We start from the raw sequence: 57,671 nt of genomic DNA, 5'->3' as shown, positions 1-57,671 counted from the left end.
ACGCCACCAGATTGATGTACACCTGGAACCATTACGTATTTAGCAACTTCATGAAAACCAGTCGGTTTATTCATTTCAGGGCTTCCCCATTCAGCAGCATCAATTACGCCACGTTCAAGTGCGCTATAAATTTCACTACCTGCCATAACAACTGTAGATGCGCCTAAGCGAGAGGCGATTTCAGCCCATGCACCTGACGTTCTTAGACGTAAACCTTGAAAATCTTCCAGCGTTTGCACTTTTTTACTTGAGTGAAGAAAAATTTCAGTACCTAAAACTGAACAAGGAAACGCGACAACTTTAGACTTTTCTAAACGAAACTGTTCGTATAGTTCAAGACCGCCACCTTTATATATCCATAACATAAACTCTTCTGGCGTTAATCCACTTGAGTGTCCAGCGAGTAATGAAGTGGTTGGATCTACACCATAGTCATAGCTAATATAATTATGGCTTAACTGTGCGACGCCTGACTTTACCGTTTCAGTCACTTTTAATGCACTGCCTAAGGTGCCACCTGGAAATACTTTGATATTAAAGTCACCGTTACTCAGCTTATTCACGTGATCTGCAAAATTTTGAGCGTCACGCTCTAACCAAGGGCCACCTGACCATGGTGTTGCCATGCGCCAATCTTTTTCAGCAGCACTAATGGAGGTACTAGTCGACATTACCGCAGTGGCGATTAATGACATTGTTAATAGTTTTTTAAGTGATTTCATTTTCATTCCTTTGTTTCCAGTTAGTTCAGTGATTTATTAAAATTAGAGCAGAGTTATTGGCTGATAATTAAGAACACCCTTAAGAATTTCACTTCTCTAATATTCAGTCAAATTGGTGGTGGATAAGTACAATAAGTCTCATTTTTCGTTGGATCTAAGCATTATCAACACGCCATTATTAATGTTAGAGAGTGTTAACAACTTGCTATCGTTTTTTTAATTTTCTGTTGTAAGCTTTTTTATTTATTTTGTTAAAGCAAATTTGGAGCCAACACAAAGGCTGTGTTACAGAATGAAAAACAGTTAATTTTAAATCAACAACTTAAGTTAAAATTACATTATTAATGGCAATATATTAATAGTACAAAAAACAGCTTATTAGAGTGGAGATGAGGAGCATTAAAAGTGCAGCTAGCACCACGATGATCCATTTATAAACTTCCCCATCTTTTTGATAACAAGGAGAATAATTGGTATTGATTGATTATTAGCGTTCAGCGTTGCCATCACTTCATTATCTATGTTACCGACTTGCTAATAGTTTGTTTCTGAAGTCACATTATCATTAAACCTGTTATTAGAACTGATAGATTAGTTGATAGCTGTCGCAACATTGCCATTACAAAATAAGCTTAATAACCACAAACTAATTAATGGCTACTTGATGGTTACCATTGAAAATTTGATAACGAACTAATTCTTCTTTTGCATTGCTTAAATAAATGGGATTAACTAATTCATGGATATCTAATAATGACTTAAAATCACGTCTACTATTCAATTTAGCGATAGGCACCGCCTGCATGAGTCTTTGTGTATAGCTATGTCGAGGGTTTTGAACAACTTGTTCAGTGGGCCCCATTTCAACTATTTTACCACAATCCATTACTGCTACTCGATGGCATATTTGTTCAATAACAGCCATATCATGTGAAATAAATAGATAACTAATACCAAGTGTTTTTTGCAAATCATGTAATAACGCTAAAATTTGTGCCTGAACTGTTACGTCTAAAGCCGATACAGATTCATCTGCGATTATTATTTTAGGTGCTGATGCAATTGCTCTAGCAATAGAAATACGTTGGCGTTGACCGCCAGAAAATTGATGGGGATATCTGTCTAAAGCACTGTCATCTAACCCAACTTGAATTAATAACTCTGACACACGTTGCCTTACTTTATGTTTTGTTACTATTTTATGTAGTAATAATGGCTCAGCAATTAAATCAACGATCCGTTTCCTTGAATTTAATGAAGCATATGGGTCTTGAAAAATCATTTGTATATCTTTACGTTTGTTCCTTAATGTTGCGCCCGATAAACCATTCATTTCTGATTGTTCTAATTTAACACTTCCTTCAAAATCAATTAAGTTCATGATTGCTTTGCCGGTTGTTGATTTTCCACACCCACTTTCTCCCACAAGTCCCAATGTTTCACCTGGCATGATGTTAAAATTAATATTACTAACCGCCCTTACTTCATAATTTATTCGGCTTAAGAAAGATTTTTTTACAGGAAATCTAACTGACAAATCCTTTACTTCTAATAATGGTTCTTGATGTTCTATTTTTTTTAAATGTTGGGCTTCCCCTAATTTAGGTACTGAGTTCAATAATTTTTGCGTATATTTTGAATCGGGTAAAGAAAAAACCTTAGTTAAACTACCCGTTTCTTCAACAATACCTCTATTCATGACAATGACATCATCTGCCATTTCAGCTACCACTCCCATATCATGGGTAATCATCAGCAAACCAGTATTAAAATCTTGCTGCAACTCCCTTAATAACGTTAAAATTTGGGCCTGAATTGTTACATCCAACGCAGTTGTTGGTTCATCAGCAATTAGGATTTTCGGATTACAAGATAACGCGATGGCTATCATCACTCTTTGCCTCATTCCACCTGAAATTTCATGAGGATATTGATTGAACCTTTTAGCTGCTTGTGGAATTTTCACAGCATCAAATATTTGTAACGCTTTATGTTTAGCTTCTGAAACTGAACATATTTGGTTTGCTCTTATAGCTTCTATTAATTGATAACCATTTGTCATTAATGGATTCAATGATGTCATTGGCTCCTGAAATATCATGGCAATATCTTGACCACGAGTTTGTTGCATCTGTTTCTCAGAATATTTAAGCAAATCTTTATTATTAAAATTAATTGTCCCTTTAGATACATTAACCGCTTTAGGTAAAAGACCCATAATTGCTAAACTTGATAGTGATTTGCCACTACCAGATTCACCAGCAATACATAGAGTTTTCCCTTTTTCTAGAGTGAAATTTAAATCTGTTACGATTTCAATATATTTATCTTTTTTACCTACACCGATATGTAAGCCTTCAACTGACAATAATTTATCCATAAATATTGTTACCCCATTAAAAAAGCGCATTGAAAAACAATGCGCTTATTTCTTTATTCAAAGACAATATTAGGAAAATAGAAGCTAACAACCCAATTAGGTGCGTCTACTATTTCACTGATACGTAAATCGCCACAAACAGAGCACAACATATATGCTTGTTCTGGTGGCATATTATGCTGATGACTTAATAAATCGACCATTTGCATTAGAGCATTACGCGCCCCTTCGAGCATATCAGCCCCTATACCAGTTGTTACTTGGTATCCTTTACCATCAAGATGCCTAGTAACTGGACCAGGTGTTGTAAAGAAAGGTGATGTTATTGATTTGTTATTGACGACATCAAATTCCAATACGACATCCATTGGGCTTTCAATCGCGGTACCACAGACTTCGCCATCGCCTTGAGCTGCATGAGTATCACCGACTGAAAATAAAGCACCTTCCACTTCTATTGGTAAATAAAGCGTTGTTCCTGCACTTAAATCTCTAATATCAAGATTACCGCCTACACGTCTAGGCGGCACAACTGAGTGTAAGCCTAATTCGCTGGGCGCGACTCCCATTGTCCCAGCAAAAGGTTTAAGTGGTACATTAGCAAATTTACCAAAAGCACTGGTTGTAGGTTTATTTGCATCGTAATCCCAAATATTTAATACAGGCTCTTTAAATTGATCTGACAGTAAACCAAACCCCGGTATATTAGCCGTCCAACCAAATCCACTTGCTTTAAACTCGTGCACGGTGACTTTTAATAAATCTCCAGGTTTAGCCCCATCTACATAAATGGGGCCTGTAACAGGATTTATAAGACTAAAATCTAAATCAGTAAGATCTGATAAATTTGAGTGCTTATTTAACTGCCCTCCAGAGCTATCTAAACATTGGAACTCCAATGTCGTACCAGGTTTTATTCTGTGCACTGGCTCAATGCTATTATCCCAACCAAAGTGATGGTTCTCACTATGGATTGTTCTTATTAAATCATTACATTTATTGCACATCTTTCACCCACACATGATCATAGTTAACAGGAACGTGTACTGGATCTACGAAGATTGCATCTGCACCACCCAAACGTTGTGAACGGATGGTAAAACGGCGTTCATTAAATACAGGTACCCAAGGAGCATCAGCCATCACCTCTAAATATATTTCTTCCCAAAGTTTAATACGCTTATCTTGGTCTTCTGGCTTCGCCATAGAATCAGCCAAATTTGCTTTCTTATCTAACTCTTCATTACAGTACCAAGACCAATTCCAGCCGCCTTCTACTGCTCCAGCACAACCTAATATTGGCGCATAAAAATTAGATGGATCTGGGAAATCAGCAATCCAAGCCATACCACCAGACCATATCATCGGTGCTTGGGTTTTATCCCCACCTGCTGCTATTACATTCGCTTGGGCTAGCGATTTAATTTCAACAGTGATGCCTATTTTAGATAAATCTTGTTGGATAGCTTGTGCAATACGAGGTTGAGGCTCTGTATTGGCAACATATAGTTGTGTAGTAAAACCATCACTAAGACCACTTTCATTAAGTAGTGATTTTGCTTTATCTATATCAAATTCATAGCCTTTATACTCTTTTGAGTAACCAGGCATTGCAGGTGGTAAAGGCTGATTTGCAGGTACTGCTCGCCCATTAATAATTCGTACGATACGATCTTTATTAACTGCCATGTTAACGGCTTGACGTACAGCTAGTTTATTAAAAGGAGCAATTTCAACATTCATAGTGACGTAACCTGTATGTAACTGATCTCCAGCTACGATTGAGTCTTTATATTTAGGATCGTTTTTAAGTTGTAAAAATTTTGCTGGTGGGATCCCATCCCCGGCTAAATCAACATCTCCTTGTTCAAGTCGCAATAAAGCAACGACAGGCTCTTGACCAAACTCAAATTTAATATTATCCAAGTAAGGTAAACCATTTTTGTTATAGCTCGTATTACGTTTTAAGGATAGAGATTGTCCGGTTTTCCATTCATCGAGGAAAAATGCACCTGTTCCAACTGGATGTTTACCGAAATCGAGCCCCCATTTAATAACTTCTTCTTTTGGAACAACGGATGAGAAATTTAAGGCAAGCACGTGTAAAAAGGTTGCATCTGGTTGTTTAAGGTTAAATTGGATTTCATGATCATTGATGACTTTAATACTATCAAGTGTTTTAACTTTACCTTGGTTAAGTTCGTCAAAACCATCAATTGAACCATAGAAACCCGCGCCGGGACTTTGAGTTGTTGGCATGATTGTTCGTTCAATTGAATATTTAACATCAACTGCGGTCATTTCTCTACCATTATGAAATTTTACGCCTGGTTTTAATTTAAATGTGTAAATTAGTCCATCATCAGAAATCGTATAGCTTTCAGCTAAATCAAGTTCTAATTCAGTAGTGCCTGGTTTGTAATCTAACAAGCCATCAAAAATACTTTTAATCATTGACCAATTTTGCCAATCGTAGCCAATGGCAGGATCTAAAGTTGAAACATCATCTTTATAGGTAACTATCATAGAGCCACCTTGTTTAATTTCTGCTGCTTGAACTGAACCTACGCTTAAACATAAAAACAACGTATTTAATAAGTGTGATTTTTTCATAGTCCTTCCTTGTTTTTGAATTTACATACTTTTAATATCGATTCTTGGATCTATCAACGGTGCAATCAAATCAGCAATTAAATTACCAATTACTATTGCAAACGCTGATACCAACGTTACTGCAACGATAATTGGAGTATCTACTCTCTGTATTGCTTGCCATGCTAATTGACCTATTCCTGGCCAGCCAAAAACTGACTCAACCACAACTAACCCTCCAACAAAAATTCCAATATCAATCCCTATCATTGATATGATAGGGAGCAATGAATTTGGAATAATGTGACGAGTTATTACCTGAAAATTATTCAGGCCTTTTGCTCTAGCTGTACGAACAAAATCTTGATGTAACACTTCTATCATTGAAGAGCGAAACATACGTGAATACCAACCACATCCTAAAATACCTAGTGTAAAAGCAGGTAAAATAAGGTTTTTAAATTCTCCGTAACCACCTATTGGAAACCAAGCAAGTTTTATGGAAAATATATATAAAAATAACATGGCAGCTACAAACTGAGGTGCAGAAACACCGACAAATGATGAGATCATGACAGCTCGGTCAATGATAGTGTTTCGCTTAAGTGCAGCAACTATCCCTAGTGATAGACCAATTACTAGCTCAATTAAAATTCCTGCTGCCATTAATTCCAGAGAAGCTGGCAAGCGCGCTGCAATTAAAGTAGACACCTCAGTTTTTTGTAACCAAGACCTACCAAAATCCCCTTGTAATATATTGAGCAGGTATTGAAGGTATTGTTGGTAAAAAGGAAGATCTAAACCTAACTGGCTTCGTATATTAGCGACTGTTTCAGCTGTTGCACTTCTGCCTGCGATTTGCCTTGCTGGATCAGCAGGTATTAGGTACAGCAATGCATAAGTAATCATTGAAACACCAATGAGTATTAAAAAGGCGTAAAAAATTCGTTTTATGAGGAACTTAATCATGCGTCACCTCTCCCATTGAGTGTTGGATCTAATGCATCACGTAAAGCATCTCCAAGAATATTAAAACTCAAAGAAAGCAGAATAATCACTGAACCAGGAATAAACACTAACCAAGGCGAAATAGTAAAATAGGTTTGATTTTCAAAAATAATATTTCCCCAACTAGGTGTGGGTGGTTGTACACCTACACCTAAGTATGAAAGCGTTGCTTCAAGTAATACTGTCGTTGAAATACCTAGTGTGGCCCAAACTAAAATAGTAGGTAAAAGATGGGGAAGTATGTGGTAAAACAATATTTTAATAGGGGAAATACCAATTGATACTTCAGCCATTACAAAGTCTTTAGCACTAATAGCTAATGTTTCTGAGTAAATGACGCGTGCTATTTGTACCCAGTTCACCAATGCAATTACCATCGCTACAATCCAGATGCTTGGAGTAAATATCGCAGCTAAAGCAATAGCTAATAATAAGGCTGGAAATGCCATTATTAAGTCAGTAAATCGCATTAATGCTGAGCCCACAAATCCTTTTACATATGCAGCAATTACCCCAACTAATACACCAATAAAAATGGCAACACTATTAGCAACTAACCCTATGACTAAAGAAGTTTGTGAACCATAAATAATTCTAGATAAGAGGTCTCGACCTAGTAAATCAGTACCTAAAAGAAACCTTGAATTCGGCGGTAAAGGCGCCCCTTCAATAGTTAATCCATCAAAGAATTGCTCTGTCGGATCGAATGGGGCTAACAAAGGAGCAAATATTGCAGAACTAACAAGTACCATTACAACTACCAAAGCAAAAATGTTAGAAGGTCTATTACAAAGTAACTTTAAGAACATTGTTAAGCTCCTTTGTTGTAAACATCATTACAACTCGTACTTTTAACTAAATTTTCACAAAGAGTTTCAACTTCTATGTTCTTTGACATTGAAATGGTACGGATCATTTCATAAGCTTTTTGATCGTTAACGTTAAATTCATCCATAAATGAAATTACCGCTTTAATAACTGAACAGCGTGATAAATGTTTACGTCTTAGATTGTTATATTGCTTTTCTTTATCATCTGTTTTTTTGGATAGAATAGAGGAAACTTGTAGTGCTGATAACAATCCTAATTGATGTATAGGTCTTGTTACCACCGCATATGCCCCTAATTCCATGGCATGTTGAATTTCAGATGGTGTTGCATGAGAAACAAGCGCAATTAATGGCCTGTTATGCTCAAATATAGCTTTGCATTTAAACTCAAGGATCGTTGCAACATCAAAAATGACTGCATTATTATTCTTAGGTAAATTGGCATGACTAAATGGAGTAATATCAAAACCCAATCGATTAGCAACTTTATTCAGGCTAGAAATGTCTCGGTCTTTGTTGGATAAAACGTATATTTCTTGGTTTCCAGATTTCATATAGCTTTTAACCTTTTAGAATAAGTTGAAAGTTCAATAACTTTAGGATTTACGACTATATTTTGAAAAGACATAAATGGATTAGGGTCTATGATTTGAGTTTCTAACTTGCTTTCAAAGTAGTCGTTAACTCTTAAGGCAACAGTGCAAGGTAAACTTGTATGTTGATTTTTATTTATTTTAATTAATTCGCCATTAGGACTAACCAATTCGATATCAGGTAAAATTGATTGAACCTTTTCAATATCTAATGAAGCAGTTAATTTAATAGCTTTAGCAAATGCAAATATCGAAAGGTATGCAGCCCAAAAATAACCAGAGCGCCTTCCTTGTGAAGTTAACGTATTATTGTTGGATAATTCAGGTAAATTCGTTGTTTCAAAGAAGGGATTTGAACTTAATAACGCTAAATTAGGTAATTCACCTAAAACGTCTAGTTCACATTCAGTCAAGTTACAGCTAAGCACTGTCATAACTGTATATTTTAAAGCTTCATTAAGTTGCTTTAAGAAAGCGTAATTTGATTCACCAACTAGGTTATTAATAATAAAACTTGGTTTGTCTTTTAAGATATTATTTATACAAAGAGTAAAATCAGTCTCTTGCATATGAAACAATCCCTCAAAAACAACATTTCCAGAATTAACACTCACAATTTCTTTAGCAATCCGGCTACTTTCCCAGCCCCATACATAGTTAGAAGAGACTAAAGCGACTTTATTACCGTATTTTGGTAAAGCATAATTCATTAGAGGCATAAGATTTTGATTAGGACATGGACCGATATAAACAACTTGCTCTTCGCATTCATACCCCTCGTAAGGACTACTAAACCACAACATCGCTTTATTTTTTTGAATTTCTGGCAGTAATATTTTTCGAGCACTAGAGGTAATCGGTCCAAAAAAGTGAGTCACTTCTTTATCTAAAAGATGTCTAATAGAAGAAATGTATGAGTCATCAATTCCTTTTGGGTTTTCAGACTCTCCTATTAATTTGAAAGGGTAAGATTTACTTTCATTTATTTGCTCAATAGCAAAAAGAGCACCTTCTAAAGCGCTACGCCCCATATGACGATATGAACCTTCAGTTGAAAATAATAGCCCTACTGAAATGTCTTTCATACAAAAAGTATCCCTAAAAAAATTAAAAAAAAAGCCTAAAATAAAGCTATGTAGTAGCTTTATTTTAGGCTTCGTTACCAATGGTTTTTTACTTGAGTCTTATATCTTGCACACTTTTAGCTCTTAAATCGCGTCAAATTGGTGCATATTTATACAGAATGCTCATATATGTTGTATATACATATAATTAAGGAAGTTTCGTGCCACTTTTTTCTCCTAAAAAATTTTTAGAGAAAATTTTTCTAAATTAATTATTTATTACGTATTTAAAGTGCGTGAAAAATTACCGTTATTTTAAATAATTAGTTTACAACTTACTCTTTATATTTAGCTAGCCAGTTAATTGTGTAATGCTTAATAAAAACGGACACTTTCTTAGCTACTTTATTTTCATATTGAATTGGTATAAATACCCATTAACTGAATGCCGGCGTTTATCCTTATAGTAAGGAAGATAATCTAAAATGCTTAGCTCAACTGCTTTCTTTGTTTTGAATATTTGATCGTTCAATTGCTCATACTTTAAACTTCGGAAGAAACGCTCTGTCGTCGAAACCCAATAAGGTCGTCTCATTAAGGTAGATCCAAAGAGAGATATTAAAAATTAGAGTAATATAATTCATACGGGTCAGATAATGACATTTGTGGTTGGCGATATGGATTCATAACGAACAGCCTCTTAAATACAAGATAACATGCCTGAAAAATAGTTTACCTATTACCATAATTCAATGTAGATGGGATTCATTTCTTTATTGTAATTAACAACTAAATAATATGTATCAATAACTTACATACAGGTAACACCCATGGAGATTTTGATGTAATATGAAAAAAAGTTTATGACTGAGTAAAAGGTTAAAATGAAAAAAATACTATTAATAGAAGATAATCCTCAATTATTAAAAAATAAGATTGAAGAGCTGAGGAAAAATTTTACTTATTCTATAGATAGCGTAGAAAATTTTGAACAGTTACAGGAATATTTAGCGATAAATAAAGAGAATGTATTTATTGCCCTACTTGATTATTTTCTTGATGGAGCAATGGAAGGACAAAGTGTAGATTTGTTACTTGAACATAAAATTCCAACGATTGTATATACACAAGAATACTCTGCTGAAATTCGAGAAATATTACTGGATAAGTGTGTATTTGAATATCTAATCAAAAAGCCGAATAGTGATCTACTTTATAGTACAAGATTAATAGAACGGGTTTATAAAAATAGTTTTATAAAAGCATTGATCGTAGATGGCTCTGAGACTTTCCGTAATAAATTAGCAAAAAATTTAAAGCAGTTTGGGTTAGATTCTTTACAAAGTAGTGATGCGAAAACGACGTTAGAGTTATTAAAAACTCATGCGGATATTCAACTCGTTTTAATTGACTTAGATATAAGCGGTGATATTCAAGGTGTAGAGCTTGTTGAAGATATACGAGAACAGTTCCCTTCCACCATGCTTGGAATACTTGGGATCACCCCACATGGTTATAATAGCCAGCTTTCTATCGAATTTTTAAAAAAAGGAGCAAATGACTTCATCACTAAGCCATTTGTAAAAGAGCAATTAAACCTTCGTATTATGCAAGTTCTTGAAGTATTAGATACCATCAAAGAAAAAAATATTGAAGCGATAATTGATCCCCTTACCCAATTAAAAAATCGTCGTGCTTTAGAAACTGAATCTAAACAGATGATACAATCAGCGCTTATTTCAAACAGCCGTTTATCCGTTGCTATGATAGATATAGATCATTTTAAACAGGTAAATGACACCTATGGTCATATTATTGGTGACGATGTTTTAAGATTAATCAGTCAAATTTTAAAATCTAATTTTAGAAAAAAAGATCTTATTACGAGAAATGGAGGAGAAGAGTTCTGTGTCGTTCTTGATGATTTATCCTTAAAGAAAGCAATTGATCTTTTTGAAAATTTGAGACAAAAAATAGAATCAACACCTTATGAAAATGAGGGAGTTAAAATTAACATTACGGTCTCTATTGGTCTATTTCATGGAATACAAAATGATATTACATCTATGTTAATACTTGCCGATGAAAAACTGTATATGGCGAAGAATAATGGTCGTAATAAACTAGTTTCATAACTAGCTCATCAATAACCATCAGTTTTTGTGCGGTATCGATTGCGGTAAGTTGCATACGCAATTTACGCTGATGGTTTGGCTTATACCAATCACACTAATTAAGTTATCTATTTTACTTGTTAAAACAACTTATTTCTTCGTTGTAAATTTCGTAAAGGGAACAACCATTTAGCTCAATTTTCGCCTTGAACTAAGTCATTTTTCCTGCACAAAATTTAGATCACTTATTTAATGTAATCGGTATTACTTCCTAAAACACTTCATGTTTGAAAGTATTTTTTAAGGTCTTTGTGTTTAAAATGCTAAATAACCTCATAAGTAAACTCAGACATCCATTAATTTAAGACTTATAAATAACGTTGTTCCTTAGTGAAGAAAAATTAAATAGCTAACAAAAATAAACTGATTGATAACAGAATTACTTACAGGATTAAAAATGAAATATTTTAGCTGTCGCTGATTAACGTATTTATCGGGTTGTTAAGAAAAAATAGCTTGGTTAGTGCTTTCGTAATGCCTCTGTCATTGATGCTTACTGGCTATTCAGAGTTTACTTTTATTGCTTGTATAAGCCGCTAACGTTTCTAAAAAATCAATAACCAATAACTAATGGGTCCCCCATTAATAGCTTTGATGCTATAAATACTAAAAGCATAACTGACAATATCAACCTTCAAATATTTAGATATCCAAAGTTTTACAATTTCTATTTAGTTATATAGGACTTTGATTATTCATATAAATATCCTGTATGCTTCATATCAAACCAAATCAAATTATAAAAGTTGAAATTTATGTCTTCACGTTATCTACAGTACACATTATTTTTATTACTCAGCTCTGTCACTTTAGGTTCATCCGCAGCTAACCTTGGTACCGTTACGCTTGATAGTGGTGCAACAGTCTTACTGCATGATGATTACACTTGGGAATATATCGCCATTAGTACTGATAATGTAGAAGAAGCTAATAATACAATTCCGTCAGACACTATTGATTCAACTGCAGTAACCGCTTCTAATTCAGTACAAGCTTCAAACAATAAGTCTTCTCTATTACATTCCGGCTTATTAAATACTGCGGTAAAATATGATGTAAAAGTTACCTACAGTGATTCTGTGTGGCGAGATCAAGCCCTTGGTTTGAAATTTATCCTATCTAGTGATAATGCTGATGGTGTTGTTATTGTTAAGGTCGCTATCAGTTTTTATGATGATAATGCCAATAAAATAACTGAAAAAACGGTTAATGTTTGGCAAGCAACCTTTAGATTGCCTGAAACCTATTTACGTAAAGGTGAGCCCCGAAATAGTCGAGTTATTTGGATTGATGGAATCGACAAGACTAATTGGACAAATAAATTACTGAGTTTGAAAGTTATCGAAGTAGAAACACGTTAATTTTTTTATCAAAAGAAACTATTAATTTTCTATTGATGTTGATGTTGATGTTGATGTTGATACTTATTATGAGCTGCAACGAACAACATAAATAATAAGCCAGTATTTTTAACATTGCTTAATTAACTCCGCATTGTACTAGTTAGCTCAATGCGGAGTTAATGATCTTGATGAGCTACACTGTTTTATTACAGTTTCAATCAAGGCCGTAAATATTTGCAATCTAACTCAATCGATTTTATTTTTTGTATTAATCTACTATTTTTGTATTAACCTACTATTTTTGTATTTACTTACTAAATTGTTACGATGCATACGCATTTCGTTGTTCATTCAAGTCACTATGGTATTCCACAAACTCCACTTCAAACCCATTAGGATCCAAATAATATAAGTTAGAACGATAAGGGTCTTCTGCACCATCCTTTGCTTGTTTAAAGCCCGCTTTTAATAAACGTGCTTGCATCGCATCTAAATTAGTCACGACAAATGCAAAGTGGGCTAATCCTACTTGATGACCACTTAAATCACGATTACTTCCTTCACCATCATCACAAAATGTAAGATATTGATTATTATCACCAAAATGTAACCACTTTCGGGGTTTACCATTCCAAATTTGGTCGCCTTCTCCCCTTACATGCCAATTAGGAAATGCAACGCGGTAAAATTTTAATGTTTCTTCTATATTACTAACCGTTAAATTTAAGTGTTCTAAGTACATGATTTTCTCCATAAAGGTATTGAGGTTTTATGCACTATAAATCCTCAACCTAACTTGAGGTCAAGAGTTAATTAATATAATGTTAAAATAGTGATATCGTTTTAATACCGATTACATTAAATAAGTAATTTAAATTTCACGTAGGAAAAATGACTTAGTTTAAGGCGTAGATTGAGCCTTTCGAAGATTAACTTCGTTAATCGTCTATCGGAAAATTAACCAAAGGATGTTAATTCTTTAATGGTTATTCCCTTTACGAAACTTACAACGAAGCAATAAGTGATTTTAACCAGTAAAATAGCTCAGTTAATTAGTGTGATGGGTATAAACATCAATAGCTTTTCAGAACTTCAATCTTAGCATTAAGTCGTTAATTCAAAGCATAATAATGAGTGAAGAGAGCACAAAATGGATAGTAATTTAGTACGTGAAGATGCGCTAACTGTAGGTGCAGTGGCTAAACGTTGTGGTGTAAAAGTGTCTACGTTGCATTTTTATGAAACAAAAGGACTTATTAAAAGTACTCGTAATATAGGTAACCAACGCCGTTATAATAAACAAGTACTACGTCGTGTTTCACTCATTAAAGCGGCACAAAAGATGGGAATAACACTATCTGAAATTAAAGAGCAACTCGATACATTACAAGGCAAAACAGCCCCGAACCAGAAAGATTGGCAACGTTTGTCTATGCATTGGAAAGAAAGCTTAAATCAACGTATTCAGAGTATGGAAAAGTTACGCGACTACTTAACAGGTTGTATTGGTTGCGGTTGTTTATCGATGGATGCATGTCCGTTATACAATGAAAACGATAAGCTTGCTACACTCGGTGATGGTGCCGTTTTAATTGATAGTAAAGTGGTGCTGTAATAATGAAATTACAGCCAGATGTGAAACTATTTATCGTACTTATTATGTTGTATTAAGCGGTATTGTATTGCTACTAGTGCCCACGAACAGCCTAAAGTTTCTTGATGACAGACGAAGCGATTCCTTTTATTGCTTATGGTGAATCGTAAATAGTGAATAGTGTCTATCTTGATTGATTATTGATTAGTTATTAATTAGCTATCAATTAGTTCTGCTTTATCTGTATTGATACCCAACCACCTCACCCAATAACACGGAGAAGTGGCTAGGTATATCTACTTTAAAAACAAGTAGCTTAACTAATTACATCCAACCTTTTTCTTTGTAATAACGTACTGCACCTTCATGTAATGGAGCAGATAGGTTTTTGCTGATCATATCGCTCTCTTTTAGATTAGCAAAAGCAGGATGCATTTTTTTGAAACGTTTAAAGTTTTCAAATACAGCCTTAACCATTTGATACACGACTTCTGGATCTGTGTTTGTTGTACTGACGAACGTTGCAGCGACACCAAATGTAACTGTATCTGTATCCGTACCTTTGTACATGCCACCAGGAATAGTCGTCAATGCATAATAAGGGTTGTCAGCAGCTAGTGCTTGCGTCTCTGCATTATCTACCGGTACGATAATCGCATCACAAGTAGTCGTTGCTTCTTGTGTAAAACCATTTGGATGTCCAGCAGTGAAGATGATCGCATCTACTTTACCATCACATAAAGCGGCAGCTTGTTCTGATGACTTAAGCTCAGATGCAACGGCAAAATCATCCATTGTCCAACCCATTTTATCCATCACGATTTCCATAGTGCCACGTGAGCCAGAACCCGGGTTACCGACATTTACTTTTTTACCTTTCAGATCGGCAAAGGTCTTGATACCAGAGTCAGTGCGCGCAACAACAGTGAACGGTTCTGGATAAACAGAGAAAACCGATCGTAGCTCTTTATATGCCCCCTCTGGGAATTGATCAGGCGCGGTACCGTTATAAGCATGGAATTGCCAATCAGATTGAGCGACCCCCATATCCAGATTACCAGAGCGCAGACCATTAATATTAGTTACTGAGCCGCCAGTAGTATGTGTACAATTTATGTCGTGATTTGCTGTGCCTTTATTAACTAAACGACAAATTGCCCCACCAACCTGATAATAAACACCTGTTTGACCGCCAGTACCAATAACAACATGCTTTGTTTGAGCCATAGCAGATGTTGCCATCAAAGTTGCGCCTGCGATTGCAGTAATCGCTAGTTTTTTAATAAACATATTAATTCCTTTATTTAATTTGTTTTCAATATTTTCCTGTTTCATCCCTACTTATCTATCATCAACAAGTTACTCAGTAAAATAACATTGGTCATTAATACAGAGTTAGCTTGTGAACACGACTCACCATAAATAAAGGAAGTGTCATAAAATAGTTAAGCATAAACAGGCACTGAAATAATGTTAGTTGAATATACAAGGCTAAATAATGAGTTAGCCATTCATTTAAATTGCATGTTTTTATGCATTGATGTCGATAAATAACTTATGTTCACCAACAACAAAATTCGCTAAAGCTAATGGTACAACCCCAACTCTGTTTCTTTATTTTTGCTCTCTTTTGGTACGTCTATTTCCATTTTCTACTCCTTGAAATGTTAATGTTAACGGTTAAATTAATAGTTAAATTAACTATGTGATTGATTACAAAGTGTTGCGGTTATTTTTAAAAATTCTTCTATATCTTGCAGGCTATGACAGTGAATAGGCGATACGCGGATAGCCCCCTTTAAGCCAAAAGATTCAAGCATTCTTGATGAATAAGGGCTCGATAAAAGACGTTCAAAAGTAATAACGCCTGCTTCCTCGTACATTTCTACTGCTTTTTTATACTCTAAATTGTCAAAGCCAATAGCCATGATAAAATCTTTTTTGGTCAAATCATCACAATCCAAATAAGCATGAACACCTTCTATATGCCTAAGTCCTTTTACCTTTCCCGTGCCTTCTAACATCGCATTCATCAAGGCTCTTTCATGCAGTTTGATTCGATTCATTCCTTCAACAAAAAGTGATCTTCTGTTGTCAGAAGAGCAATACTGCTCCCCTATCCAACAGACATAATTAATAACTTCTGTGAGTGCTGCAAAATGTGCAGGCGCAGGGCTTCCGAGTTGCCAGTATTGAGATGGTTTAGCAATTAATTTATTGTGGGGTATTTTGGAAAGTCTTTCAGAAACATAACCCACACCAAAACCACGAGGGCCAAAAAATTTATAGGGAGCAAAGTTTATTCCATCAACAGGTACTTTAGTGACGTCAATGATTCCATGGGGTGCATGCTGAACGGCGTCTGCGACGATATAAAGATCTGGTTTTATTTTTCTAGCTTGTTCAACTATTTTTTCTTCATCTAGCAAGGCACCAGAAACATTTGAGGCATACATAAAACATAATAAACAAGTCTCTTCATCAATTAGTTTTGTAATTTCTCCAACATCCACACCGCCCGTCAAAGGATTTGTTTTCGCTATTCTTAACTCCTTTCCAGTTTTTTCAGCATAGGAGACCATCGCGTCATAAGCTGATGGATGCTCTAACATAGTGGTAACAACGTTGCTCCCCGGGACGTTCTCCATTACCGCTCTCACCATATCGAACATAACCATTGATGCAGTAAGGGATGTAACGATACTTCCAGAATCAATATTCAGCATTGTTTCAATTGATTGATAACCCTCTTTTTGTATATCCATAAGCCACTTAGCGGTCTCATTACCATGCTCTGGACAATCGGGTAACTCGTCTAATTTTCTGAATGTTTCACTGGCAGCTTTAAGTCTAAAAGAGCCACCTGAGTTATCGTAAAATAATCTTTTTTTATTCGTAATTGGATCTATATCCACATGATAAAATTTGTTTTTGATCTCTTTTACCAGTGAGTCACTAAAAAATTCACCTTGTTGTTCGTTGTAACTCATTCAAATCTTCCTTTTAACCCATTGAATATAAATATTTAAAAAAGTATTTTGTCTTGTTTCTCTGCCATTAGATAAGCGGTAGAAATATTCTTAACGTCATCAATATCTTATTCAATTATTCAGTAATTCTTATTCTGTGATCACTAATCACTTTTCAGTGCTAACACTTCAACCTAACTCAAATACATAAGGTTCTTTATTTCAAAAAGAGAAACTTAATTTTTACCCCTTCGACATTTTTCTCTCAAGACAGCTCCTTCGAATTTGATACAGCAATTAAATTCTGAAATTGTTGGCTATACGCTCAAAACCTGATGAGCATTTAACCTAACAGCTTTAAAGTTATTAAAATAATGAATTATATTGAACTTATATATTAAATATTTTAATGTTTGGTTTTTGATATTTAACATTTAGGTGGAACTATGAATCTTGAACAGGTTGAAACTTTTTTAGTGATCACTCAGACAAAAAACCTTTCTATCGCGGCTAAAAACCTGTTTATTTCACAGTCAGCAGTGAGTCATCGCATTCGCAATTTAGAAGAAAAACTAGGTTGTAAACTATTGATAAGAGCACGAGGAGAAAAGCTTGTCAGTCTAACGCTGAAAGGTGAAGAATTTATTGAGATAGCCACTCGCTGGAAAAACCTTTGGAACGAAACTAAGCTTTGGACACTTCAAGAATCCAAGATGAATTTAAAAGTAGCAAGTATAGATAGTTTAAATACTTGTGTTTTTTCAAGCCTTTATAAGGATCTTATAAATAGTAATAATGCTATTTCTTTGAATGTTAGTTCTCACTGGAGTAAAACGATTTATGACCTAATTGAAAGTCATGATATTGATATAGGACTGACCCTTAATTCATTAAAATACCCGAATGCCATTGCCAAGCCTTTATTTAAATCTAGAGGAGTGGTCATTTCTTCAAAATCATCAAAATACCCAGAAATAGTCCATCCTAATGATTTAAAAACATCAAATGAAATACTGTTTTCTTACATACCAGAGTATGAAATTTGGCATAATTTTTGGTGGGAATATGATCAAAATGAATATTCTAGTGTTGATACCGTTTCGTTATTATTCACTATGTTTGATTTAGAAGAAAAATGGGCAGTCGTCCCCATTTGGATAGCCCGCGTATTTGAAAAAATTCATCCTGTTAAAATATCAGAACTTTCTGTATCTCCTCCGGAATATTCTTGCTATCAAGTTTCCAACAGAAACCTGATACCGAGCAAGTTAAAAGCAATTAAAAAGTTTTCTGTTGCCCTTGAAGCCTATATGAAAACTGACATATTTCTTAGTAGTATTAAATAACTACTTTATAAACTCATAATTAAGTGGTTAATTGCCCTCTTTAGCGAGTTACAAACTTATAAAATGGTAGCCAAGATTAACTAGCCATAGCACGTGTATTGATTAAAAGTACAATATTTCAATAAAACAAAAGGCAATGATTGTTATGTCTCCTAATTTTTAAGCAACTCAAATAATAGCTCCGGTGATATAGGAGCAATATTCAACAATACATCTGCCGATAAAATATCATCATGTGAATACGGCAACATATACTTAACCTCAATTCTGGTTAATGAAAGCGGAATTACACTTAAAATCATAAGGTACTATTTTTTACTCTACAGTGCCGTCAGTTTTGTGTAGTTCAAGGCGAATTATTGAAGCAATAACGGGTTATTGAGAGATAATTTAACGCAGAAATCCGCGGAAATAGCGGTGTTGTATCGCTTTGCTTATCTAGAACTGAGGTTACTTCGTTTAATCGCTGACAAAGGGAGCTTATATAAAGCGATATTTGAAGAATTTAGTCATTATGTAGATTTCTATGCAGTGATGGTCACAAGCCTAGATTTCAATGTACAGCAACTGACTTTATCGTTATGTCAGGACTTATTTAATGCCATGCTCACAGAACATCCGTTTATTTACCTCTGTAGTTTTACCAAGCAATCTGCCTCCACCTTAATAAGTGATTAAACAAACTCCTTAATATTAATGATTATCATTAGTGTAAAGAAGATGAATTTAACGATATAATCATTTTTATTTTATTCAAGGTGTTACATATGGTTCGATTACTTGTCCGCCCTTTCTTAATACTCTTTACTGGGTTTTTATTAGTAAGTTGTGGCGATGCACAAAAGACTAATTCAACATTAGTAATCGACCAAATCGAAAAATCCCCTTCAGGTTGGCCAAGAAGTATCATGACTTCACAGGGCCTATTAACACTCGATAAACCACCTCAACGTATCGTGTCTACCAGTGTGACTTTATCAGGCACATTACTCGCGATAGATGCGCCTTTAGTCGCTTCTGGTGCCACCATGCCAAACACCAACGTCGCCTCAGAAAAAGGCTTTATGCGTCAATGGGACAGTATTGCAGAGCAACGAGGTGTACAAGCCTTGTATCAAAGTGAGCCTAATGCCGAAGCTATTATTAAAGCGCAACCCGATATTATTATCATTTCAACCACTGGCGCTGACTCAGCAATGCGTTTGTATGATCAACTTAAAGATATCGCCCCGACTCTGGTCATTCGTTACGATGATAAAAGCTGGCTGCAATTGGCACAGATATTTGGTGACCTGTTTGGGTTAGAAGCACAAGCGAAATCAGTAATCGATTCATTCCAACAACAAGCCATAAAAACCAAACAAAGCATTACACTGCCTGCACAACCTACCACTGCGATGGTTTATAACCCTGATGGCAGTGGCGCCAGCATTTGGACAAGCCAATCTGCTCAAGGGCGTTTACTTGAAGAGTTAGGCTTTACGCTGGCCACCATTCCAAATTCAATTAAAGGCGATATTAGTATGGGCGTTCGCGATGACATTATTATCGCTAAAGGTGAGCGATTTCCAGATGCAGTAACCGGTCAATCCATTCTGTTATTTGCTACAGAACAAGCATCAGAGCAATTAGTACTCGACAATAGTTTTTTACAAAACAATAAAGCAGTTCAAAATAACCAAGTGTATGCTGTTGGTAATGATACTTTTAGGCTCGACTATTACAGCGCAACCAACTTGCTAACACGATTACAGTCGTTGTTTGGTGACAGCAGCAATGATTAATGATCAAACTCATAACGGTTCAACAAGTCGCTATCAATCCTTACAATGCTTACGTAGCTTAGTATTAAGTCGTTTTCAATGGCTAATGCTTTGCATATTATTGTTGGCCTTAATCATGGTCGCCAGCCTATGTATTGGTGCTAAATCATTATCCATCACTGATATTTACCATGTTCTATTTTCCGACCAACCCGGATTAACCAGCACAATTATCTTTGAAGGTCGTTTACCAAGAACATTAAATGGATTATTTGTAGGCATGGCCTTAGGGTCTTCAGGTGCCTTAATACAAGCAATCACCCGAAACCCGTTGGCAGACCCAGGCATACTCGGCATCAATTTAGGCGCTAGCTTGGCAGTCGCCATTGCAGTGGTGTTTTTAGGCGCTACACAGTTTAGTGACTTTTTCATTTATGCCGCGCTAGGTTCATTAGTAGCGAGTTTATTGATATTTGCTATTGGCAGTCTCAGTGCCGGTAAAGTAGACCCGCTTAAATTAACCTTAGCAGGTATAGCATTAGGGGCAGTATTTGCAGGCCTTAGTTCTGCATTAATTCTATTTAATCCTCTGGCCTTTGACCAAATACGATTTTGGACCGTAGGTAGTTTGGATATTCGCACCTTGTCAGTCCCTTTATATATCGCACCTGTTGTTATTGCCGGATGTTTATTAGCCTTAAGCATTACACCTGCATTAAACGCGTTTGGTTTAGGGGATGCATTAGCGGCTTCGCTGGGCAGTAACCCTATTCGAGTGCAAATAGTGGGGTTAATTACCATTACCTTATTATGCGGAGCAGCAACCGCCGCCGCAGGCCCAATAGGGTTTGTTAGCTTAATGATGCCGCATATTGCGCGTTGGATGGTTGGCCCTGATCAACGATGGATCATTCCATTCAGTTTTATTCTCACACCTTGTTTATTACTTATTGCAGACATTATCGGCCGAGTTCTAGTGGTTGGTGAATTAAGAGTCTCTATTGTCACCGCTTTTATTGGCGCACCTATTCTTATTTATCTGGTACGTCGAAAAGGTGCGAGTAGTTTATGATCGCCAATACCAGCCATTCTTCACGCACGCCTACACCTAAACCTACACGCGCTATTTTAGGCCGAGCTTTTGTGTTTACTTTAGCGTTAGCATTAATCTTTTTTACCCTGTTTATTGGGCATGGTATTGCCAACAACCTACAAGGTATTTGGCAGTTAATCATCGGTGAAGCAGACAAGTATCAATCGATTGTCGTGTGGCATTGGCGAGCGTCAAGGTTGTTCGGTGCCCTCATCATTGGTGCCGCATTAGGCATTAGTGGTGCCGTTTTCCAGTCATTGGTCAGAAATCCACTTGGCAGCCCTGATATTACAGGTTTTAATGTTGGTGCCTTCACTGGCGTACTCATTGCCATCGCACTATTTGGTAACCTCTATTGGTACAGTGTGATTGGCGCATTAATCGGTGGTTTAGGTGCGGCGGTTTTAGTTTATCTCTTTGCTTATCGTGATGGGCACTCAGGCTTCAGGTTGATTATTGTTGGTATTGCAATTAGCGCTACTTTAACCGCATTTAATCAATGGTTGTCACTGACCGTTTCATTAGAAACCGCGATGACCGCAGCTTTATGGAGCGCAGGGTCACTAAATGGCATGACTTGGTCACGCATCATGCCAGCAACCCTATTAATATTGGTGTTAATCGGTCTCTCAATGCTATTAAACACCCGTATGAAATTATTAGAAATGGGCGATGACACCGCCGCAGCATTAGGCATTTCAGTCAATAAAACACGCTTAGTATTAATGTTAGTTGGCGTGTCATTAACCGCAGTGACGACAGCCATCACCGGCCCAATCTCTTTTATTTCATTAGCTGCCCCACAAATAGCACGTCGGCTGCATCCACAACGCCATATTACCTTGTTCGGCTCTGCGCTAGTGGGTGCATTGCTGCTCACCAGTGCTGACTTTATTGCTCAACACGGTTGGCAAAACACCACCTTGCCAGTAGGACTTGTCACCATTAGCTTAGGTGGCCTTTATCTGGTTTATTTGATTATTCGAGAAGGTAAATAATGACACAATCATCATTTAAGGCACGTTGTGTCAGCACATCAGAAACAATGGCTGATCAAGCAGCACTTGAAACAAAATCAGTAACACTAGCCTACGAACAAAATGTGATTGCCAAAGACCTTTCAGTGAATATTCCTCACGGTAAATTCACGGTGATAGTCGGTCCCAATGGCTGTGGTAAATCGACCCTATTACGCTCATTAAGTCGTTTACTGGTGCCTAAATCAGGTGAGATTTTATTAAATGGGGAGAATATACACAGTCAATCTATACGGGAAGTGGCTAAAAAATTAGGCTTGTTACCGCAATCTGCCATTGCGCCTGACGGCATTAAGGTAATCGATTTAGTTTCACGTGGCCGATTCCCGCATCAAAAATGGTTTCAACCATGGTCTGAAGCGGATCAAACAGCTGTGGAATTAGCCATGCAAGCGACAGGCGTAATCGATTTTGCGCAGCTCAATGTCGACCAGTTATCTGGCGGCCAACGTCAACGAGTCTGGGTTGCGATGGCATTAGCACAAGAAACATCATTATTGTTATTGGACGAACCCACTACTTATTTAGATATTGCGCACCAAATTGAACTGATGGATCTATTTCAAGATCTTAATCGAATTCAAGGCCATACATTAGTCGCGGTATTACATGACCTTAATCATGCTTGTCGTTATGCCGATCATTTGATCATGATAAAATCAGGTGAAATAATTGCCACTGGCTCACCGAATGACATCATCACCGAAACACTTATTGAAGCAGTATTTGGGTTGTCCTGTTTAATTTTGCCTGATCCTATTTCGAATACGCCGTTAATTATACCGCGTGGTAGAGCCTCAACAGCCGCCAACTAACGAAACAAAACTTAAATTAAATTAGATTAAATCCACTCTAATCTAAACACTAAACAGGCTAAACCTGACTGGGTAAAAGTGACACTAAACCGTTTATCAAAGAGGATCGCCATGATAACCAATCGTGGCCACCATCCACTTTTTGATAGGTAATTTTCGCGCCATGTTGTTTGAATATTTCATAATGCAAATCGTTATAAACGCTTAATTGTGTTTCAGCATTACCAACGGTTTGATAAATATGTAAACCAGCAACACTCATATCACCATTTGATACCCGGTCAGCTAAACTATTTTTGGGTACTATTTTATTCCAATCTGGATGCTCTGATTTATAAGCATCAGGATCTTGCATCCTTTCAATCTCCGGCCACCAAAACGAACCAGATAATGAGATCACCTTAGTAAAATACGTTGGAAAATGTATCCCTGCGTAGACAGCAGATAATCCGCCCAAACTTTGCCCTGCTACGATGACCTCTGAGATTGATTGATCTGATTGCAAAAGCTTATCTGCAACTTTAGGTAACAACTGTTCAGTGATCGCTTGCCAAAATAATAGAGAACAACTCAGTTCCTGCCAACGAGTTTGACCGTCAATAGATGGAATTAACAAGTAATGTGCCGGTGCTATTTTGTTAATATTAGTTAAGTATTGCAGAACAGATAACGTCCCAGTATTCGCCCCCCACTTTTCTCCATCTAATAAAATAACTAAAGGTGCTTTACCCGCCGCCGTAGAAAAAATCGTACATTGACGTTGATTATCTAGTTGTTCCGCAAACCATGTTAAATTTATATTTTCCGCGATAAACAAGTTCGTAAGCTTCCCTTGATCCCATGCTTGCCAACCTAACTCACGTGGTGCATTCGGTAAATGCAATGAGGAGTTCAGTCCCCAACCAGAGGCAACAGAAGGAGCTCGATTTAATGAGTCCAGCACTTGCTGCTTTACCATTTCTAACCACCAGCAGCGTTGTGCATTTCGACTTTCGTCGCCTTGTTTAACAAGCTGTGGTAACTGATTAGCTTGAATCGGAATAAAAGAATAACTGCTGCGCCATTTGTCATTAATATCCAAACAAGCAAACCATAGATCGCTGTCGTTATATCTATTTAAATAGTTAGGTTGCCATGTGTTGTGGTTGGTCAATCCGTTAACATTTAAGATAACCGAACGGGTTGTTGATGAGTGCTTATCGCCTTCTGGATCCTGCCATATAAATAACACTCTACAAGTGCCATTGTGTTGTATCTTGATAAAAGGAGCTTCACATTTAGCTAGATTACTCCACCATTGAGAAGAACCAATAGCATTTTTTGAGAGATCAAAATACGTTAATAAACTGTCTAATGGTAATGCGTTGTTCATTAATAACCTTTTTATTTTCAGAAAAAATGTTAGTCAACCTATTGATAAAGAATCTAATAAACCGTCATTGTAAAGCGACTACACCTGATCGGCTTTTAGAATGAGATCCTGTGGTGGTATGCCGAATACTTTTTTAAATGCACTGGTGAAATTAGAAGGATGACGGTAACCGGCATTATAAGCAGCTTCAGAGATAGTGATTAAACCCGCCTCTAATTGCTTTTTGGCAATATTTAAGCGCCGACGACGAATGTAACTTAATACGCTAATACCCAATGAACTTTTAAATTTATGCTGCAAACTAGAAACACTCATTGCAGAAAACTTTGCCAAATGGCTCACAGACAATTCCAGACTTAAGTTAGCTTCAATATAAGACATCAAGGTGTTTAAAACAGGATCGTACTCTGTTGACTCATTGACTAAACGAGTACTTTCAAGTTGATTTATAACACTAGTGGCATCATTAAGTTGCATAAAAACTTGAATCAATAGTTGCTGTGTTAATGACTCAAGGTTCATTTGCTCAATGACAGTACTGGGTGCACTGGACTTTATAATATCGGTTGTTAAAGCAAGTATTTGAGTCGTTAATTTCAGCTCAAAGTTAGCTAAATGTTGGCTAATAAATTGACTAAAATTATCATTACAACGAATACGATCTTCGATCCATTGATGGGGTAATATAATGTTAAGTTTAGCCACTTCGTTGCCTTTATATAGTGTACGACGAAAACTCACTGCTCTCGTCAAACTAACAACAACACCGCGTTGCTGCTCTTCTCCATCATATAAAAAGTTTAAATCATCATAACCAAAATCTAATTTTCCCGCTAACAATATGGTAATACAAAGCGATTTTTTGGCAGTGGTCAACACTTGGAAATCCACTAACTCTTTAGTCTTTCCACCATATAATATAAAGCTGTTGTCTACTTGATAAGAGATAAGGTCGCCTTCTATTAACGCTAAACTTGGCTTGTTTTTATCTGTATTATTGGCGTTAGAATGACTATCAGAAAAAATAGTTTTTTGCTTTAACCCTCCAATGGTTCGGATAAGAGTACCTTTAAGTAAAGTCTGCTTTAACGTTCCTTTACACTTCATATTATTTTTTTCCATAACCAAATAGCTATTTCGCATAACCTATTATGCTGTGATCTAAAGAGTATTTACATTAACATTAATACGAATAAATATCATTACCAACCAATATAAAAAACATAATAATGGAATTAGTAAATATGAAGCATTGCAAAATATATGCAGGCATTATGATCGCGTTAAGCAGTCAAGTCATAGCGGAAGAACCTTCACACACAGCAGTCATGATTGTGACAGGTGAGAAGATGGATAGAGACATCAAAGAGACCACCACCGCGGTCACCGTAATACAGGGTGAAGATATCGATAACACAGGCGCAAAAACAATTAATGATGTGGTCACCCAAGCCCCTAATGTGGTGACCTCTGGCTTTGGTAGTGTCAATATTCGTGGTGTTAACGGTAGTGGTGCGGCAACTGGGTTCTACGCAATCCGAAGCGGTGCTCGTCAACGTGTTGATACCAATGTAGATGGTGTTTCCGATGCATTTACTGGTTATAACTTTAGTGGTTCCGGTGTGTGGGATGTCCAGCAAGTAGAAGTACTACGTGGCCCACAATCAACAACACAGGGTGAAAACTCAATTGGTGGTGCTGTTTCAGTGAGAACAAACGACCCGACTTTTACACCAGAATATGCTATCCGTGGTGGAGCTGAAATTTATGAAAATGGCAATGTAATGAAAAACGTTGCCTTAATGGCATCTGGCCCAATTACTGAAGAGTTAGCATATCGTGTTGCATTTGATGGAACTGATGGTCAGAGTTATATTACTTATGATGGCGATAGTATCCCCGTTGATCCAGAAGATTCAACAAACTTAAACTTTCGAGGTAAATTACTTTGGACGCCGACATTCAATGAAAAATTATCAGTAAAATTGACTGGTAATTATCGTAAAGCCGATGGTAACTACTTAAACTGGGCAAACTGGGATGGCGGAACAGGTTATGAAGACGAAACATTAACGTTAGGTACTAACTATAACGAATACCTTGGCCGTGATTACAGTTACAACACGCGTATTCAAGATTCTGATGTGTATAATATATCTTCTGAAATTAAATATAAATTTAATAACCAAGTATCAAGTAGCACACTGCTATCATTTAATAGCCAAACCAATATATTTGATCAGTACCCTACCGAGCAAACTTATAACTTCAAAGATAAAACCAGCAAAATTGAGAGTCAATTAACCTTCACACCCACCGATTCAAAAGTTGATGGTTTTGTTGGTATCATGGCCGCAGATAGAGAAAACACAGTATCAAGTGAAAGTTTCTCTACAGAAGGTAAAACGGAAGAAACACGTCTAGGTGTCTTCGGTGAAGTAAATTATGACATTAATGATCAGTTCACTGTTACCGCAGGCGCGCGTGTACAACGTGAGAAACAACATAGAGAATTCTCTGCTAGCTATGTGAGTAATGAAATAGATAATGACATACAAGACACTTACCTTTTACCTAAATTAGCTTTCACTTACAGCCCAATTAAAGACACAACGTTTGGACTTTCTGTACGTCAAGGTTATAACTCAGGTGGTCTTGGTTACTATAACTACGGGGGGGCTTCTGAGGTTTATACTTATGAAAGTGAGTCAGTCACAGCCTATGAATTTAGTGCTAAAACAGCGTTAAACCAAAGTACCACCATCAACGCTGCTGTATTCTACAATGATTACAAAGACTACCAAGGTATTTCAGATTACAAAATCACTAACGTAGATGAAGCACATACCATGGGCTTAGAAGTAGAATTAGCGCATTGGTTAACTGACAGTTTAGAAGTACGCCCATCAATTGGTTTATTGAAAACTAAGGTTGATAATGACGACACCTTTGCGGGTAATGAACTATCAAATGCACCGGATCTAAATGCTTCATTGGCTTTAACTCAATACATTGGTGAAAACCTAACATTAGGTGCTGATGTGACCTATGTCAGTGAATATTACTCAGATCTGGATAATACGGAAGATTACAAAGCGGGTGATTATGCAATTGTAGGGGCAAATGTTGATTATGCTATCGGCGATCTATTAATCAGTGGTTACATCACTAACTTAACAGATGAAGACGTCGTGTACTTAATCAACGGTGGTTACCGTGCATCAGTAGGTCAAAGCCGTACTGTCGGTTTAAACTTAACTTACCGTATGTAATGACTCGGTATTTTCAGTAAACAACTTTAATAACAACTAAAGGTGGATCAGCAATGATTCACCTTTAGTTATTCATATGCCCTTTAGTTGTTCATATGAACAGACTTGTAACAAACCAGAAACCTACCTAGTTTCTTTTCTTTATCTACCCGGCTATTTATCTACACGGTTCCTCATCTAAAAATTCTTTATATAAGCAATTATAAATAACGTGTTTCCAAATGTTTTTTGAAGTGTGCAGCGTTGAGCGTTTCACCTGTCGCACGTTTAATTAATTCATCCGTGGTATGCAGTGATGCTTGTGACCAAATATTATCGCTCAACCATTTGAAGATAGGACTAAGATCGCCACTTTGAATAGCTGCATCGATGTCCACCGTATTTTGCATAGTGGCTTTATATTGTGCTGCATACATCGCGCCTAATGTATATGAAGGAAAATAACCAAATGCACCGTCGGTCCAGTGGATATCTTGCATACAGCCATTTTTGTAATCACCTTTGGTGGAAAGGCCAAGCGAAGCTTTCATCTTTTCATCCCACAGTGCTGGCACGTCAGTGTGCTCGATAACACCATTAATTAAGTCTCGCTCAATCTCATAACGCATGATCACATGTGCTGGATAAGTGAGTTCATCGGCATCCACTCGAATAAAGCCTTTTTCAACTTGAGTATAAATTTTGTAAAGATTCTCTTCTGCAAATACCGGGTCTTTATGTGCATTAAATGCGTTTGCAGAAAGACGTGATAAATGAGAAATAAAGGGTTTACTGCGACCAATCTGCATTTCAAAGAAAAGTGACTGAGATTCATGAACGCCCATTGAACGCGCCTCGCCAACAGGTAATCCTGAAAATGCTTTTGGTAATCCTTGTTCGTAACGTGCGTGCCCTGTTTCGTGCACAATACCCATTAATGCTTGCACAAAGTCTTTCTCATCATATCGCGTGGTAATACGCACATCTGATGGTACACCACCACAAAATGGGTGAACACTTTGATCTAGTCGACCATGGTCAAAATCGAATTTCAACAACTTCATAGTCTCTAAACCAAGCGCCTTTTGGTTGGCAGTTGAAAAAGTACCAGATGGCATAATGATCGATTGTGATTGCTGCTTCTGTAAGACTTTTTCAATTAATTCAGGTAACCAACTTTTCACATCTGAGAATAAAGCATCAAGAGATGCGGTTGTTGTGCCTGGTTCATATTTATCCAGCATCGCGTCGTATGGGCTAAGGCCTAATGCTTCACCTCGAATTTTTGCTTCTTCACGAGATAACTTAACCACCTCTTTCCAGTTTTTTTCAAAGCCTATCCAATCATTTTCTTGACGTTGTGAACGCCATGCATGTTCACATTTTGAACCGGCAATGGATTGCGCTTGAACCAAGTCCTCTGGCACAATTGTCGCTTGTTGCCATTGACGCTTCATTTCACGTAAGCTGGATTGTTGCTCAGCGCTGAGTGATTCTTGTTGTGCCCCACCAAACCATTCTTCAAGTTGTGGCTGTGTTGATAGACGGTGAATATGAACCGATAATTCAGCCATCGCTTGAGAACGAGCGTCATTACCACCTGATGGCATGTTAGCTGCAGCATCCCAACCCAACATAGATTGTGCATGATTAAAGTGATTAATGGTTTGGTAATGAGCGGTAAGTTGGTCGTAGTTTGACATAATACGGTTACTTCCTATAAGTTGGTCTTTAAGGCTGACAGTGTAATGACACTGAAAAAGAAGGTGCTGAGATGCTGATATCATGGAGCAATCAATACATATTAGCGAGACTCCCCGTAAGAAAACAGATAAATCGACACCGTTTAAGCATAAAATTCATTATAGATTAGCTATATCGGCTATATAAGCAATCAGCAATCAAATTTTAAACGCGCCTGTCCAGTATTCATTAAAGTATCGCACTGTTCGACAACTATTATTATTTAATAGTATTCTTATTGCTTAATAGTTACACAACTCAGCTCGAATGGTCTACAATGAAAGACCAAATGAGCCAGGCAAGTCAAATAATTAAGGAGCTTTTATGACAACAATTGAATTAAAAAGCTTTAAACCAAAGCATAATAACAAGAATAATTTCTGGTTTAAGCTCGGAATTGAAGATGCTAAAACAGCCAGAACTGAAGCTGTTCATCAAGGTTTTAAAACCCAAGTGTATAGAAACATCATTAACCGAACGCAACTTTCACAAAGTGAATTTCAACGTGTAACGCATATTCCTGTTAGCACTATTAAACGTAGGCTTAAAAATAATGAACGTTTCAATACTCAAGAGAGTGATGCTATATACCGGTTTGCGATGCTCTTAAAGTTAGCTTCTGAATTGTTTAATGACGAGAAACAAGCTCTAAAATGGATGCGAGAAAGTGTATATGGTTTAGGAGGGAAAAGACCCCTTGATATGGTTTCAACGACGGTAGACTTCGAGATTGTTAAAGATCTTATTGGAAGAGTAGAGCACGGTGTGTTTTCTTAATGAAACTCTATCGACTAACTCAAAAAAAGTTTGCTGATGCACCATTTAGCCCAATAGGTGCAAAACTATTTGGCGGTAGATGGAATTCAAAAGGAACAGAAGCGCTGTATTTTGCTGATTCAGAGTCTTTATGCTGCCTAGAGGTATTTGTACATGTTAATAACGATCCAGGCATTATTAAGCAATATGATTTATATACAATCGAGATGCCAGAAGCGTTAATCGTTAAGCTTGAACAGGAGGATTTACCCTCTACATGGCGAGCAATTCCTGCAAGTGAGGCAACTCAAAACATTGGGGATGAATTCTTAAATGATGATGAACCGCAGTTTGCAACCTTACAAGTTCCATCTACTATCTCACCTAGAGACAAGAACTATGTTATTAACCCTAACCACCCTGCTATGAAAGAGATCATCAACCAGTGTAAAAAACTTGAGTTCGAATTCGACCCTCGTATTTTTAAGTAAAATTAATTACCGTTATCCGAACTTCGTATTGATAGAATAAGTAGAACTAATATAAATATATTTATCGCTCATTCGTGAAACAGGAATCCCACGATTAAGATTAAGACGGAGTCCAGCGATGTGCGTTATCAAATTTGAAATCTATTTTAATACGACCTGTATTTTTAGTTAAATAATCAATTACTCCATATTTAACCTCCGTTCTGGAAAAGCAAAGCGATACAACATTGTTATTTCCACGGATTTCTGCGTTAAATTATCCTTCAATAACCCGTCATTGTTCAATAATTCGCATTGAACTACGCAAAAATAACGGCACTGTATAGTAAAAATACAATAGTAAAAAATATAACTTTATGATTTTAAATATAATTCCGATTTTATTAATCAGAATTGAAATTATTATAAAAAATGTGGTCAGGCTTTAAGCATTCTAGAGGAATCAAAGAAATCTTTTGTTTCGGCTTACGTTCGCCACTTTATTGAACAACCCATGCTCGGTGTTTGTTGTTCTGGGCCTTGACCTGTTTTAGCAATCAAACGCATCGCATTGATCATTTCAGACACTCTATTTTGTGCATCGGCCATCTTGGCATCGTCAAGTCTTCCTCGATATTGAAGCTCGCCTGTATTATTAAATCCAAAAAAGTCTGGCGTACATACGGCACCATATTGCTTAGCGATGGACTGATCTTTATCTATTAAATATGGGAAGGTAAAACCATATTGTGCAGAAAACAGTTTCATATTCTCCGGTGAATCTGAAGGTACATTATCATAATCGTTAGACATAATCGCTAATACATTAATGCCTTCTGCCATCAGTAATTTTGCATCCTCTGCGAGACGATGACCTATACGTTGAACATAAGGACAATGATTACAGATGAACACGATTAATAAGCCTTTCTCTCCCAGTTGTTCACTCAATGTGAACGTTTCACCGAAGGCATCTTTTAACGTAAAGTTAGGGGCTTTCCAGCCAAAATCACAAATGGGTGTATCGAGTAGCATAATTAAAATCCTATTATGAAGTTATAAATTTTTGGTAGAAAAATACTGTTAGTAAATTTTAGATTAAAAAAAAATATGATTTATTAAAAATGGGAGATCAGCCCTAAACTAACACTATCATCCCATTTTAGTCTCATCATTAAACGAGGTGAGTCATCTCGTTAACAGTGAATAAATCAAGTGCTCCTTCCGTGTTGGACACAAAATCTTTTAGGTGTTTTCCGTCCATGTGTGACTGCCAAAGTTCACGGGTTTCCCAGTTTTCATAAAATACAAAATGCGCTGGGTTTTCATTGTCTTGATGCAAGTCGTAATTGATGCAACCTGTTTCAGCAAGTGTTATATCAATTAGCTTTAGCAGCTCAGTTTTTATCAAATCAATTTTATCTTCTTTTGCAATAATGTTTGCAACAATCGTTAATTTGCTCATTTTATATTCCTTAATATCAGTTAGACGTTATTTAAATAATGCAGTTAAATAAATATGGTTAATTACATGTATTAAAATACATTCAATCATAATGAATAGAATCTATTACTCTGGTAATTTAATGCGAAGAATACGATAAGGTTTTGTCCCCTGCGCTTCTCCTCCATTCAGTGGTGCTGTCAGGTGTAACTGGTTTTGCGTGATGTATAACCAACCGTTATCAATCGCAAATCCATCGGGCCATGAAAGCAATGTTTTGTCTTTCGCTAATACTGAATACCCTGTTTTATTCACCACGCCTACCGCTGAGTTTTCAATATCACCCGTATAAACATTCCCTTTATCATCAATAATGATGCCATCGGACGGACGTTTTTGGCCAAATAATTCAATACTTGCTGATAATGATTTATCCGTAGCCTGGTCATCGGCTAATACGTTGGTCGGAATACGGAATAAGTCACTACCGTTCACTGTACCAAAGTAAACCCAATTGTTTTCGCTGTCGATAGTGATTGGATTTAAGCCCAAGTAAATAGCTTCTTTTGTGCCATCTTCACGTTGAGTACCTAATGATGAACCATCAATAATGACTTCGTGTTTGGGAGGCATCAGTTTGGCATTGGCTTCAAGTACACGTCGAGATTCACCGCTTTCTAAATCAACCACTACAAAGGCAGGTTTTGTTAAACCAACTAGATTACCTAGCGTTGTATCGGCAATATAGATCTTGTTGCGTTGTTCATCAATGGCAAAGTCTTGTAAGAAAGAGTTTGCAGCTAATGCGTTTTTGTCGATAGGAATGATTTTAAATAAACTGTTTTTAACACTATCCCAAGCAACTAGTTTAGGCTGACTCGTTGCGCTGCCCATATCTAATATCCAAACAATCCCGTCTTTGGTTGTGTGCACACCAATGACGGCTGCGATTCCGACGTCACCTTTTTCAGGACCATCTGCCCAATCTAATGTTGGAAATGGCTGTAATGACCCATTGGCCATCAACTCAACAACGCGCAGTTCAGGATTATCTAAAGGTTGTTGAGACAGGATCATTCTGCCATTAGGCGTAATAGTTAGATTACCAGGTCGCGTATTACTTAGTTCTGCAACCACTTCAATATCGCTGGTTGCTGCTTGTGCTGCATTAAAAGATAACAGAATTGAGAGTGCTAATAAGCTTTTTACAATTTTCATGAATACTTCTCTTTATTGGATTAACAGTTATTGGGTTAACAGTTATTCAGTGTGTCGATTTTGGTGATTAATGTTTGGCAGGCAGCATTAGTGTTCACAATATTAGGGCTAACAACATTGTGTTAACCCTTTTTTATAATGCTAATGTTTAAGCTTGAATGCTTAAGCTAGATAGCTTAGAAACCTTCTAAAACAATCTTACCAATTGAACGACCTGTTTCTAAAAGCTGATGTGCTGAACGTAGATTTTCAGCATTGATCGCACCTAAGTGTTGACCTAACGTCGTTTGGATATAACCTTGGTCAATTAAATCCGCTACACGGTTTAATAATTTACTTTGTTCGTCCATATCATCAGCATTAAACATTGAACGCGCAAACATGAACTCCCAATGTAGTGACAGGCTTTTCATTTTTAATTTAGTGATGTCCAACGCTTCTGGATCATCAATCATCGCTATTTTTCCAAAAGGAGCCAGTAGCTCTGTATAGCTTTCAAAGTAACTATCCGTACTGTTCAAACTTGCAACATGTGTGACTGAACCAAGACCTAACGCTTCTATTTGTGGTAATAATGGTTTGGTATGGTCAACAACATGATCCGCGCCTAATTTCTTAACCCAATCAGCAGAACTACTACGTGATGCGGTAGCGATAACAGTAGCGCCAGTAATGGCTTTCGCTAACTGAACTAAGATAGAACCAACACCGCCCGCTGCACCAACCACTAAAATAACTTCTTTAGAAATGTCTTTTGAATCTGGGTTTTGTTGTTTTATAGCAAGATGTTCAAACAAAATTTCATAAGCGGTGATCGCTGTTAATGGTAATGCCGCTGCTTCAGCATCTGACAAGCTTTTTGGTTTGTTACCAACAAGACGTTCATCAACTAATTGGTATTCAGCATTACAACCTTGGCGCGTAATATCACCTGCATAATAAACAGTATCACCTGGTTTAAAGTTTGACGCGCTTTCGCCAGTTGCTACGACTTCACCTACGGCATCCCAACCAATAACTTTATGTTCGCCTTCTGCTGGTGCCATGTGTAAGCGCACTTTATAATCCGCTGGGTTAACTGCAATCGCTTTTATTTTGATTAATAAGTCGCGGCCTGTTGCAATAGGTTGTGGTAACTCAATGTCAGTTAAAGATGCAACGTCTGTAATAGGTAATGATTTAGTATATCCAATTGCTTTCATAAGTTGTTCCCGTTAAATGTCTGTCCGATGTTTAAATAAATGTTTAGATGAATGTTTGATGGGAAGGATAATAGCCCTTGTTTTATCTCCATTAAACAGCATAATGACTGAAACATTATCAAAAAAAATTAGAAAATATGTTATTAGAAGACTTACAAGTTATTCTTAAGGTCGCTGAATTTCGTAGTATTACCGCTGCAGCCGCCAGTTTAGATATGCGCACCGCCACTGCGAGCGCGGCACTTAAGCGGGCAGAAAAAAGCTTGGGAATGGATTTATTTGTTCGAACAACCAGACACCTAAGACTTTCTAGCGCTGGCGAAAAGTATATTCCCTTATGTGAACAAGCTTTACAGATGCTGGATCAAGCGAAGCAAAATATGAAAGGCGAACTAGATATTATTGATGGGGATATGCGTATCGCCCTGTCATCTGACTTAGGCCGAAATATGGTTGCCTCTTGGCTTGACGAATTTATGGACACTTATCCAGCAATTAGTTTACGGGCTAACATAAGCGATCATAATATAGATTTTTATCGAGACTCTGTAGACCTTGCGCTGCGTTATGGTTCACCTAATAGTGCCAATATTTACGGATTCAAAATCTGTAACGTGCCTCGCTTACTTTGTGCAACACAAGATTACCTTGATAAAAACGGCACACCACAACATCCGCAAGATTTAGCATCACACAACGGGCTTTTTTACCAACTACAAGACATCACACACGATGTTTGGGATTTCTCACAACAGAAAGCCACTTTTAAAATTAAGATGAGAGGCAACCGAGTTTCCAATGATGGCGATTTAGTACGACGTTGGTGTGTTGCCGGTAAAGGATTAGCAGTGAAGTCTGCTCTTGATATGTCTAATGATCTCTTATCAGGAAAGGTGGTCAATCTATTGCCTGATTTTACCCCAACAGCAACTGAATTATGGCTTATCTTTCCGAACAGACAGTCAATAACCCCCGCCGCCCGATTACTTCGAGATATGTTAAAAGAAAAGAGCACACATATTTTGAAGCAACTGGTTGAAAAAGGGATCGTAAATAAAAGTATTCTTAATTAGCTATTGTTTATTGTTTCAGTCTTTTAAGGGTTAATCAAAGAGACACTTTCTGATTCAAATCGATTATTAAGCCATCTTAGACTCTTATTGTTACATTGTGACATTGTTATTTTTTAGATTTTTGGTGTTAAGTAAGAGACTTTAAAGAGGCTATTACTGGTCCCTCATTTCCCAATGATCATTATTAAAATAATGCTGCTGTAAACTATCTATCAGGCTAGTCAATACAGGTCCTGTGGGATGACTCCTTGAAATTAAGCACCCTACCGGTGTCACCCAACCGCTACGCTCGTAGGTAACAGGTAAAGTGATAAGGCTATTTTGCTCAAGGTGCTTTTTTATTAACTGTTCAGGTACGCTAGCCCACCCCATTCCTTGGCTAACTAAATCGATTAAAGTTTGGTGAGTATTCGCATACCAAACCTTGGTGCTTATAGCATAACTAAACCACAGTTCTTTTTGTTTAAGACTACGATGCACACATTGAAGGTACGTTTTCAAATCAGAATCATGTACCTTATCAAACGCAGCTAACGGATGATTTGGGGAACAGATAGTTAAAAAGCGCGCTTGTCCCAACAAAAAGAAATCCATATCTACTTTTAGTTCTCCATCTGCATATATCAAACCTGCTTGCACTTTACCTGTTCGTACTAACTCCTCTACTTCAAAAGTTGAAGTGCTAATAATCTCAATATGGGTGATCGGGAACTTGTCTGAAAGAGGAGCAAAAATAGTTAATAAATCTGTACTCACTAAGCTTTCATCAATGGCTATCACCAGTTCGTTTTCATACTCATTAGTTAAAGATGCTAACTTTTGTTCAAAGTAGATTTGTTGATGCAAAATTGATTTAGCAATTGGCAACAGCGCTTTACCATTTTCCGTTAGCACTGGCGTATTCTTTTCTCGGTTAAATAATGTCTGGTTAATCGAAATTTCAAGGTTTGCTATCGCTTGACTGACACCTGATTGAGCACGTTTTAATTTACGAGCCGTGGCTGAAAAAGATCCCGTCTCGCATACGGTAATAAATACTTTTAATTGTTCAAAACTGTACATTAATAAACTCTCATGGCAATTTGTAGCATAGGCTTTTAAACTATCACTATTAGTGATAGTTGTTAACTTTTTATCTCTATATTTCCTGACATAATAGCCACCTTAACAGTCCGTTAGTTATATTTTAGGTGATTCAAATGGGAAAAATAGAAAGAGTGTTTCACTCAGTAATCTTTGAAGTGTTAGCACTTGTCATGTCAATTACAGGCTTGGTAATATTTACACAACACGACATGAGTACACTATCAGGAACAATGATAGTTGTCGCAAGTATGGCAATGATTTGGAATTATAGTTTTAATGCTACTTTTGACCACTACGTAAAAGGCGAAAAAACTCAGCGTTCGTTATCGCTGCGCATCATTCATGTGCTTTTATTTGAGGCTGGGTTATTATTTTTCACTATTCCAGTGATGGCTTTTATTCTAGATTTAAGTTTATGGGATGCTTTTGTAATGGATTTAGGCGTGACTATTTTCATTACTATTTATGCTTTCGTGTTTAACTTGAGTTACGACCATTTACGCGCATTCATAGTAAAAAAGCGTATCCATAAAAACCAAATAGCGCATTCCTGAAACATCCAATAAAGTATTTGGCTCATTTAGTTTATTGACGATAATACATTGCTTTGCAACGTCAGTTCTCTAAATTTAACGTTCTTAATCATAATCTTACTATCTAACTCGGTGTATCTCTATCACCGAGTTAGAAACTCCCCACAAACAAGACTCTTACACACCTTCAACGTTATTTAACTAAATTACATTTAATCTGAAATACCTGCTGATAACTTCTAACCTAAACCAACCATAACATCATCAAAGCGCCTACAAATTAACAATGTCACAGGATTAATTAAAGTTTGGTAGGCTTTGGAATACCGAACCACGTTACTATAGACAAAGGCTTTATATAAACATTAACTTAAAAAGCTATACTGTTTTCTTTTTTCTTGAAAAGCCTAGAAGTGCTAAACCAAGCCCTAACAAAGCAATACTTGTTGGTTCAGGAACGTCAACTTGATTTGTAATAACCCATGATGAAGCTTCTACATTCTCACTAACATTATCCAGATAAACACCCCCAAATGATTCAACGTAATTCCAACCATTATTCCACCAAGTGTCTGAAGTCGATGTACCCCATGATGACGTCATATCAGCACTAACACTTGACCAGTTAGCAGCAGATATTACATCGCCTGCAATATCCGTAGCCCAATAAGTATTGCCACCTAAGCCACCACCGTATCCAACTGCTCCTGTAGACTCTAACCACCAGCCACTCTCGCCAACTAACTTATAGCTTACGAAGTCATCAAAGTTCCATACTTGAGATTCAGTCCCAGAATTTCCGTTATCAACAGAGATAGTCGTAGTTACAACTTCACCAACAGTCGCTCCAACAACAGAATTCGCTCCGCTAAGTGTATCAGTCCAAGTAAATTCAATTAGACTCGCATTACTAACATTATGAGTTAATAGAAGAGTCGCCCCTAAAACAGCACTTAAGTTTTGTATTTTCATAACACATCCTTTGTTATTTAGTTATTCCATTTTTTCAAGTTACACTTAGCAAAAGCAAGTATTGAGCCATAATGCCAATCCATTGCTTTATAACACTTTATGATTACCTCGTAAGTAAGACTTTTATTATGTGAAAAAAAAATCGACACTTTTATACTTGCATTTTTTACAGAAAAAATAAGAGATTCAACAACTAATTTTCGGCACATGCTTCCAATTAGTGGTGTATTGCGGCGAAAGTAACTCTCTACGCATTGACCACTTCTCATCAACACCCTGCGCAACAAAAAAAGCACTATTACCACCATACCGAGCATTGATGTTATCCAGTACCTTCATCAACGGAATGTTATCCTTTGGCGGTGAAAATAAATCTCCTTGTTGATGCACTTCACTTGTTAAATTTAACAGCCCAATGCCTATCTTGTAATACGCCACACCCGGCTTAAATAGCAGATGAATATTGTCACTAATGGCCTTAAGAATTTGGGTCGTATCATTGGTTGGCGGACAAAAATGCACGAGTACTTTATAACTGCATGGTGAATCATCGAATGGACTATTGGCTGCAAATGCCAGTAATGTCCCGCATAACGACTTTTGTTGCCTCGCTTTCACAGCTGCAATACCTGCATGTTTAGCCAATGCTTGGTTTAACTGTTCAATTTGCGTTATCCGTTTGCCTACACTTCGTGTAGAGAAAATCTGTAGCTTATCTGCTCTTACGCCATCCCACGTTTTACATTCAACACCATTTAACTCTTTAATGGTTCGTTCTAATTCAACACTAAACCCCACTGGTAAATATTGTGTATTCACTTGGCTTAACTGCAAAGCGGTTAGCACACCATGCTGCTTCAACTTTTCATTGGTTTTTCTACCAATCCCCCACACATCAACAGGTGTTAATTGATGAAACACTTGTTGCTTAACGCTTTCATCATCCAACACACAGGCACCATTAAAACCAGGCCATTTTTTAGCAACATGATTAGCAACTTTAGCTAACGTCATTGTTTTACCAATACCAACACAAACCGGTAAACGGGTTTCTTTCCAAACCGCTTTACGTATTTGTTGCGCTTGAAGTAATAAATCAGGTATTGCTTGCTGACAATCTTTAAAACTTAAGAAAGATTCATCAATAGAATAGATATACTGAGAAGGAGCAAAACGCCCTATTACTTGCATCATTTTATGTGACAAATCTGCATACAATTCATAATTTGAAGAACAAACAATAATCCCAGCTCGTTCACATAACGACTTCACTTTAAAGTAAGGTTGAAACTTTTGAATGCCTAATGCGATGGCTTGTTTGTTGGCCGCAACAATACACCCATCATTATTCGATAACACAATAATAGGTTTACCTCGCCACTGCGGCCTAAATACTTGCTCAGCACTGCAATAGAACGAATTAGCATCCACTAAAGCAAACATTAAATATTCGACTCCAGTAGATGACTAACGCGATGACAACGGATCGACCGGATCACAACCCCTTCGATGGTAAAGTGATCATCTTCATTAATCACAATCGACTCATATTGAGCATTAGCTGACACCAACAGGCGTTCACTAATATTCAATATTTTACAAATAAACTCACCGTTAAAATTAGCCACAATCACATCAGCATCTTTCACCGTAACATGCCGATCAACAATTAAAATGTCACCATTAAAAATGCCAACACCTTCCATAGAGTGGCCATCTGCCTTACCAATAAAAGTCGCACTTGGATGCTCTACTAATAGCTCATCTAAACTTAAAGGGAGTTGTAAATAATCACTAGCAGGACTTTCAAAGCCAGTAATACCAGCACTTGCTGTAATAGGAATAAATTTCATAACAATAACGCTGTATAAAAACACAGTTATCATTATAAGTTAGATTTCATTAATCACAAGATCAATGATTGAAGGATGGAAAAAGCCAACGAGAGTAAAGCTAACTGTTGACGTATCAACAAAGTTTTAAACAATTATTACCCTTCAAAACAGTAGACTAAACTTAGACCAAAAAGATATGATTAATTAACCTTACTTTACTATTTTCTAAAGTATTTGATCGACTTAGATTAAGTCATACTTTAAATTTGTGGGTAGGCCTATTGGCTAAATAACTTTTAGCAATACCCTCAATCTCCCATAAATTATTATCTTTCTTTTTACTCTGCTGCAAAACGAAAACATAAAGCTGATACAGGCGTTCAACAGATTCGACCTTCCAAATATCTTTACAATCATTAAAACCATACGGCTCGTGTTTGATAAGTGAACTTAAAATATCTAACGCTTTAATATACGAATTTGCTTTTTGGCTACCATTGAGATTAGTTGCTTTAATATAATCAGTGAATGCATTTTTAATCATAGATTGATTACTTTTCTACATTTTGGAAAGTTAGTACATCCCCAAAATTGATTGCCAACATACTTACCTTTTTGGGCTTGTCTTAATGCCATTTCAGATCCGCACTTGGGACAGGATTTGACTACGCCTTCTTGTATTTCAAGCCCCTGATTAGGCATTTCTTTAGGCTCTACTTTACTTTCATATACTTGCTTGGTTATTTCTCTAGGCTCCGCTTTGCTTTCAACAATAGTTTTCACATGTTTATTATGCGCTGAGTTTGTTTTCAAACTAGGTGTCAAACGTCCCGCTTCAATCTTAGAGATAAGGTGACTAACTTGTTCTTTCGAAAAATGTACGGCTTGTTTAGTCTTAATGTACTCCACACATCCTCTTGCATAGGTAACATTCTCTGGCATTTTAGTTTTAAAAGTACTATCACCAATAAAAACCACCACTGAATAAATGAATTCATTAGGAATAGTTAAACAACTTGCTAACGTTTGTGTGTGTTTATAATTCTGATGCAGTGGGTTTTGAAATTTACCCGTGTATTTGAAAATCTTTTGCGTCCATTGCTTTTGATTGGCACTGCCAAAAATCCAGCCTTTCATATTTTTAGTTTCAATCACAAACAAGCCATACTCAGACACCACAATATGATCAATTTGTGTTGTGCCATCATCAGTCGGCAAAGTAATATTTTTGATTAAAGTATATTGTTTCTTTGGCAAGAACTTGGTGAGTAAGAAGTTAACCAAAAATTCACCTAATATGCCTTTAAACCAAGCCGACTTTAATACCACAGGTAAAATAAAAAGTGGCAGAATAAACCAGTACAGAGATAATGCGTTAAGAATTGGCGCAGTTAAATCCATTTAAAACCTTATGGTGTCTAAGTAAGTGTGTCTCAGAAGTAAACTTAAATAGGAACCACACATATCCTTTAATTTATCTCTTAGTACAATTGTTTTTAAGTTGTTCTTCTAACGAAAGGTCTAAAATTGGAGAGCAAGTTATGATCTTTCTATCTTTATCGAATAAAATACTTTCGGTATTGGTTTGTAATAATGTCATATGTTTATTGCTATGAATAATTTTACCAATATAGATTTTATTCTTGGCATCGTAAAACATAGTGCAGCTAATAACATAACCGGATTTTTTATCCAATGAATCAACCCCGACACAATGCTTAACAGCAATATCTTGTTGACCTGCTCTATATCCTACTGCATGTGCAATGGTAAGACTTACCCACGAAGTATAAAAGATGAGTAGGATTAAAAATAATAAATACATAAAACCTAATGATGAAACTGTTGGATAAATAATCATACCTTTTAGCCATCTGGGTAAAGAAGTAAACTTTTTAGAAAAATAATTGAATGTATTTCCTTTTTCGGTAGATTTTTTAGATTCCCATAAGAATGCTTTAAGTATACAACCTAAAAATATTGCAACAAAAAAAAGAACCCAGATATCCAGCCCCAAAAAGCTTGTTACATCTTTATAAAATTCATTAAACATTGCTTTGGTTGCATAACCTGCTTGCATGATACTTTCAAAACTGCTCAAAGTAAGCTCATGCTCACCCAAACCATGACCAGCTATCTTGCCTTGTAAAAAACTATAACCAATAAAATGGCCTGCAGTAGAAATACCTCCCCAAGCAGCTAAAATGAACGCAGAAATAGTAATGAGTTTTTTATAGGGTGACTGTTCAATATTATTTTTTTGTACTTCATTAATACTAGTTTGTGACTTGTTATTATTAGTTTCAGTCATATAAGTCCTTTATTCACTACCTTAATCATTCCATTAACTACAGGAGAATTTCACCTATTTTTAGCTATTTTATAAAATATATAGGGAGTTAATCAATGAATATTACGTGGAAGTTAAAACATCCCATGCCAGCATATTTATGGCATGAGACCTCTAAGTTGGCGGTTGGTTAAAGGTCATATTAATTTTTGTTAAGAATATTGTCTCGTAACTTGATCAACTCTTTTATCAAACAAATGAAAATCTACAGGGTCACCTTGTAGAATATTTTTATCATTAGCATGTTTTTTAATGAATTCTGATATTTCTTTAAACACTGGTTTAGTGTTACTTAGAGAGTATCCTTGATAATTTCTAACATTCCGCCCGTGTCCAATAACATCTAGATCAATGGCTGCAGCATTCAAACCGAAATAAAAAAAATTATCTGATATTAATACGCTATTTGTTTTTCCTGTGTCTCTATTTAGATTGGCTTTATTAATTGTTCCATCAGCGTTACTATGATGAGAATCCTCTTGATGCCACTCTCCGTTTTCAGATGTATGATAAATATTATCACCAAGCACTTGAACTTTACTTCCATTACGAACGGCTTTTTTTAACTGGTATTCCGGGTTATTCCAGTACTCATCAAATGTCATTTTATTTGATACTTCCATTAAAAATATACATTTACGTTTTTGATGTTTCATTGTAGAACCTCCTATTCCCATAACCCAATCACCTACCATCGCTTTTTTTCTAACATCTGGTTTACATGTTGCTAAAGTACAAAAACCATGAAAAGGGTTTGGAGCAAATCCTAAATCTCTTGTCACGCTGTATATAAAAAGTGATTTATTTTGACCTATTAACATACAACATTCCCTGACTGCATTTTATCTGATGGTGTACCATCAGGATTTTGAAAGTTGCTAGCACCTTTAAGTGCGTCAATTATAGAGTCACTTCGCCAAGAAACTCTCGCAGTTCCATAATCTAAGAGCTTCTCAGGAATTTCAACGTTTCCAGTTAAGCCATTTTCATATACGCCTATTATGGGCATTCCCATTTTATGTGCTTGTTCAATTTCCCAATTAACCCAATCTCTAGAGTGGGTTTCTTTACCAATAACTACTATCAATTGGCTCGCCCATCTCATTTTCATTCGTAAAAGACGTTTTATAGTTTGTTCTGGGATTTTCTTAGCATCAATTCTTTTTTGGTTTTCAGGCTTTGCTCTTATAGAACTATTTCTTAGATTAAAACCTTTACCTGCGGCTAACCGAGTTAAACCGTCAACACTTGCATCATCTTTATGGTGATGGCTAACAAATACATTTTTAATAGTTTTACTCATACGTTGTCCCTATTTTTTCCTCAAACGTCATGGTTCTATTAATCAAATCGCAGTGCATTACACCACCATTATGAACTTTTAATTTATTCCAGAGTGAAAAGCCAAGTAAAATTGCCATCTCCCAGTCTTTTCCTGTTTTGATGCTAACTTCTAAATGTTTAGTTAATTCTTTAATTGTACGGAGTAATGAGTAATCGACTACTTGCTGATTTATAAAGTAACTATGCTTTTTAGCATTTTCAAAAACTAATGATGAAATAGCCTCGTCAATGACAACAGCCCTACCTCCATCCTCAACTTCATCGATTTTAGAAATAGACTTTCTCTTTTTTTTCATAAGTCCTCTCACTACAGGTGACCAGCCTAAGATAACGGCATATGAAAGATGAAACACATCGTGAAAGCGATAAAAATCGGTATCATAGGAGTTGTCTCTTAAATGATCGCCAAAAGCCCCTTCATCCCAGGTAACACTTATATATTTTTGTTGGTCTTCGTGTATAACTTCTTCGAATGTGACAGAAAAAGTTCGTGGAATTTGTTCATTTAAAGGGTAATCTTTATCTAATAAATCCGAAGACGACAATATTGCATTATCTTTCCATCTATCTTCAGTTTTGTGAAGATTGGATTCGGCAATATCATTTAACTTCAAGTCCTCATGTTCCGCAATTGCAGACAAATACCACAATATGTCTCCGAGCTCTTCAGTTAATTTATCTTTAAAAACAGTATATCCTTCACCGTCTCTAAGTTGTTTCTTATACTCGGTTGCCAACTCACCGACTTCTCCAGCAAGACCCATTAAAGTTATAAATTTTCCATTATCTTCTTTTAACTTGAAGTGAGTTGTATCGACAGCACGCTGTTGGTATTCATCTAATTCCATATGATTACATCCTTATATTCCACTTGGGTGGATAAAATAAGTCGATAGGCTTATTATTTATTTTAAATTTCTGCTTGATTCTTGTACGGCCAGAATAACCTTCAAGCTCAGGATGGACGACCCTACAATATTTATCGGTTTCACAAAAAATATTTTGAATATCTATATATTGTAGAGACCTATTACCCAAATATTTAAAGTCTAATCCTAGCCTTTCAAACTCATATTCTTGCCTTTCTGTCATTATTTTAATTATGTCGGTATCAGAATAGCCAGCCTTATCTTCAAAACATTTTCTGATCCCATCTTTAGAACCTGGGCCTGGAACTGTAAATTCACATTCGGAAAATGAAGTGACTTCGCTATAATTAACATCAGTAACATATTGGTATGCTAGAAAATTACCTATCATAGGGTATGAGAGAATTAGATTGTATGCAGCTTCCATGGTGTGACAGCTTTCTAATTGCTGAGGAAGCTCATCCTTAAGCATCCTATCCAAAAGCAAAAAGTGAGCATGATGCTTTCTTTTAACAGGAAATGCTTTTGATCCTGAAGCCATCATATAGGCGTTAGAGTAGATTCTGATGCCAGAATCCATGGCTTTATCTAAAGCTTGAATATATCTTAAGGATGAATACGTCTCAGTAGTAATTTCACCAAACGTTTTTTCTAATAACTCCCAAGTCTCTATTTTATTGAATAATTTAAATAATAAAATTCTGAATACAGTGTCAATAACACTAAATTTTTTAGTATAAATTATATTTTTAATTAAATACTGACTAACTCTATCTGAAGCCCTATAGGTATTTGTAAACTTAAAGCTCTGTAAAACATCATCCTTAGTTAAGTTCGATCGCTCTCCCTGTATCCTTTTCATAAAAATGTTTTGTCGTTCGTAAGCAAACTTCCAAAAGGTGTCGTAACCACAGCTAGTTTTTATTGATTGTTGATTATTAATTGTGATCATATTTATTCTTTATTTGTTTTAAACCCTTTAAACAGAGGTAGATGGCTTCATCTATAAACTGTGTAGTCATTAGCTGCTTATATTCTTCTACACGAAGTCCTGAAGCAACAGCTAATTTATTGACCGATGTAGCCGATATGGTATTTACTAACTCATCATACATTACCCGTTTATCGAACTTATTTGCATATTCTTGTAATTCACCATAATTTTCATTTTTTTCCAACTGCCACTTTTCTGTTAAAGGCTCCTCTATAGAAGCCTCTAATAAAAGTTTACAAACATCATGAACAATTCCCCCAAAACCACCAATTAAAAATATGGGTTTATTTTTCGATAAGCTTAGAATTATCTCTTCGAGTACTCCGGGCATTGCACCTTTATATTTACTTCTTTTACCTCCCGCACATATTCTAACGTGAGATGAATCAATACTAATATTTCTCATTTCAGTTAAACAACGCGACCAGATATAGTTATTTTCAGGTGTAGATGGCTGTAAAGGTTTATCACGAGGGAATGTGATCTCAATATCTTCTGGTGGTTGATGTTTCACGGTTTGAATTATCTCAAAATTATTGGACCTCCATTCCTTGATTCTATCTTTATCTAAAAGGTGCAAAGGCCAAGCTAAATGATTTTCAACTACTGCACTTAGTTCTTGATTTTGAAATTTTAAAGCAGCAGCTTCATTTAAAATAAATTCGGTAAAACCATCAGGTCTTAAATCACCGCCATAGATTAGTGTAGAGCTTCTAGAAAAGAGGTGACGTGCGAGTTCTTGTGATAATTTAGTTAAAGTATTAGAGGGTAAATTTTGCTCATAATCAATATTATCCAACGTAGAAAATTCAGAGATTGAAATTCCGATTTTCATAGATAATAATGTTTTTAGCTGGTCTTCCTGCCAAAGTGGTGTTGAAGCTGAAACCCCAAGTATCTTATGCCATGATGACTCATCCCTATAAACTGGTGGTTCAGGATAACAATATTTAGTTATCCCTTTATCTATGTTTAGTATTGCTTTCCTATACTCCAAAGGCCTGGAAAGAATTTGAGCATTTTTATCAATCAATCCGCCTCTTTGGTAACACGACAAATTGTTAATTACATAATTCTGTCTGATTGTTTCAACCAAGCAAGCAATTAAAGTTATTAATATGCTTCCATCTGTAAGGGGAGTTGAGTGCACATGAACAACAGGAGCATTTGTCAATTCGGGAAAACTTCTATCTTCATATAGTTCTAAAGAATTAAGTATAACAATAGGCCGATCTAATGATTTTGCATGAATTATTTCTTTTTGGCACCAAAATCTTGAAGTGTATGTATCTGTTAAAATTGCTAATAAAGTTGAATTTGCTATATGGCCTTCAATTTCTTTTCCAAAATCAAAACCGGGAGATATTGTGGAAGCATCAAAAAAATTAGTAAGGTTAGTTTTATCTATATAGCGTTTAATTGCTTCAGCATGTTGTATACCTGTTTTACCTACCTTTGCGTGACTTAAAAATATTTTAATGGATGAGTCTTGCCCTAGAGCTTCATTATCTGGTAAAGAATAACCAAAACGATAAATTTCGTGTAAAACACTTAATGCGACGTGAAGTGATTTATTTTCGTCAGACCACTCAAATGCTCTAATAAAATTATAACCATTAAGATCTGAAGCATGGTTTAATCCTTCAGTATCTAAGGATATACCTATTAATTTAAAATCTGATTGGTTTTGTATGTTTTTAAGGTACTCTTTCCAATCTAAACTTGAAGCTGTATTAATGCTTGTGAAAGCGATTATTAAATTTTTTTCTGCTTTATTAGTAGGTGTGGATAATGGAGCTGTATCTTCACCTTCAGATCTATAACAAAATATAGGAACATCTAAACCTCTAGAAAAAGGGTTATCCACCGAGCGTGATAACTGATTACTTATTACATCTAAAATAATATTTGCTGACTTGTCATCAGTACCATTCCACACAAATGATACTGCGAGAGGAGGGATATAATTCATATTTTTTAGTTGCCCCTTAATATTAAAACTTTTAATAATGTATTTTTTAAAAACGTTAAACATCACCACTCTCTCAATTGTTGCATTTCTTTCAAGCGTTCTCTTTGTAGCAATAAAGCTTCAAAAAGATCATCGACTGAATCATTACTTGATTCCAAATCTGGTAGAGCGATGTTAGCTTCAGCGAAAAATCGTTTTTGATTCAACTGGCTACTAATATCAATTGAGTTATCTGCTAACCAAGCATCTTGCCACCAGTTTGTAATGCGCTGTTTTGCATTTCTCATTTTCTGCTCTGTGGGTAAACGATCGCTCTTTTGACCATTCGCAGTGACATCACTAGGCAATAAATTCCATAGGTCGTTATTAGGCCAACGTGCAAATGGCATGCAATGATCAATTGCGTATTGTTTATTTAAAGTTTTGTTTGTCCAAACACAGTTATGTTGGCTATTGTTCTGTTTTTTAAGCGTTTCAAAACGGTTTCGGACTTCGCTAGTACTGCGTTTTGCTTCTAACCAATTTAATGCGTTCACTAATTTATGTTGTTGCTCTGGTGCTTGATATTGTCGATTGCCTTGATAACCCGCCATGGTTTTAGTCCATTCGGAAACTAACACAGGTTCAATCCAACAGGCATAACGGCTAAAAGCAATCCATAGGTGTTCAGGTAATGAAAATTCGCCCCAATGGTTTAAGGTGGTTAAGTCTAAAAATAAACTGTCTTTAGCGCGTACTGATTTACTGCTCACTTCGAATACACTTTCTGCACTATTAGGAAAAGTGATGAACTTACAAGGCATGTTTTTGATGTTAGCGACACTTGCAGATAGCATTTTATGCATTGCTATTGCTTGATCGCCTTGGAACAAGTTCCCAATACGGTAATCTGATGATGATAGATGTGTTAATTTATGCCAACCATCTTCTTTCATGAAGCCCATGTTGCTATTTTTATTAGGGGTTTGATATAACTGATGTTTATCAATTAAGTCTTTATATTGATGTGCCCAATAAAGAGCAACTAAGCCAACAGGTAATATGACGCGATTATCTTCACGTCGAATGACTGCACCTGGTTGTCCGTCAGCTATACGTAATAACACGCGCATTAACGCGAGTTTATGTGTTGCAGATTTACCATCGTTCAATGCGACATGACGAATAAATGGAAATGCTCCGCTACCATCATCAGGTAGTTTTAGTACAACCGTTTGCCATGAGACATCTTCTCTGCCGATCACATCAGGCTTTTTATCTGTGACTAATAATAGAGATAGACCGAGCTTTGTAGACATTTGCACTAAAGCATCACTAGAAACCTCATACATATTTCGTTCATCGCCACTTTCACCATGGCGTAATGAAATAACTAATAGGCCACCGGGCTTTAATAAGTTAGCGAGCTTTCGTAATGATCGAGCGCGTTGCGCATCTGGAATATGCATCCAAACAGCACTTAATAGAATGAGGTCGAAACTGATTTCTTTACGAGTGACGGCAGTGAGGTCGGGAAGTGAATCCTGCAACCAGTTAATGTTCAAACCTTGAGTATGCTTTTTACCAAGCTCAGCTAACATCAATGCGGGTTCAATCGCGGTAACAGAAATGTTATTCGCAGCACCTTGTTGTGCAAAGTATTGACTATCGCGCCCTGCGCCAGCCCCTATATCTAAAATACGAGCCTCTTTTTTATTCAAGATAGGCGTTAAGTAACTAAGCCAGCTTTCGTGTACTTGCTCAAAGGTTTTTGACAGATACATTTCAGCTAGTTTACTGGCATTTTTATTATAAAAATTAGCCGTCATACCCATCCTTGTTTAAGGTATAAAAAATAGATGAAAGAAAATATGTCAATTTGAAAGTGTTTAGGTATTAAATGGAGATGATAAGTACCTAATATTTAAGATATTAACACTTAATAGTTATTAATTAAAAGCATAGGCTTGATGTTTTTGAGTTTATATTCTCATTTTTTAGATGTTATATTTTTATCTAACTATTAATTACTTACGGATAAAGTTAACTATCTTAAGATTTTTATTAATTAAATTTTATCAATACGACAATACAAGAGAAATATTTAACGGTTGTTAGGCAAAGTGGCCGCCTTAATACTGCTCGAGCGACAGCTTAGTGCTTGAGCATATCTTTAACTACTCATGATATTTTGAAGAAAATTAAAAACGAAAAAAACGCTTAACTGTTTCCAGTAAAAGCGGTTTTAAGGTTCTCCAAGGATAGACTGTCAGCCCTTAAAACAGCCCGCGGCTCTATGGCTTTTTGACAGTTATTAAATTTTAAAAATTCTTACGAAAATCTTATCTGAACCGCGAATAATATTTTGTCCATCACCTGTATATATCCCCGTTACCATTCAAGTTGCTTCGTTCAGACGCTAACTTAGACTCCAAATCAAGGCGTAGTAATGTGGTGACAATAGCAGTCCATATCGAAGGTTGCTTATAAAAGGTTCCCATAAAAGGTTGCTCTGAGTTGGTTTAAAGCCAACGCCGCAGAGGGTGAGCTGTGAAGCAAACATCTCCGTTGTTATAAAGTGTCGATTTAACCCGTATATATTCCTCTTTTTGCGAGTATCTGCTCACTTCACAACTTGCTGAATTTTTTACCTTGGATGGTAACGGATATATTACTTATTCAGTTATATTGACTTCAAGCAATTCAATCATCTTTTTGGCAATATCGCTAAAACCCCGATGCTTTAAACTAATCTCTTTAATCATTGGCAAAACCTGAGATTTAGCTTGTTCAAGTTCATCAACAATTTTAGTCATTTCTTTATTTGATAATAAACAATGTTGTTTACCAAATTTAACCAGCACTTTCCATTTTGGCCAACGTTTAGAGCCCGTTAAACTTAGCGCCATCGTATCATTTTCGATATAAGGTGTTGTGCTTACAATATCAAATACAGGCGAGAATAAGACAGAAGTCTTTGGTAGTTCACCTAATTTGTAAGCAGCTAGATTTTCATAAAGAACACCATAATTTTTTAAATGTGCATCACCGTTTCGTAAAGTAATATTCAAAATGGTCAGTTTAAAAAAATCATATAAAGCAGTTTTACGATATTCTGGTGAAACAAACTGACTGATAGTATTCGCACAAGACTCTAAACTTGCATCATATTTTTGTTTAGTCGATCGCCCCTGTAAGACACAAAAGTCTTCGAATCCTATTGGCTTATCTTCGTCGTTAATATCAAAGCGTTTAGTTATCAATAACTGCCCATTATCACTCAAATAAAAAGGCGAAACAGTTAACCCTGCAGCTTTAGCCATGTTTAAGCAGATAAACTCATTACAAGCTAATTCTGGGTATTCTTCACCCCAACTTTTCACTATATATGAATCGATTGGATAGGTCGTTTTAGACCTTATTTTCTCATGACTGGATTGTTTAAGATCTAACAATACTTTTGGTTGTACCCCTGCAACACCTGAACGCAAAGCAAACCTTGATAACAGTTCAGAAAAAAGATCAACATCATCACTTTTAATAAGATGCTCTAGGCTTAAATCAAATTCGCTTTCATCTACTAGTCGTTGGTCTTCCAATGCATATCGCACAGAACCAATTTGATTATTTCCTAATAATGCTAATACCGTTAAATCATTACTGCCATAGTGTTTTGCGGTTGCTTTCTCAATCGCTAAACGTAACCCACCTTCTGGCATATTCATTTGAAAAAATGGATGTAATCCTTCGTATGTATAGGTTTCTAATCGAATAGGCATAGTAAGTGATAATGCAGTTTTTGCATTTAAATCATATGAATAATGGTGGGCCACATTTTCTTTCTGTAGCCTCCCTACTCTATTTTTATGGATGTAAACATCAACATTAGCCATTATTAGTCTCTTTTAATTGGTCTAAAGTCGGTAAACCTGTATCTGTAACCATTAACGATTTATTGAATAAGTTAAGGATCCGCTCAATCTTTCTTAATCCAACATCATCGTAATCTCCACGTTCAATTTTGCCAATCGTTGTTCTATTAAGCCCCGCGTAATCGGCTAATAACTGTTGGCTCCATTTTCGCTGCTTTCTTTCAGATAAAATAATTTCTGAAATTTTAGATAAAGACTTCATACAAACCTCAACATTGTTCACTATAATCACCAAAAACTTAATATCAACAAAATAAGGTGGCTTTAATCACCCAACTATATCGTTATAAGTCAACATATGCAAAAGAGTTAAACTAAAAATACTCATACTTGTTATTTGAATCCAAGCCCTATGAAGATCTTATTCCAAAGAATTCAAACATGATATCGTCGTACTACTGACAAAGTAGAATTATGAAGCCGCTTAAGTAACTAGAGACTAAAAGTAGACAATAAATTCTTAGCTGTTTAATTAGATAGTCATACATTTAGAGGGAATGGTGCGGAAAGAGAGACTTGAACTCTCACATCTTACGATACTAGAACCTAAATCTAGCGTGTCTACCAATTTCGCCACTTTCGCAACTACTTAAAAATTTACTCTTTTTAACTATAATCATCTTTAAAAAAAAGGGCGAATAACTGGTTTTATGACCCACTGTTAATTCAAAAAATTTATTAGCAATTATTTAATAATGTGGCCTGTTAGCGTTTATGTTTATTTTGACATACTTTTATCCCCTATTAACCTAACACTAATGCAATCTGAACATTTCAATTAGTGTTTAAAATGTAATATACAATTGGTTACATGAGCAGAATCTATATCGGAATGTTCAGATTATTGGACAAAGTTATGCAGTAGGAATAAGGATTAGTGCTCGCTTTAGTTTGATTTTATGTACCCTTTTAAAAGTCGGTTATATCAATAACGATATGTATACATGTCGTTATTGATATTTTACAAATATCACATCAAACAATTTAAGCCGATATTTTAGGACGACGCATATTACAACTTTCACAAAGTGAATTTTTCATATAGTTTTTACATACATTTTGATATTTTTCACTATGCCAAATTTCGGATATTGACTTTTAATTTAAATTCCCAAAATCACCAGTATTATACATTCTCAACCCTGAGGTCAAACTAAAGGGATCAGGTAAAAAAGCATTGGCCGTTAAATCAGCTTGCCCTAAATACCCTATCACCAATCCTGAAACACCAATAAGTCAACTGTTCTTTGTTGGTATACTGCAATAGCGGAGTCTGAACTAACATCTTGTCCAACAAGACTTTGCGCAACATGTGTAGTGCGTTTAATTAACTGAGAATACGTTAGTGAACCTTCACGATCAGAGTTTCCCCTCTGTCTCTGAAGGAGTAATACAATGAAACCAATTTTCATTGGCCAATTTGTTGTATAAGCTTGTTTATTATTCAAAGGAATAATTTGATGTGCAGGATATTCAGTAGTCGTATATACACCATTGCTTAATTCTGTTCTAGGTGTTGAGCCAAATTCATAATTTAATAATGGAAAATTAAACGAACGAGCAAACTCTCGAAAAGACGCTTCCCCAGGAATATCATCCCCCCGAAATAAAATACCACCATCAGTCAATAAATGATTATCGACTACCTCATGTACTTCCTTAATAAAATGTGAAATTGAGCTTTGACGAGATGGAGTGACAAATTTAACCGACGATTTTTCTTAAAAAAGGGATTTGATATTTAATAAATATGAATGATTCACGACCACGGCCTTAATAGTGTTAAATAAAACAAAAGAATACATCACAAATGATAGTCATTATTAAAAGCATGAAAATCAAACAATAATCATTAATAGTTACTAAGTAAAAATCATTATTGACCCACAAATGGTAAGTGTTATCATTATCATTATCATTAAAGACATCCTTCTTTAATAAAAATATACAATGGTAAAACCTAATTAAGGAATAAGCAAAAATCGTATTCAATGTAGTTATTAATTTAGAAGAACAATATTCAATTTGGTCTAGCTATAAATTATTACCAAATGGTTGGAAAGAAGTGTGATTTTAAAGAGACAAAGATAACTGCTTGGTTTTTATTAAAGAAAATTGGACTGATATGCATACAACATCTTTAAAAGTAGCCCAAAACTGTAAATAGAAATGACAAAAAAATAACCATTCATAACACTAAAGGGAATTAAAATGTTCAGAACAAAACTAGCTGTCGCTATTCGCGCTACGATGAAAGTGACACCTTATTATTTAATGTTGGCAGTTTTTGTTGCTCCTGCTTATGCAGCTAGTGATGAAACTGAACAAGATGGGTCATATACATTTGATACTGTCGTGGTTAAAGGATCTAAACAGACTATTAGTACCAACGTTGCTCAATCAACACTTCGTTCTGAAACAGATTTATCAATCGTCCCTCGTTCTGTTCAAGTCATCAATACCAAAGTGATTGAGCAACAAAATATACAAAATTTAGGTGAAGCACTTACTAATATTAGTAATGTATCTGAAGGTAATAGTTTTGCTGGTACACGAGATCAATTTCAAATCCGTGGTTTTGATGCCAATGTATTTAAAGATGGCACACGTGTACTTGGTTTAGCGCAAGACAATGCCGTCATTGAAGACATCGAGTTTATCGAAGTAGTAAAAGGCCCAGAGTCTGTTTTATACGGTAACACTAATCCCGGTGGTTTAATCAACTTGATAACAAAGCGGCCAGAGGCTGATAACAACAATACCATCGGTATCACGCTTGACCAGTACGGTCAAAAGCGCCTAAGTGTAGATTCAACAGGTTCTTTAAATGACAATGACAGCGTATTATATCGTTTTATCGGTGTATTTGATGATTCTGAAGGCTGGCGTGACGATACAGACAGTAAACAAATATTTGTGGCACCAAGCGTGACATGGTTACCAACAGACGATACCTCAATTACTTTTTCATATAAATATAATAAAGAAGAGATTCCTTTTGACCGCGGTACATTAGCAGTACGTAACTCTGATAATACAGGCTGGGAGTTCTTAGATATTGATGAAAGTCGTTTAGGTTCTTCTTTTTCCGAACAAAACAGAGAAACACACGAAGTTGGTTTCGACTTCTCCCATGATATCAATGATAATTGGACTACTCGTGTAAAATCACGTTATATAAGACGTGAAATTGATGCTATTCAAACATTCTTCTATGCTTCTTCTACGGATTCACAAACAACGATTCCTTTATCTGCTACTAGTTCTGTTATAAATTATGGTGAAGATGGCGCCGATGTAGCATTTGATGGTACGATTAATCGTTATATAAATGGTAATGATCAATCGAGTGATACGATTCTTGTTTCTGTAGAAAATGAAATTACCTTTGATATAAAAGATACATCACATCGTATTGTAACAGGTATAGATTATACGACATTTAAAGAACGAGTAAGAAGTTCAACCTCAGCAACATTAAGCGATCCAGCCTTAACCACTTTATCGGCAGCAACGATAGGTACCGATCCGAACAGTGGTGTTTATAATTTTTATATAGACGATCCTTCTTCACTGACTTTTCCAGATGATTTGTATGATATAAGTAATGTTAAAACAGAGTTAACTGAATACAGTATATTTGCGCAAGATTTAATTGAATATAATGATTGGAACTTTATATTGGGTGCTCGTTACGATTGGTATAAAGCTAAAAACAATACGACTTTTGATGATACTTTAGTTGCTAGAGCTTCAGCATTAGGTGTGACTGTTTCAGATACTAGTAGTGAAGCACCTACTGATCAAAATTTCAGTGGACAAGTGGCTGCCTTATACCAATTAAATACTCAAGTGTCATTATTTGGTAATATTGCGCAATCCTACCTTCCTAATGAAGTATTCGATGAAGCTAATAATGAGTTTGAAGATGCACAACGTGGCACGCAGTATGAAGTCGGAGCAAAGGTGTCTTTATTTAATAATAGCTTAAACTTAACAACCTCTGTGTACCATATAGATCTTAAAAATGTAGCCTTTGCTAACACAGATGGTAGTGTTGATGTTTATAAACAACGTAATCGGGGCTTTGAAATCGATGGTGATTACGCTATCAGCAAAAACCTAGCGGCACTATTTGCTTATGGTTACAATGATGTAGAATTTGTTGATGCTCCAGATAATATTAGCCGTGTTGCAAATGTACCAAAACATACAGCAACGGGTTTTCTTGCTTATGAAGCATCGCCATCATGGGGTGTAAGTGGCAGCGTTAATTATGTAGGAACACGTGCTGGTAATCGTCGGCTAGACTATGATTACAACTTACCTGCTTATACATTAGTGAATGCTTCAGCTTGGTATGTACCTGCGTTTGCAGATAGAAACTTACGCTTACAACTCGATATCAAGAATTTATTCGATAAAGACTATATTGCTTCTGCATCAGACTCATCACAAAATGCACTCAACCTTGGGTCACCCGTTACCGCTTCTCTATCGGCAACTTACCAGTTTTGATGTAATCAATATCCTAATCTAAAGGGGCTATTAAGCCCCTTTTATTATTAAACTCTTTATGATTAGAAAAACTATGCTTACTTTATTTTACTTACCTTCTTCAGGCAGTGCAGCAAGCATGTGCTACGCCAGGATAAACAAAATTAAACCACATCATATTAACCTTATCACACTAGAATACCCTAGTAGAGGAGCATGATTAAGTGAACTATTTGCACCATCCATCAACGCACTTTGCCAAGATTTATTAAAAAATGAGACCACATTTAACCCACCGCCATCATCCAATTGTTTTTTCTGTCATTGCCTGTTCATCTCATTATTTCATCACGTCAATCCCCTCTATACTGTCGTCTACAAGAAGTGACAATGAGTTAAAATAAACGTTATTCAATATCGGAGGGTTACCTAAAAGTGTATTAGAAAATGCAGAATTGATGGTGTTATTGTTACCTATTATACGCTCAGATCTTAGTATCAATGAACGTTATACCAAAAGAATTAATAAGGTGATCATTCTTGCTGGTTAAAATTACCCCTAACTGCGTTGTGAGTTTTGAAGTGAGAACAACTATCTCCTACAACTCACGCCTTATTAGTGTTAATTTTTCCTGCACAATCTCTGATCACTTATTTAATTCCATTGGTATTATCAGTGTGATGATTTATCCCCGCTTCCTATTCCTATTACCACTATTTATGGTCTTCAAGATCCTGTAGTAGAAAGAGATAACGTGCTTAAATAGCAGTAGTTCACTGATCGAAAATTTAAAAAATTAATAATGTCAGGCCATTATTTTTACTTTAATAAAGAAACAAATAAGTTTTTATTAAATTTAATCGGACTGCTTATTCAGTGTTGAGCTTATTGACGAATAAAAGCGAATAAATATGAAGAGACTCGTTCCACGCGACACTACATACTCCCCATCCTAAGTATTTAGTATTAATTCAATAACCTGTTTTTTGCCAAACAACAAGACAACGATGTCCACTTAAACATTGTGCACAATTGCCTCACTTAAGTTATTGACTCCCCCTGAACCATTCGCCTTAAATAATGCCTCTCTTGCTGTCTATAGCAGATAAAAGCCTTTCTTTTTATCTGCTATCCTATTGAGGATGTTTAATTCTTCGGGGTGACAGATTAAACGAGATAAAGTATCTACATCTTTAATCTCTTGATAACACTCAATATCAACATTCACATTACTTTGACTTTTTTAATGCCACTATCGCAACAGCACCATGAATATGGCTTAAATTAAATGAGATAGGCTTTTTGACATAAGGCTTGACATTTTTTGAGGTGAAAAAATCCTATGCTATAGGTAAAATCACAGGATAAATTTCATTTAACATTTCAAACGGTGAGCAAAAGTAATACCATTCCGCCTAATTATGTGATCTAATATATTCAATTATTAACTAATTA

At 36.1% G+C, this 57,671-nt stretch carries 51 protein-coding genes and 1 tRNA gene (1 of these 52 running past the window's edge); 16 read left to right on the top strand and 36 right to left on the bottom strand.

What is annotated here, in order from left to right; translation table 11 throughout:
* From dctP to V6255_RS19295, 9 genes are all read right to left on the bottom strand, one after another.
* A protein-coding gene (dctP, locus tag V6255_RS06105) for a TRAP transporter substrate-binding protein DctP (RefSeq protein ID WP_341627353.1) crosses the window boundary here: on the bottom strand, nucleotides 1–722 show its 5' portion. 340 nt of this gene lie to the left of the window's left edge; only the first 722 of its 1,062 coding nucleotides appear in the window; its start codon is at nucleotides 720–722; its stop codon lies beyond the left edge, outside the window.
* 646 nt (nucleotides 723–1,368) lie between these two features.
* Entirely contained in the window at nucleotides 1,369–3,102 is a 1,734-nt protein-coding gene (locus tag V6255_RS06100; protein WP_341627352.1) for an ABC transporter ATP-binding protein, read from the bottom strand.
* Nucleotides 3,103–3,155: 53 nt separating this feature from the next.
* Nucleotides 3,156–4,109, bottom strand: coding sequence for an acetamidase/formamidase family protein (locus tag V6255_RS06095; protein WP_341627351.1), 954 nt, complete (start codon nucleotides 4,107–4,109; stop codon nucleotides 3,156–3,158).
* A complete protein-coding gene (locus V6255_RS06090) occupies nucleotides 4,099–5,715 on the bottom strand; it encodes an ABC transporter substrate-binding protein (protein WP_341627350.1) in 1,617 nt (538 codons plus the stop codon). The genes V6255_RS06095 and V6255_RS06090 overlap by 11 nt, the downstream gene beginning before the upstream one ends.
* A gap of 21 nt (nucleotides 5,716–5,736) precedes the next feature.
* Nucleotides 5,737–6,663: an ABC transporter permease gene (locus tag V6255_RS06085; RefSeq protein WP_341627349.1), complete on the bottom strand. Its 927-nt coding sequence runs from the start codon at nucleotides 6,661–6,663 to the stop codon at nucleotides 5,737–5,739.
* Complete coding sequence (locus V6255_RS06080; protein ID WP_341627348.1) at nucleotides 6,660–7,511, bottom strand: ABC transporter permease; 852 nt, start codon at nucleotides 7,509–7,511, stop codon at nucleotides 6,660–6,662. Before V6255_RS06080 ends, V6255_RS06085 begins: the two co-directional genes overlap by 4 nt.
* A 2-nt stretch (nucleotides 7,512–7,513) precedes the next feature.
* Entirely contained in the window at nucleotides 7,514–8,086 is a 573-nt protein-coding gene (locus tag V6255_RS06075) for an ANTAR domain-containing protein (protein ID WP_341627347.1), read from the bottom strand.
* The gene (locus V6255_RS06070; protein ID WP_341627346.1) at nucleotides 8,083–9,210 is read right to left on the bottom strand and encodes a transporter substrate-binding protein; all 1,128 of its coding nucleotides are present in this window, start codon (nucleotides 9,208–9,210) and stop codon (nucleotides 8,083–8,085) included. The genes V6255_RS06075 and V6255_RS06070 overlap by 4 nt, the downstream gene beginning before the upstream one ends.
* A gap of 379 nt (nucleotides 9,211–9,589) precedes the next feature.
* Nucleotides 9,590–9,784, bottom strand: coding sequence for an IS3 family transposase (locus tag V6255_RS19295; RefSeq protein ID WP_425355910.1), 195 nt, complete (start codon nucleotides 9,782–9,784; stop codon nucleotides 9,590–9,592).
* Between the two features lie 289 nt (nucleotides 9,785–10,073).
* On the opposite strand from V6255_RS19295, the gene V6255_RS06065 reads away from it, so the two are divergent.
* A complete protein-coding gene (locus V6255_RS06065) occupies nucleotides 10,074–11,324 on the top strand; it encodes a diguanylate cyclase (RefSeq protein WP_341627345.1) in 1,251 nt (416 codons plus the stop codon).
* A 794-nt stretch (nucleotides 11,325–12,118) separates the two neighbouring features.
* Nucleotides 12,119–12,724, top strand: coding sequence for a DUF3157 family protein (locus V6255_RS06060; RefSeq protein ID WP_341627344.1), 606 nt, complete (start codon nucleotides 12,119–12,121; stop codon nucleotides 12,722–12,724).
* A 304-nt stretch (nucleotides 12,725–13,028) separates the two neighbouring features.
* On the opposite strand, the gene V6255_RS06055 is transcribed toward V6255_RS06060, so the two are convergent.
* Complete coding sequence (locus V6255_RS06055) at nucleotides 13,029–13,451, bottom strand: VOC family protein (protein WP_341627391.1); 423 nt, start codon at nucleotides 13,449–13,451, stop codon at nucleotides 13,029–13,031.
* Between the two features lie 405 nt (nucleotides 13,452–13,856).
* On the opposite strand from V6255_RS06055, the gene soxR reads away from it, so the two are divergent.
* Complete coding sequence (gene soxR / locus V6255_RS06050; RefSeq protein ID WP_341627343.1) at nucleotides 13,857–14,321, top strand: redox-sensitive transcriptional activator SoxR; 465 nt, start codon at nucleotides 13,857–13,859, stop codon at nucleotides 14,319–14,321.
* 303 nt (nucleotides 14,322–14,624) lie between these two features.
* On the opposite strand, the gene V6255_RS06045 is transcribed toward soxR, so the two are convergent.
* Both V6255_RS06045 and V6255_RS06040 read right to left on the bottom strand, forming a co-directional pair.
* A complete protein-coding gene (locus tag V6255_RS06045; protein WP_341627342.1) occupies nucleotides 14,625–15,590 on the bottom strand; it encodes a TAXI family TRAP transporter solute-binding subunit in 966 nt (321 codons plus the stop codon).
* Between the two features lie 407 nt (nucleotides 15,591–15,997).
* Nucleotides 15,998–17,290 carry an aminotransferase class V-fold PLP-dependent enzyme gene (locus V6255_RS06040; protein WP_341627341.1) on the bottom strand — a complete coding sequence of 431 codons (1,293 nt, stop codon included), beginning with the start codon at nucleotides 17,288–17,290 and terminating at the stop codon, nucleotides 15,998–16,000.
* A 425-nt stretch (nucleotides 17,291–17,715) separates the two neighbouring features.
* On the opposite strand from V6255_RS06040, the gene V6255_RS06035 reads away from it, so the two are divergent.
* From V6255_RS06035 to V6255_RS06010, 6 genes are all read left to right on the top strand, one after another.
* On the top strand, nucleotides 17,716–18,615 hold the full coding sequence (locus V6255_RS06035; protein WP_341627340.1) for a LysR family transcriptional regulator: 900 nt from the start codon (nucleotides 17,716–17,718) through the stop codon (nucleotides 18,613–18,615).
* Nucleotides 18,616–19,032: 417 nt separating this feature from the next.
* Nucleotides 19,033–19,293, top strand: coding sequence for a hypothetical protein (locus V6255_RS06030; protein WP_341627339.1), 261 nt, complete (start codon nucleotides 19,033–19,035; stop codon nucleotides 19,291–19,293).
* Nucleotides 19,294–19,382: 89 nt separating this feature from the next.
* The gene (gene fepB, locus V6255_RS06025; protein WP_341627338.1) at nucleotides 19,383–20,399 is read left to right on the top strand and encodes a Fe2+-enterobactin ABC transporter substrate-binding protein; all 1,017 of its coding nucleotides are present in this window, start codon (nucleotides 19,383–19,385) and stop codon (nucleotides 20,397–20,399) included.
* Complete coding sequence (locus V6255_RS06020; protein ID WP_341627337.1) at nucleotides 20,392–21,450, top strand: Fe(3+)-siderophore ABC transporter permease; 1,059 nt, start codon at nucleotides 20,392–20,394, stop codon at nucleotides 21,448–21,450. Before fepB ends, V6255_RS06020 begins: the two co-directional genes overlap by 8 nt.
* Nucleotides 21,447–22,469, top strand: a complete 1,023-nt coding sequence (locus V6255_RS06015; RefSeq protein WP_341627336.1) for a FecCD family ABC transporter permease — start codon at nucleotides 21,447–21,449, stop codon at nucleotides 22,467–22,469. Before V6255_RS06020 ends, V6255_RS06015 begins: the two co-directional genes overlap by 4 nt.
* Nucleotides 22,469–23,323, top strand: a complete 855-nt coding sequence (locus V6255_RS06010) for an ABC transporter ATP-binding protein (RefSeq protein ID WP_341627335.1) — start codon at nucleotides 22,469–22,471, stop codon at nucleotides 23,321–23,323. The genes V6255_RS06015 and V6255_RS06010 overlap by 1 nt, the downstream gene beginning before the upstream one ends.
* A gap of 58 nt (nucleotides 23,324–23,381) precedes the next feature.
* On the opposite strand, the gene fes is transcribed toward V6255_RS06010, so the two are convergent.
* Nucleotides 23,382–24,695: an enterochelin esterase gene (fes, locus tag V6255_RS06005; RefSeq protein WP_341627334.1), complete on the bottom strand. Its 1,314-nt coding sequence runs from the start codon at nucleotides 24,693–24,695 to the stop codon at nucleotides 23,382–23,384.
* A 78-nt stretch (nucleotides 24,696–24,773) separates the two neighbouring features.
* Complete coding sequence (locus V6255_RS06000) at nucleotides 24,774–25,802, bottom strand: AraC family transcriptional regulator (protein ID WP_341627333.1); 1,029 nt, start codon at nucleotides 25,800–25,802, stop codon at nucleotides 24,774–24,776.
* 137 nt (nucleotides 25,803–25,939) lie between these two features.
* Here V6255_RS06000 and V6255_RS05995 point away from each other — a divergent pair, with 137 nt between their 5' ends.
* Nucleotides 25,940–27,967 carry a TonB-dependent receptor gene (locus V6255_RS05995; RefSeq protein ID WP_341627332.1) on the top strand — a complete coding sequence of 676 codons (2,028 nt, stop codon included), beginning with the start codon at nucleotides 25,940–25,942 and terminating at the stop codon, nucleotides 27,965–27,967.
* Between the two features lie 200 nt (nucleotides 27,968–28,167).
* Here the strand turns inward: V6255_RS05995 and V6255_RS05990 are convergent, their stop codons facing one another.
* Nucleotides 28,168–29,649, bottom strand: coding sequence for a carboxypeptidase M32 (locus tag V6255_RS05990; RefSeq protein WP_341627331.1), 1,482 nt, complete (start codon nucleotides 29,647–29,649; stop codon nucleotides 28,168–28,170).
* Nucleotides 29,650–30,013: 364 nt separating this feature from the next.
* Between V6255_RS05990 and parS the strand changes: the two genes are divergently transcribed.
* Nucleotides 30,014–30,466: a type II RES/Xre toxin-antitoxin system antitoxin gene (gene parS / locus V6255_RS05985; protein WP_341627330.1), complete on the top strand. Its 453-nt coding sequence runs from the start codon at nucleotides 30,014–30,016 to the stop codon at nucleotides 30,464–30,466.
* Nucleotides 30,466–30,936 carry an RES family NAD+ phosphorylase gene (locus V6255_RS05980; RefSeq protein ID WP_341627329.1) on the top strand — a complete coding sequence of 157 codons (471 nt, stop codon included), beginning with the start codon at nucleotides 30,466–30,468 and terminating at the stop codon, nucleotides 30,934–30,936. Before parS ends, V6255_RS05980 begins: the two co-directional genes overlap by 1 nt.
* A 465-nt stretch (nucleotides 30,937–31,401) precedes the next feature.
* On the opposite strand, the gene V6255_RS05975 is transcribed toward V6255_RS05980, so the two are convergent.
* The 4 genes from V6255_RS05975 to V6255_RS05960 all read right to left on the bottom strand — a co-directional run bounded on the left by V6255_RS05975 (nucleotide 31,402) and on the right by V6255_RS05960 (nucleotide 34,779).
* Nucleotides 31,402–31,950, bottom strand: a complete 549-nt coding sequence (locus V6255_RS05975; protein WP_341627328.1) for a thioredoxin family protein — start codon at nucleotides 31,948–31,950, stop codon at nucleotides 31,402–31,404.
* Nucleotides 31,951–32,089: 139 nt separating this feature from the next.
* A complete protein-coding gene (locus V6255_RS05970) occupies nucleotides 32,090–32,380 on the bottom strand; it encodes a putative quinol monooxygenase (RefSeq protein ID WP_341627327.1) in 291 nt (96 codons plus the stop codon).
* Nucleotides 32,381–32,485: 105 nt separating this feature from the next.
* Complete coding sequence (locus tag V6255_RS05965; RefSeq protein WP_341627326.1) at nucleotides 32,486–33,577, bottom strand: L-dopachrome tautomerase-related protein; 1,092 nt, start codon at nucleotides 33,575–33,577, stop codon at nucleotides 32,486–32,488.
* Between the two features lie 176 nt (nucleotides 33,578–33,753).
* The gene (locus tag V6255_RS05960) at nucleotides 33,754–34,779 is read right to left on the bottom strand and encodes a zinc-binding alcohol dehydrogenase family protein (RefSeq protein WP_341627325.1); all 1,026 of its coding nucleotides are present in this window, start codon (nucleotides 34,777–34,779) and stop codon (nucleotides 33,754–33,756) included.
* Nucleotides 34,780–34,916: 137 nt separating this feature from the next.
* On the opposite strand from V6255_RS05960, the gene V6255_RS05955 reads away from it, so the two are divergent.
* Nucleotides 34,917–35,852: a LysR family transcriptional regulator gene (locus V6255_RS05955; protein WP_341627324.1), complete on the top strand. Its 936-nt coding sequence runs from the start codon at nucleotides 34,917–34,919 to the stop codon at nucleotides 35,850–35,852.
* Nucleotides 35,853–36,005: 153 nt separating this feature from the next.
* Here the strand turns inward: V6255_RS05955 and V6255_RS05950 are convergent, their stop codons facing one another.
* A complete protein-coding gene (locus V6255_RS05950) occupies nucleotides 36,006–36,914 on the bottom strand; it encodes a LysR family transcriptional regulator (RefSeq protein WP_341627323.1) in 909 nt (302 codons plus the stop codon).
* Nucleotides 36,915–37,051: 137 nt separating this feature from the next.
* On the opposite strand from V6255_RS05950, the gene V6255_RS05945 reads away from it, so the two are divergent.
* Nucleotides 37,052–37,492, top strand: coding sequence for a PACE efflux transporter (locus V6255_RS05945; protein ID WP_341627322.1), 441 nt, complete (start codon nucleotides 37,052–37,054; stop codon nucleotides 37,490–37,492).
* Nucleotides 37,493–37,849: 357 nt separating this feature from the next.
* On the opposite strand, the gene V6255_RS05940 is transcribed toward V6255_RS05945, so the two are convergent.
* The 16 genes from V6255_RS05940 to V6255_RS05865 form a co-directional block, all read right to left on the bottom strand.
* Nucleotides 37,850–38,443 carry a PEP-CTERM sorting domain-containing protein gene (locus tag V6255_RS05940; RefSeq protein WP_341627321.1) on the bottom strand — a complete coding sequence of 198 codons (594 nt, stop codon included), beginning with the start codon at nucleotides 38,441–38,443 and terminating at the stop codon, nucleotides 37,850–37,852.
* Between the two features lie 186 nt (nucleotides 38,444–38,629).
* Nucleotides 38,630–39,886, bottom strand: coding sequence for a Y-family DNA polymerase (locus V6255_RS05935; RefSeq protein ID WP_341627320.1), 1,257 nt, complete (start codon nucleotides 39,884–39,886; stop codon nucleotides 38,630–38,632).
* The gene (locus V6255_RS05930) at nucleotides 39,886–40,296 is read right to left on the bottom strand and encodes a translesion error-prone DNA polymerase V autoproteolytic subunit (RefSeq protein ID WP_341627319.1); all 411 of its coding nucleotides are present in this window, start codon (nucleotides 40,294–40,296) and stop codon (nucleotides 39,886–39,888) included. Before V6255_RS05930 ends, V6255_RS05935 begins: the two co-directional genes overlap by 1 nt.
* 235 nt (nucleotides 40,297–40,531) lie before the next feature.
* On the bottom strand, nucleotides 40,532–40,822 hold the full coding sequence (locus V6255_RS05925; RefSeq protein WP_341627318.1) for a hypothetical protein: 291 nt from the start codon (nucleotides 40,820–40,822) through the stop codon (nucleotides 40,532–40,534).
* Complete coding sequence (locus tag V6255_RS05920; protein WP_341627317.1) at nucleotides 40,819–41,679, bottom strand: NERD domain-containing protein; 861 nt, start codon at nucleotides 41,677–41,679, stop codon at nucleotides 40,819–40,821. Before V6255_RS05920 ends, V6255_RS05925 begins: the two co-directional genes overlap by 4 nt.
* A 73-nt stretch (nucleotides 41,680–41,752) precedes the next feature.
* On the bottom strand, nucleotides 41,753–42,589 hold the full coding sequence (locus V6255_RS05915; RefSeq protein WP_341627316.1) for a hypothetical protein: 837 nt from the start codon (nucleotides 42,587–42,589) through the stop codon (nucleotides 41,753–41,755).
* A gap of 191 nt (nucleotides 42,590–42,780) precedes the next feature.
* The gene (locus tag V6255_RS05910; protein WP_341627315.1) at nucleotides 42,781–43,449 is read right to left on the bottom strand and encodes a hypothetical protein; all 669 of its coding nucleotides are present in this window, start codon (nucleotides 43,447–43,449) and stop codon (nucleotides 42,781–42,783) included.
* Entirely contained in the window at nucleotides 43,443–43,931 is a 489-nt protein-coding gene (locus V6255_RS05905) for a TIR domain-containing protein (protein ID WP_341627314.1), read from the bottom strand. The genes V6255_RS05910 and V6255_RS05905 overlap by 7 nt, the downstream gene beginning before the upstream one ends.
* A complete protein-coding gene (locus V6255_RS05900; RefSeq protein WP_341627313.1) occupies nucleotides 43,924–44,820 on the bottom strand; it encodes a nucleoside triphosphate pyrophosphohydrolase family protein in 897 nt (298 codons plus the stop codon). The genes V6255_RS05905 and V6255_RS05900 overlap by 8 nt, the downstream gene beginning before the upstream one ends.
* A 4-nt stretch (nucleotides 44,821–44,824) precedes the next feature.
* The gene (locus tag V6255_RS05895) at nucleotides 44,825–45,793 is read right to left on the bottom strand and encodes a nucleotide kinase domain-containing protein (protein WP_341627312.1); all 969 of its coding nucleotides are present in this window, start codon (nucleotides 45,791–45,793) and stop codon (nucleotides 44,825–44,827) included.
* A complete protein-coding gene (locus V6255_RS05890) occupies nucleotides 45,780–47,870 on the bottom strand; it encodes a TIR domain-containing protein (RefSeq protein WP_341627311.1) in 2,091 nt (696 codons plus the stop codon). The genes V6255_RS05895 and V6255_RS05890 overlap by 14 nt, the downstream gene beginning before the upstream one ends.
* The gene (locus V6255_RS05885) at nucleotides 47,870–49,615 is read right to left on the bottom strand and encodes a class I SAM-dependent methyltransferase (protein ID WP_341627310.1); all 1,746 of its coding nucleotides are present in this window, start codon (nucleotides 49,613–49,615) and stop codon (nucleotides 47,870–47,872) included. The genes V6255_RS05890 and V6255_RS05885 overlap by 1 nt, the downstream gene beginning before the upstream one ends.
* Before the next feature lie 846 nt (nucleotides 49,616–50,461).
* Nucleotides 50,462–51,679, bottom strand: a complete 1,218-nt coding sequence (locus tag V6255_RS05880; RefSeq protein ID WP_341627309.1) for a type II toxin-antitoxin system HipA family toxin — start codon at nucleotides 51,677–51,679, stop codon at nucleotides 50,462–50,464.
* Nucleotides 51,672–51,941 carry a helix-turn-helix transcriptional regulator gene (locus tag V6255_RS05875; RefSeq protein WP_341627308.1) on the bottom strand — a complete coding sequence of 90 codons (270 nt, stop codon included), beginning with the start codon at nucleotides 51,939–51,941 and terminating at the stop codon, nucleotides 51,672–51,674. Before V6255_RS05875 ends, V6255_RS05880 begins: the two co-directional genes overlap by 8 nt.
* 275 nt (nucleotides 51,942–52,216) lie before the next feature.
* Nucleotides 52,217–52,301 (bottom strand) — tRNA-Leu (locus V6255_RS05870).
* 628 nt (nucleotides 52,302–52,929) lie between these two features.
* Nucleotides 52,930–53,346, bottom strand: coding sequence for a hypothetical protein (locus tag V6255_RS05865; RefSeq protein WP_341627307.1), 417 nt, complete (start codon nucleotides 53,344–53,346; stop codon nucleotides 52,930–52,932).
* Nucleotides 53,347–53,699: 353 nt separating this feature from the next.
* On the opposite strand from V6255_RS05865, the gene V6255_RS05860 reads away from it, so the two are divergent.
* Together V6255_RS05860 and V6255_RS05855 are read left to right on the top strand one after the other, a co-directional pair.
* Nucleotides 53,700–53,789 (top strand): MbtH family NRPS accessory protein, encoded by a 90-nt coding sequence (locus V6255_RS05860; protein WP_341627390.1) that lies wholly within the window; start codon nucleotides 53,700–53,702, stop codon nucleotides 53,787–53,789.
* Nucleotides 53,790–53,929: 140 nt separating this feature from the next.
* Nucleotides 53,930–56,236 carry a TonB-dependent siderophore receptor gene (locus tag V6255_RS05855; protein WP_341627306.1) on the top strand — a complete coding sequence of 769 codons (2,307 nt, stop codon included), beginning with the start codon at nucleotides 53,930–53,932 and terminating at the stop codon, nucleotides 56,234–56,236.
* Nucleotides 56,237–57,671: the final 1,435 nt, after the last annotated feature.

The sequence above is a fragment of the Psychromonas arctica genome (genome assembly GCF_038155225.1).
In the GTDB taxonomy this organism is placed as follows: Bacteria; Pseudomonadota; Gammaproteobacteria; order Enterobacterales; family Psychromonadaceae; genus Psychromonas; species Psychromonas arctica_B.
The sequence above is the reverse complement of the archived record's forward strand: the minus strand, read 5'-3'. Positions and strand labels throughout refer to the sequence as shown.

Coding starts and splice junctions, on each gene's coding strand:
- V6255_RS06100 (WP_341627352.1), bottom strand. CDS start 3,102: ATGGATAAATTATTGTCAGTTGAAGGCTTACATATCGGTGTAGGTAAA.
- V6255_RS06095 (WP_341627351.1), bottom strand. CDS start 4,109: ATGTGCAATAAATGTAATGATTTAATAAGAACAATCCATAGTGAGAAC.
- V6255_RS06090 (WP_341627350.1), bottom strand. CDS start 5,715: ATGAAAAAATCACACTTATTAAATACGTTGTTTTTATGTTTAAGCGTA.
- V6255_RS06085 (WP_341627349.1), bottom strand. CDS start 6,663: ATGATTAAGTTCCTCATAAAACGAATTTTTTACGCCTTTTTAATACTC.
- V6255_RS06080 (WP_341627348.1), bottom strand. CDS start 7,511: ATGTTCTTAAAGTTACTTTGTAATAGACCTTCTAACATTTTTGCTTTG.
- V6255_RS06075 (WP_341627347.1), bottom strand. CDS start 8,086: ATGAAATCTGGAAACCAAGAAATATACGTTTTATCCAACAAAGACCGA.
- V6255_RS06070 (WP_341627346.1), bottom strand. CDS start 9,210: ATGAAAGACATTTCAGTAGGGCTATTATTTTCAACTGAAGGTTCATAT.
- V6255_RS19295 (WP_425355910.1), bottom strand. CDS start 9,784: ATGAGACGACCTTATTGGGTTTCGACGACAGAGCGTTTCTTCCGAAGT.
- V6255_RS06065 (WP_341627345.1), top strand. CDS start 10,074: ATGAAAAAAATACTATTAATAGAAGATAATCCTCAATTATTAAAAAAT.
- V6255_RS06060 (WP_341627344.1), top strand. CDS start 12,119: ATGTCTTCACGTTATCTACAGTACACATTATTTTTATTACTCAGCTCT.
- soxR (WP_341627343.1), top strand. CDS start 13,857: ATGGATAGTAATTTAGTACGTGAAGATGCGCTAACTGTAGGTGCAGTG.
- V6255_RS06045 (WP_341627342.1), bottom strand. CDS start 15,590: ATGTTTATTAAAAAACTAGCGATTACTGCAATCGCAGGCGCAACTTTG.
- V6255_RS06040 (WP_341627341.1), bottom strand. CDS start 17,290: ATGAGTTACAACGAACAACAAGGTGAATTTTTTAGTGACTCACTGGTA.
- V6255_RS06035 (WP_341627340.1), top strand. CDS start 17,716: ATGAATCTTGAACAGGTTGAAACTTTTTTAGTGATCACTCAGACAAAA.
- fepB (WP_341627338.1), top strand. CDS start 19,383: ATGGTTCGATTACTTGTCCGCCCTTTCTTAATACTCTTTACTGGGTTT.
- V6255_RS06020 (WP_341627337.1), top strand. CDS start 20,392: ATGATTAATGATCAAACTCATAACGGTTCAACAAGTCGCTATCAATCC.
- V6255_RS06015 (WP_341627336.1), top strand. CDS start 21,447: ATGATCGCCAATACCAGCCATTCTTCACGCACGCCTACACCTAAACCT.
- V6255_RS06010 (WP_341627335.1), top strand. CDS start 22,469: ATGACACAATCATCATTTAAGGCACGTTGTGTCAGCACATCAGAAACA.
- fes (WP_341627334.1), bottom strand. CDS start 24,695: ATGAACAACGCATTACCATTAGACAGTTTATTAACGTATTTTGATCTC.
- V6255_RS06000 (WP_341627333.1), bottom strand. CDS start 25,802: ATGAAGTGTAAAGGAACGTTAAAGCAGACTTTACTTAAAGGTACTCTT.
- V6255_RS05995 (WP_341627332.1), top strand. CDS start 25,940: ATGAAGCATTGCAAAATATATGCAGGCATTATGATCGCGTTAAGCAGT.
- V6255_RS05990 (WP_341627331.1), bottom strand. CDS start 29,649: ATGTCAAACTACGACCAACTTACCGCTCATTACCAAACCATTAATCAC.
- parS (WP_341627330.1), top strand. CDS start 30,014: ATGACAACAATTGAATTAAAAAGCTTTAAACCAAAGCATAATAACAAG.
- V6255_RS05980 (WP_341627329.1), top strand. CDS start 30,466: ATGAAACTCTATCGACTAACTCAAAAAAAGTTTGCTGATGCACCATTT.
- V6255_RS05975 (WP_341627328.1), bottom strand. CDS start 31,950: ATGCTACTCGATACACCCATTTGTGATTTTGGCTGGAAAGCCCCTAAC.
- V6255_RS05970 (WP_341627327.1), bottom strand. CDS start 32,380: ATGAGCAAATTAACGATTGTTGCAAACATTATTGCAAAAGAAGATAAA.
- V6255_RS05965 (WP_341627326.1), bottom strand. CDS start 33,577: ATGAAAATTGTAAAAAGCTTATTAGCACTCTCAATTCTGTTATCTTTT.
- V6255_RS05960 (WP_341627325.1), bottom strand. CDS start 34,779: ATGAAAGCAATTGGATATACTAAATCATTACCTATTACAGACGTTGCA.
- V6255_RS05955 (WP_341627324.1), top strand. CDS start 34,917: ATGTTATTAGAAGACTTACAAGTTATTCTTAAGGTCGCTGAATTTCGT.
- V6255_RS05950 (WP_341627323.1), bottom strand. CDS start 36,914: ATGTACAGTTTTGAACAATTAAAAGTATTTATTACCGTATGCGAGACG.
- V6255_RS05945 (WP_341627322.1), top strand. CDS start 37,052: ATGGGAAAAATAGAAAGAGTGTTTCACTCAGTAATCTTTGAAGTGTTA.
- V6255_RS05940 (WP_341627321.1), bottom strand. CDS start 38,443: ATGAAAATACAAAACTTAAGTGCTGTTTTAGGGGCGACTCTTCTATTA.
- V6255_RS05935 (WP_341627320.1), bottom strand. CDS start 39,886: ATGTTTGCTTTAGTGGATGCTAATTCGTTCTATTGCAGTGCTGAGCAA.
- V6255_RS05930 (WP_341627319.1), bottom strand. CDS start 40,296: ATGAAATTTATTCCTATTACAGCAAGTGCTGGTATTACTGGCTTTGAA.
- V6255_RS05925 (WP_341627318.1), bottom strand. CDS start 40,822: ATGATTAAAAATGCATTCACTGATTATATTAAAGCAACTAATCTCAAT.
- V6255_RS05920 (WP_341627317.1), bottom strand. CDS start 41,679: ATGGATTTAACTGCGCCAATTCTTAACGCATTATCTCTGTACTGGTTT.
- V6255_RS05915 (WP_341627316.1), bottom strand. CDS start 42,589: ATGACTGAAACTAATAATAACAAGTCACAAACTAGTATTAATGAAGTA.
- V6255_RS05910 (WP_341627315.1), bottom strand. CDS start 43,449: ATGTTAATAGGTCAAAATAAATCACTTTTTATATACAGCGTGACAAGA.
- V6255_RS05905 (WP_341627314.1), bottom strand. CDS start 43,931: ATGAGTAAAACTATTAAAAATGTATTTGTTAGCCATCACCATAAAGAT.
- V6255_RS05900 (WP_341627313.1), bottom strand. CDS start 44,820: ATGGAATTAGATGAATACCAACAGCGTGCTGTCGATACAACTCACTTC.
- V6255_RS05895 (WP_341627312.1), bottom strand. CDS start 45,793: ATGATCACAATTAATAATCAACAATCAATAAAAACTAGCTGTGGTTAC.
- V6255_RS05890 (WP_341627311.1), bottom strand. CDS start 47,870: ATGTTTAACGTTTTTAAAAAATACATTATTAAAAGTTTTAATATTAAG.
- V6255_RS05885 (WP_341627310.1), bottom strand. CDS start 49,615: ATGACGGCTAATTTTTATAATAAAAATGCCAGTAAACTAGCTGAAATG.
- V6255_RS05880 (WP_341627309.1), bottom strand. CDS start 51,679: ATGGCTAATGTTGATGTTTACATCCATAAAAATAGAGTAGGGAGGCTA.
- V6255_RS05855 (WP_341627306.1), top strand. CDS start 53,930: ATGTTCAGAACAAAACTAGCTGTCGCTATTCGCGCTACGATGAAAGTG.